Here is a 57671-nt window from a genome sequence, read left to right as displayed (position 1 = left end):
CGAAATTCAATTTGCATTTCCGGAGCTGAACTCACTTCACCTTCATGCCATAATAGGCGAAAATCCGGATAAGCCTGTTCCAATTCCTCAATAAATTGTTTATACCATTGGTCTGCTACATATTGCCCGTAATAGGTGCGAAAAATAGCGAGAAACCCTTTCACAAAATGCTCCCAATTAACAGCTAGACTTCGAAATTCCTTTCTTGAAAACAATAATTGAATGAGATTCCTTTCCTCAATTGGAATCTGGTCAAAATCTAGAAAAACATTGGCAGCGGCCATATTCCATCCGACAATAAACAAGCGTCGATCAGTAATAATCGTTGGGCAGTACTGAAGTTCCTGGAGAATTCTTTTTAGGGATGGACTAATTTCCGTTTCCTCTTTATTGGAGGAGACAGAATCTACTCCCTCTTCCAAGGCCAAAGCATATAAATACTTTTTTTCATCTTTATTTAATTGCAATGCATCTGAAATAGCATCTAAAACTGAAGTTGATACTTTAATTTCCCTTCCCTGCTCTAACCATGTATACCAAGTTGTACTTACACCAGCTAATTGAGCAACTTCCTCTCTTCTGAGCCCTGGTGTCCTCCTTCGTGTACCAGCTGGAAGGCCGACCATTTGAGGATTCAATTTGAAACGCTTGGCTTTTAAAAACTCAGATAATGCTTGCAGTCTAGTTTCGGGATTCATATAGCTTCCTCCTATCATGGTATTCATTATACTATGATAAACAACAACTTGTAATAGGATAAAAATAAGTTAAAATGAAATAAAAATGAAGGCAGGAGGAATCACGATGAAAAGAGTAGTTATAACGGGCATGGGAATTATCTCACCTCTTGGCAATGATCTGAATACATTTTGGGGTAATTTAGTGGAAGGAAAATCAGGAATTTCTACTATTGATACCTTTGATGTAACTAATTCCAAAACGAAGATAGCTGGTGTTGTTCGTAACTTAGATCCAGAAGGACGGTGGGGGCAAAAGGAAGCCAGACGATTGGATCGCTTTGTCCAGTTCGCTTTAGCCGCAGCCGAGCAAGCACTGGAAACTTCTCAATTACAACTCGAAAAGATGGATCGTGAACGTCTTGGCGTCTATGTTGGTTCCGGAATTGGAGGAATCCAAACCTTTGTTGATAATGTTAATCTGCTAAATGATCGAGGTCCTGGAAGAGTAAGTCCTAATTTAGTTCCGATGATGATTTCCAACGCCGCAGCAGCTCAAATCAGTATTAAATTTGGTGCACATGGTCCATCATTATCACCAGTAACCGCATGTTCAATTGGTAATACAGCGATTGGTGAAGCCTTTAATACCATTCGCTATGGTGATGCAGATGTTATTTTTGCGGGTGGAACGGAAGCAGCCATCACCAATTTATCCCTAGCAAGTTTCGGTAATGCAAAAGCATTATCCACTAGAAATGAGGAACCAGAACTGGCAAGCAGACCATTTGATGCGAATAGAGATGGTTTTGTCATGAGTGAAGGTGCCGGAATTTTAGTGTTAGAATCATTCGAACATGCCGTTCAACGAAACGCACCAATCTTTTGTGAAGTAATCGGGTATGGTGCCAGTTCTGATGCCCATCATATGGTGGCCACACACCCTGAAGGAAAAGGTGCCTATCTAGCGATGCGTAATGCCTTACTAAAAGCAAATCTATCGATTGATGAAATCGATGTAATCAGTGCCCATGCAACGAGTACACAGGTGGGTGACCTTTCAGAGACTATGGCTATAAAGAGGCTGTTTGGAGATTATGCCTATAAAATACCGGTTACCGCCAATAAATCGATGCTTGGTCATATGCTTGGTGCTGCCGGTGGTGCGGAGGCAATTGCTCTCGTGAAAAGCCTCCAGCAAGGAATCGTGCCTCCAACGATCAATCTAGAAAATCGAGATCCAGCTTGTGATTTAGATTATGTTGCAGAGGGGGCTAGGAGATTACCAGTGTCTATTGGTATATCGAATTCATTTGGCTTTGGAGGTCATAATTCTGCCATTGTATTGAAAAAATATCAATAAGCACGTGTTATAAAGCTGCCATTCACATATGTAAAAAAGAGCCTGTTTTTGAGTGCAGGCTCTTTTTGGTTATTTTTTAAAAGCAAATGATACTGGCACTGGTATTAAGAGCTAAACCGTCATTTTCCAATTTGAAACTGACAGCCAGTTTTCCTTTTCCTTATAATCAGGCATGATTTTCCCAACCAGGCGCCAAAAGGAGCGGTCGTGATTCAGATGGACCATATGGCACATTTCATGAACAACTACATAATCGATCACCTCAAGCGGTGCCATGGCCAGCCTCCAATTGAAGGTTAACTGTTGCCTTGAATCACAGGTTCCCCATGTCGTTTTACTATCCGTAATCCGTATAGAGCGCGGTTTTGTTTTAAAGTGACTTTGATAGGAATTGATACTCTTCTCGACTAAAGCTTTACACTGCTTATAATAGAAGCGTTTTAGAGCTTGCTTTAAGTGCTCATTTTCCATCTTCTTCACATAGATTCGTAACTTCTCTCCTTCAAACACCACATAATCCTGCGCGATCTGATTGTTTTCATGGATTTCAACAGGATAATTGTTCCCTAAATAAAGAAAACTCTCCCCGTGCTCATAGAGCTTTTTCTGTGGACCCTCGAGCCTATCCTGCATTTCTTTCAGTTTTTGCTGAATTAGCTCCCATTTTTCCTCTAATAATCGAAGAACTCTTTCATCAGGTATCCCTTTCGGAGCCTGGACTTCCAAGTTTCCATAGCTATCTATCGTAATCCCGATCGAAGTTCTGTTTTTGTACTTGATTTCAAAACGAATCGTCTTCCCTAAGTAGGTATGTATCATCTCATCACCTATCGTTCGTTATCCCCTGTACTTAAGCGCTAATCCTTTTAAGAAATTCCGAGCAAATTTATCGCCGCATTCTTTATAATTCTTATGCCCTTCTTTTCTTAATAAAGCACCGAGTTCCCCTTTTGATACCCTGATACCTGCCATTTCAAATATTTCGAGCATATCGTCTGTTGTTAATGCTAAAGCAATTTTAACTTTTTTTAACAGAAGATTATTTACGTTTGCACTTTTGGTTGAAACCGGTTCGGGTGTAGTAGAAGCTCCTGGTTTGGATTCTTGTCTTCCTCTTTTAAAAATAATCAGGCCATTTAAAAAGGAATCGAACATATTGTTATTACATTTGATTTGATTGTCCTCTTCATATTCATCATCTGACTTCGTTAGGATCTGGATCACTTCAGGGACAGTTACTTCCTCACCGCCAAGTTTAAAAATCTCGGCCATTTCTTTATTTTTTATTTCTAGTGCATATCTCAAACGAATTAATAGATCGTTATTGTCCATCAATGGACCTCCTAATTATCTTAATATAAGCTTCGCCACTGCCTCCACATGTGTCGTCATCGGGAACATATCAACAGGCTGAACCTCAATGGTTTTATATCCGCCATCCTCAAGGATTCGTAAATCCCTGGCAAGCGTGGCCGGATTGCAGGATACATAGACAACTTTCTTTGGCTTCATTTCAATAATTGTCTGAAGCAATGCTTCATCACAGCCTTTGCGAGGCGGATCGACCACGAGCACATCAGCCGCATTGCCCTCCTTGTACCACTTCGGAATCACCACTTCTGACTCTCCAACCGCAAATTCAGCATTGGTAAGTCCGTTCAGCTCTGCATTTCGTCTGGCATCTTCAATTGCTTCTGGAACAACTTCTACACCAAAAACTTTTTTCGCTTTTTGCGCTAAAAATAACGAAATGGTCCCGATTCCACAATAAGCATCAATAACGGTTTCTTCACCGCTTAAGTCCGCATATACAAGTGCTTTATCGTAAAGCACCTTTGTCTGAACCGGATTAACTTGGTAAAATGACAAAGCGGAAATGGCGAATTTCACATCACCAATAAAGTCATAAATGACCTCGCTTCCCCAGAGTACCGTTGTTTTTTCACCCAGAATAACATTCGTCCGCTTGGAATTCACGTTATGAACAATCGATTTCACCTTCGGCAGCCGATCTACAATTTCTTCTATCAGCTGATTCTTTTGTGGTAAATCTGCTGTTCTAGTAATGAGCACAACCATCAGCTCACCGGTTTGCTTGCCGTAGCGGGCCATGATATGGCGGAGCACTCCTTTATGTGTTTCTTCCTGATAGGCCGTGATGCCCAGGTTGCTGCAAATCTCTTTAATTTTTTGAACTGCCTCATTTATTTCCGGCAATTGAATTAAGCTTTCATCGGTATCAACAATTTCGTGGCTTCTGGGTTTAAAAAAACCGGCAATCAGTTTGCCATCCTTTTCATCAACAGGCACCTGCGCCTTATTCCGGTAATGCCACGGACTTTCCATTCCCAGAATCGGATGCACAACCACCTCTTCAAGTTTACCGATCCGGGTCAACACCTCACGGACCTGGTTTTCTTTGTACATTAACTGTCCTTCATAACTGATATGCTCAAGCTGGCAGCCACCGTATTTATGACGGTCACTACTTGGAATTTCCACTCGATAAGGGCTTTTTTCATAGAGCTCCATTAATCTTCCGAACCCATAACTTTTGCCAGTTTTAATTACTTTCACTTTCGCTTTTTCACCCGGCAGCCCGCCTGGAACGAAGAGTGGATACCCATCCACCTTTGCTACTCCTGCCCCGTCATGGGTTAAATCTTCGAACATGACATCTATAAATTCATTTTTAGTTACTGGAATGGTTTTGTTCATTTAGTTCTTCCTTTTCTCCGAATTGACTAGAAAGATTGTAACATATAATGGAGCGGAACACGAAATGGGGCACGCAGAGGACACAATTCTGTGGATTTTAGTGATAATTCCGCATCAAGCCTTATTTATTCAGCGCAAATCCCGGTTAATTCCGCGAAAAACGCCCTTTTCCGTGAAAGTTCTCAATTTTCCCGTGCGAGAGTCCTTTAAAGCAGCATAAAACAAGGACGCCCCTGTAAGGACGTCCTCCTAATTTATTCCTCTGCTTGCATTGCAGCCACTTTTTCTTTTACTTCTTCAATATTTCTCATCTTGTTATCCCAGCATTTTTGACTTAAGTCGACTGGATATTCTTCCGGATTCATTGTCCGTTTATACTCATCCCAAAGGGCAGCAAGGTTTTGCTTTAAGTAGTCACGAGACTCTTCCAAACAAGGAACTTCATAGACAAGCTCTCCGTTCGTAAATATGTCAACATGGAGTTCCTTTGCCGTAAAGTTGGTTACCACTTTATTGATAAACGTATGGGTAGGATGGAACATGCGCAGTCGTTTTTCTGGAAGGACTTCTTCTTCCATCGCAATATAATCCCCTTCGGCATGGTTATTGGTATTATTGATAATCCGGTAAATTTTTTTCATCCCCGGAGTCGTTACCTTAACCGGATTGGAGGAAATTTTAATGGTATCAACTAATTCCCCCTGTTCATCCTCAATGGCGACAATTTTATAAACAGCACCCAGTGCCGCTTGATCATAGGCGGTAATCAATTTCGTACCGATTCCCCAGCTGTCAATCCTTGCCCCCTGGCCTTTCAAACTGATGATCGTATATTCATCCAGGTCACTTGACGCCACAATCTTAGCATCAGGAAAACCGGCTTCATCCAGCATTTTCCGAGCCTCTTTGGATAAATAAGCAAGGTCACCACTATCAAGACGGATCCCGATGAAATTAATCTTATCACCCAATTCCTTTGCAACCTTGATGGCATTTGGCACACCGAGGCGGAGGGTATCATATGTATCAACTAAAAAGACACAATCCTTATGTGTTTCCGCATATTTATGGAAAGCAGTATATTCATCCTTATAAGCCTGCACCATCGCATGGGCATGTGTTCCCGATACTGGCACGCCAAAGAGCTTTCCTGCCCGAACATTACTGGTTGAGTCAAATCCTGCTAAATAGGCCGCTCTTGTTCCCCAAATGGCCGCATCCATTTCCTGTGCCCGTCTCGTCCCAAATTCCATCGCCACCGCATCACCGACAACTTGCTTAATTCGAGAAGCTTTAGTAGCAATTAATGTTTGGTAGTTCACAATATTAAGTAAAGCTGTTTCAATAATTTGTGCTTCACCTAAGGGTGCGTCAACTCGTAAAATGGGTTCATTGCCAAAGACAAGCTCGCCTTCTTGCATGGAACAGATGGATCCGGTAAACCGCATATTTTTTAAATAAGCGAGGAAATCATCCTTGTACCCTACTTCATCCTTCAAATATTCAAGGTCTTCCTCACTAAAACGAAACCCTTGGATAAATTGAATGACCTTTTCCAAGCCCGCGAAAACAGCATAGCCATTTCCAAACGGCAGCTTGCGGAAAAACAGCTCAAATACGGCCCGTTTATTATGTATGCCGTCTCTCCAATACGTCTCTGCCATATTTATCTGGTATAGGTCAGTATGCAGAGCTAAACTATCATCATGATAAATGTGTTTCATCATAAAACCTCCGGAATACTATTACAGCTTTTTACGATTATAACTCATCATAACATTTAAAAGCCTATTTCACCATAGCACCAAGGGTTTGTTCAAAGTGACTCAGCGCCCAATCATGCCCGGCTTGATTAAAGGAAGCAACAGCATCCTTGTAGACAACGATTTTAAACCCTCTGTTATAGGCTTCCACTGCCGTATGGAGCACGCATATATCTGTACAAACGCCAACTAGGTGCAATTCGGTGATGCCCCGTTCACGCAATTTCATTTCAAGGTCTGTTCCTGCAAATGCAGAGTAACGGGTTTTATCCATATAATACACATTTTCACGCACTTTATTATCTTCATAAACACCCTGAAGGGCCCCAAACAAATCACGGCCAGCCGTACCTCTTATGTTATGCGGCGGAAATAATTTCGTTTCCGGGTGGTACTGATTTCCCTTGTCATGGACATCAATCGCAAAAACTACATAATCGCCATTTTGGATAAATTCCTTGGTCAGCTCGACTATTTTGTCCTCAATCAGCTGCCCTGGGATTCCGCAGGTTAACGCGCCGGCGTCTGCAACAAAATCGTAAGTATAATCAATGTTAATTAAGGCCTTCATTTTCTGACTCCCCCTAACTATTTTGATGATCATCTTTCCCTCATTATACACAGAAATACGAAAAAAAGTCCGCTCCATAAGTGGAACGGACTTATCTTATAAGATAAGAAGTATAAAAGTTTTGACTTTGAAAATTGTCTAGCTCCAGCGCCTAGCCCCTCGATGGTCTACAGCCAATCCGTCCAAAAGGTTAAAAAGCAACCTTTCGGCCGGATTGGCTTATGCTTGGCTACAGAAAGCTATCACTTTCTGTACGCATTAAGGGCGACTAGTCTTAGACCCTGCTTTCGCTGACCAATCGACAAGTCGCCCTATATCGGGGCTAATCAAGGCGCTTACGCTTTTCTTAACTGTATCTTTGACCTGTAACCCAATCAGTTGGACGGTCATTGGGCCGTATATCATCGAGTGGTACAAACACCTCTAAATGACGGTAAAGATTTTCAAACTCTGCAGGAAGCAGACCGCCAAATTCACCATCTAAATTTAATTGTACCTTTTCATTGGAGTAAACCTTAATGCGATTGGCCTGTGTATAGATGACATTCGGATCATTGACGTGTTCACCGCGAACCGCTAGGGTCGAAATCCGAATAAACTCAGCCAGATTTACTTTTTTCAAAATTAATAAAGAGAATAGCCCATCATTAATAGAGGAATCCGGTGCCAATTTTTCAAATCCACCGATTGAGTTGGTCAGCCCGACAAGGAACATCATGGCTTCCCCTTCAAACAGCTTCCCATCATATTCAATCCTTATGTCTGATGCTTTAATAGACGGAAGCATTTCCATTCCTTTTAAATAGTAAGCAAGCTGGCCGAGCATCGTTTTTAACTTGCTAGGCACCTCATAGGTAAGTTCGGTAATCCGGCCGCCGCCAGCAATATTGATAAAATAACGATCGTTTATCCGGCCGATATCTACAGGAATGAGTTCCCCTCTAGTGATGATATCCACTGCCGATCCGATATCCCTGGGGATTTGGAGGGCTCGGGCAAAATCATTGGTGGTACCTGCTGGAATAATCCCTAATTTTGGACGATATTCCTGTTCAGCGAGGCCATTGACTATTTCATGTATGGTTCCATCACCGCCTGCGGCAATGACAACATCGTACTGGCGTTCTACCGCAAGCCGGGCAGCTTTGGTCGCATCTCCAGCACCTGTTGTAGCATGGCAGGATGCCTCATATCCCGCAATTTCTAGCTTTTCAAGGATTTCTGGTAAATTTCGCTTCAGAATTTCCCGTCCTGAGGTAGGATTGTATATAAGTCTTGCTCTTTTCATTCATCATCATCCTATTTTTTAAATAACAATTGGCTTTGTCAGTTCTATATTCTACCAATTATTATTCAAGCTTACAAATATATTGGTAAATGGATTATTGATTTGTATTTAATTTAACCTCATACGCATTGCTAATATGGATATGGTATTTACCATCACCAGATTGATATTCTGCATTTTTTGGTCCTTCAGAACCAAGCTCTTCGCCCTTCGGTTCCTCGGTGATTTTCCAATCTTTCCCGTTTAGTTGATCTACACCAACCGTCCTAACTATCATATTGCTATTTTTCATTACATCAACGGCTACAGCTGATGAACTTTCAATATCCCAGTCATTGGCTAGGGTACGTGGTTTTAAGCTAAGTGAATCATTACTTCCCACCACTTCTAGTTTTACATAGCTCGGAACCAGGACGGTTGCCGCTACCATTCCCTGTGAATGAAACAGGCCCATCTCGTCCGGCAGCATCTTAAAATTCACATAAAGCGTGTCCCCCTTTTGATTAGCGGTCACAATATCCTTCGCATTTTTTAGCAGTGATGCTTTTTTCGCTGATTCAATCCTGTATGTGCCAAACATCGAGACCTCTTTGCTTTCTGTTGACTCAACCGTCATATCATACCCAACGGATCGGATGACTACACGTTTAATGCTTTCATCAGTTTGATAGGAAAAATCCGGCAGGTCATAGGAACGAACTTCCCTCGCCATGACTTCTTCCACCTTGCCCATCACTCCGGCTGAGCTGAGGACAGCAAAGACAATGCCTGCTGTACCGATTAGCCCAACAAAGAAAATACTTAGAAAATCATATTTTAAAATGGGTTGTTCTTGTCTTGATAAAAATAGATAGACTAATATTTCAACACCCAGCACGACCAGCAATACTGGCCACCAAGCCATCAGCACCTCAGCTAAATCAAGGCTGAGAAACTTTGAAAAGAAAAGAAAGAGGCCTAGGAAAATAAGCGAGGCCCCCATTGAAAACGTCCCAACTCGCCAAGTCCTCATTCCTTATTTTCCCCCTTTCTTTTTCTAAAAAGAAACCCGATACCGGCTCCAATCAGCACGACCCCTGCCATCCTATTGCCCCACTTACTCATGACTCTTTGCCCCCCTTTTTTGTTTACTTCCAGATAAAAGCTTGATACCGCCGCCAATTAACAACACACAGACAAGCGCTGTTTGGAAATAGCCTTGAATCCAATACATGATATCAACATTGATTAATCGGTTAATCAGCGGTGAGAAGGCCGGCAGCAGGATGTTCATCAATAAATAATAAGCTCCTAATAAGACTAGACCAATCCCGACCCATTTTTGATGATTAATAAAGTAAGCGATAATCGGCTCATCCTCTACTTTTTCAACCCCATATCTCGAAACCTTTTGCATGGCATCAAAAAAGCTATAGAACCAAATGATAGGAATTAAAAATAAGAAGATTCCGAGCCTTAACACATCTAGGATATAGATAGAGAACAAGAATGCCGCCATTAACTGAATTCCACGGCGCTGCAGACCTAAATAAAGGTGCCCTGCTCCCGGAAAGATGGAAAGAAAGGTCGCAATCGATTTACTCTTTTTTCCGTCTTCCCGGCGCATTTCAAAATCTTCGAAGATGGTTCGGTCAACAAGTTCTTCCCCACGCTGCTTTTTATTTACCTGCTGAACAGCATCAAAGAATCCATATACCCAGATAATCGGCAAACCTGCCAAGAATACCATAAACTCGCCGCGGTTGGACATGGCTGTTACAAAGATGACCATAATAGCCAGCCCCAAAAACGCTCCTAGCAGCGTTAAGCCTCTGTTCATCAGGCCAATTTGGAAATGCCCAAGCCCAGGAATAAAGGAAAGGACAATCGTATAAAAGCGCTCTGAGTCTTGGGCAGCCTTATTAGGGTTCTGTTGGTCAGCGTCCCCCTCCGCAAGTGCAAGCTGAATCTTCTTTTGTTTTGAGATTTGTACACCCATATCGATAAAGCTGATCAAATAAATAAAGATTCCCGCCATAAAGGCTAAGATGGCAACCTCTGGGGTGTTATTCATTAAGGCTATGACGGTAACGAATGCCATGCCAACAACCGAAAGTAAATAGAGAACTCCGCGCACCATATTACCGAAATAAATATGACCGAGGCCGGGAAACAGCGATAATGTTAATGCCTTGGTTGAACTTTTCATTTCTTTTTTGCCTCCTTTTTCTCAAGTGAATCCATCCATGCAAATGTTTTATTAATAACGCCCTCCGTCACAGAAGGCTTCTTCTCTTCCATAATCGGTTTCTCTAAAGAACCTGCATACGAAGCAACCGACTGAAACACCCCCGAAAACATCAAAAACAGCGTCGCAGCAGCTGCCAGCAAATAATGAAAACCTGCCCGCTGAAACCATGGCCTATTATTGTTGTCGGTGTCAGGCACCATTTCCATTATGCGGTTGGTGAATTCGTTGTCGTTTGGAAGGGCTGGCAGGGATGTTTCATTGGCTGTTACAGCTTCTAGGTAGACTTCTAGACACTGATCACATGTGTAGAGATGATACTCCAATTCTTCGCGTTGGTGTTCACTCAATTCGTCCTTCACATATTGCTGCCATCTTTCGTAACTGTAATGCTTCATGAAAATTCGTCCTCCTTCCAATTCCTTTTCATCCAGCTTCTTGCTCGATACAACTTGGTCTCAATCGTTTTAACCTCTACATTTTGTTCTTTGGCCATTTGCTGATAGCTTTTTTCAGCTATGTAAAAACCATAAATCACTTCGCGGTAATTCTCCGGCACTTCATTAAGCTTTTTTTGAACCAGTCTGCGCTGGTCCTCGGCGATAACAAGCATCTCTACACTATCCTTCGGCGACCCTAGCGCCTGTTGGTCCAGCGCATCCACAACTTCCTCTCTTCGCCTTGCCTGCTTTCGTTTCACATCTATTGCATGGTTAACGGCAATGCGCGTTATCCACGTTTTAAACCCCTGATTTTCATAGCGGGAGAGAGAGGTGTAAACTTTCATAAACACTTCTTGAGCAGCGTCTTCCGCTTCCTTTTGATCGCGAAGAACAGCAAAGACAGTCCGGAACACATCATTGCGGTACTTCTCGACCAATAAGCGAAAGGCATGATCATTGCCCTCAAGCACTTTTTCAATTAAGACTGTGTCACTAATCGTTCTCTCCCCCTTTCTTTTTTTCTTTCACAACATTAGACGTAACATCTCATATCAAACCCTACACCTATTTTTAAATATTTTTTTAAATTTTTCATCTTAGCATTAGAGCTTATCTAAAATTTTAGACATTCCATATTGTGTGTTAGGTCCAAATAAAAAACGTGCAAGGGTGATCCCTCACACGTTACAACCGTTACTTTTCTGATAATCGTAAAAGACAAACATTACATTCATGTAATATCTTGAAAGGTTCCTGTTCGGAAATGGTACTGGACAATTCCTGGAGTGCCTTTTTTCGTACGGACTCATCTAAGCCCGCCATCCACGAAACTGATTCTATCCTGTCCAGCCATTCCTGCTTAGAAAACTCAACCGTATAATTTAATTTATAAAAATCTCTCAGATCAAAGCCGCTTTCCTGCCATTCCTTGAACCATTCCATTGGGAATCCATTAATACGCAGTTTAGAGTCTGCCTTTGAGCCTGCAGGGGTTAAGCCCCCCTCTACATGTTTAGAGAGCACTTCATAGGTTTTCGCTACAACGGCTGAACCGGTTAGAAAACCCGAATCAATCACAATCAAAGTCCCTTTTTCCTTTAAGATACGCTTCATTTCTACAATTGCCTTCGGCCTGTCGAACCAATGCCAGGCGCGCATTACCGTGACTATATCAAACTTGGAATCGTCTAAACCAGTTGCTTCCGCTGTTCCATGGAGATAGGAAATTTGAAAATTTTTTGCTACATTCAAGGCCAAGGCCTGTGCTCTCAATTCCTGAGAGGGCTCTATTCCAACCACATCTGCATTTCGCATCGCCATCTTCCTAGTTAATGCTCCCGTTCCAGCCCCAATATCAGCAACCTTTTTTCCTGCAAAGAAAATATTTCGCAGCTGAAGACTTTCCATTAAAGTGACAGGTATATCTTCTCTTGAACGCGCATAGCTATTAGCAACTTGGCCAAAATCTGTTTGTTTCATGTCGAGCGCTCCCTTACTTCCTGATTGTGATAATTTAACAAAATAATACCATTTAAGTATGCTAGAATGCTATTAGAAACTATTTATGAGGGAATGATGCAAATGTTTTGGTCGTTACTCTTAGCTTCCTACCTGATCGGAAGCATCCCCACTGCTCTAATTGTGGGCAAGCTATTCTTTGGAGTTGATATCCGCGAGCTTGGAAGTAAAAACCCCGGTGCCACAAATACAATGAGAGTTCTCGGTAAGAAATGGGCCTTATTCGTGCTCTTCATCGATTTGTCCAAAGGGGCTGTCGCAGCCTATCTGCCCATCTACTTTAAGCTTGATGCCGAGCCTCTATACTTCGGTCTATTGGCAGTAGTTGGTCATTGTTTTCCCATCTTTGCAGGCTTCCGGGGCGGCAAAGCGATTGCCACTACCGCTGGTGCTCTTTTGATCGCTAACCTCCCATTACTAGCCATCGCCTATGTATGCTTCTTCTGCATGATCTTTCTAACGAAATATGTATTTATTGGATCTATCTCAGTAGGCCTTAGCATGTTAGCCTATGCTATTATTTCCCCTAAACTGGAATTAGAGGTTATCTTTCTAGTATTCTCACTGTTTTTAGTGTATCTGCACCGCTCCAACATACGCAACTTCATCCTTGGCATCGAGCCCAAGATTAATGACAAGAATCTAATTAACGACCGCATTCCTCCCAAAAATGGAGGATTCAAGATGTAAACAAATTAGGGGCCCTTCTTATTGAAGAGCCCCGCTTTTTTATATGAGTTTAGAGATAATACTGTCCGCAACGGTTTGCCAGATTTCAGCATCCATTAGGTATGATTCTCTGAGCTGTTTATACATCGCCATTTGTTTCTCCTGAAAATCAGGCGCATCCTTGTCAGGCAGGTCCGCCCGTCTCTCCATCACAAGCGCTTGCATTTCAGCCGCCCTCGGTCCCCAAACAGCGACTTCGCTTCCTTCCCCATTTATAAAAATATAAATAGGAATCGCTCGCGATGTGCCATTGGTTAAGTATTGATCCATGAGGTCGAGATTTTGGTCGCGAAGGACAAAACGGAGTTCCATTCCGGCTGCTTCGGCTATCCTCATCAAAATCGGGTTATTGAGGAGCGCATCACCGCACCAATCCTCTGTCAAGGCCATCACCCTTAAGTGCTGCTCTCTTAATGCCCCCAGTTTGGCTTGATCCTCGCTAGTTAAGGCAAACTTCTCATAAATAGTCAGCATTTCTTCCTTATTTTGCTTCATTGAGTTAAGGTACTCCTCAATGCTCATCCCCTTTTGAAACCATTCATTTAATTTCATGATCGTATCCACTCCTTCTTATTATAATTTTAACATTTCATCCAGCTTCACGACCGTCTTCCAATTACGAACAGTTGCCGGCACACGAAGTTTGGAAAGCTGTGTGGCAAGCTTTGAATCCCTGATACTTTTTCGGAAGTAAAAGTAAACTTCTTTCCCTTTAATTTTACATTCCTCTAGATCACTATTATAGTTGTACATGTGGTCAATGCCTTCTCTGGTTGGTTCCCCACCTAAAAAGGCAATTTGGACACTTTCCCCTTCACGTAACGAATCTGATGAATAGGGACAATCATTGATTATTTGTTGGAATTCCTCAGCGGTTCTTAAAACCACCGGAACCGGAAAACCAAACGTATGGTTTAATTCGTCCTCGATTTTCTTACCCAGCTGTTCTGCGCCTTCTTCTGACTCAAATAAAACATTTCCACTTTGAATATATGTCTTCACTTTTTGTAAGCCCATCGATGCTAATACATTTTTTAAGTCTGCCATCTTAATTTTATGATGCCCGCCTACATTAATTCCTCGTAACAGTGCAATATAAATAGTCATCTCTTTAGCCTCGCATCCATTTCATTATCCCCATACCTAAATCTTACCATTTTCGATCGTTCGTAAACTATAGAAAAGACTTAACCGCTCTTTCCTTTATCTGAGACAGTTCTAAGTAATACAGTACAGTGATACTTTGGTCAAATAAGAAGGAGTCTCGCGGCTTATGAAGAACAGTAATACTATCAAATAATTCTATGGAGGAATGAACGATGGTCCCACAGCGAGTTAGTTTACTAACAATCGGTGCCTACGACTTACCAGCTCTTCGTGCTTTTTACAAAACCTTGGGATGGGAGGAATCCACCACCAGCTCTGATACCTATTCTATTTTTAAAACTGCAGGCGTCTTGCTTACCCTTTTTCCAATAGCTGAGTTGGCAAAAGATGCTGGCGTTGAGCTGCCAAAATCACCGGAAACCTTTCACCCCGTGACATTTGCTATAAATGTAGAAAAGCCAGAAAAAGTAGATTCAACTATCGAACTAATCCGGGCAGCTGGCGGTGTCATTCTAAGAGAACCTAGTAACGCTTTCTGGGGTGGCCGTACAGCTTACTTTGCGGATCCTGAGAAAAATCTTTGGGAAGTGGCCTGGAATCCCAGTTCTGTCTTTGATGAACGAGGAGCAATGATTTCCTTTTAAAAACGAGGATGGACAAACATCCTCGTTTCTTTATTCCAACCATTAAAACTAATCAAACGTTTGACTAAATCTAGAGTTCCTTACTACAAAAGGTTTTCTCGTGTAAATTGATCATCTTTGTTTACCTTTAAAAAACTAATCAAACGTTTGATTAAATTCTCTTAAAGCTAAACAAACGTTTGATTAAATTCCCTACAAACCTTGATAACCTTAGATTTTTTCGGGTTACATCCAGAAAAACTTGTAGAAATATAGAACTAATCAAGCGTTTAATTAAATAAGGATGAGTCCTTACGGGCCTTAGGTTCAAGTACTTTTTTAGTTTAAGTACCGGCCCTTCAAACTGAAAATAATGCCGAAAACAAGAATCTATGACACCCAACGACACAATCCCCCAATATTCCTTATCAACCAAACGATTGATTAAAAAGGCATTAACCCCTTAAAAACAAATGACTTTTCCCGGGAAATCGGAAAAAGAATGTCGAGACATGTTTCGACATTCCACTTATGTAAAAAAGCTGACAGAATTAAATCTGCCAGCTTTCCTTTAACGTTTCTGCAATTCCTGCTGCAACAATTTATTAACCAATTGCGGGTTAGCCTGTCCCTTTGTAGCTTTCATCAACTGACCAACTAGGAAACCAACGGCTTTATTTTTACCATCCTTGAAATCTTCCACCGATTTCGGATTGGCATCAAGTACCTCAGCAATAATCTTAAGAAGTGTGCCTTCATCTGAAATTTGCACTAGTCCTTTATCTTTCACGATTTGCTCCGCATCGCCGCCCTGTTCAATTAACTCTTTAAAAACAGTCTTGGCAATTTTAGAAGAAATCGTTCCATTTTCAATTAACTTAATCATGCTGGCTAGACCTTCAGGTGTTAAGGCAACTTGATCGAGTTCCTTACCCTCTGCATTTAAGTAAGCAGAAACATCGCCCATGATCCAGTTTGAAGCAAGCTTCGCATCGGCACCATCGTTAACCGTTGCTTCAAAGAAATCTGCCATTTCTTTTGTTACGGTCAATACTTTGGCATCATATACAGGTAAGCCAAGCTCTTCAACATAACGTTTTTGGCGTTGGTCTGGGAGCTCTGGAATTTCCGCACGAATTCGTGCCTTCCAATCCTCATCAATATACAAGTCAAGTAAATCTGGCTCTGGGAAGTAACGATAATCATCAGAACCTTCTTTTACCCTCATTAAAATTGTTGTCCCTGTAGCTTCATCAAAACGGCGTGTTTCCTGATCAATCGTCCCGCCTGAAGATACTACTTCCCGCTGACGCTTTTCTTCATACTCAAGACCTTTACGGACAAAGTTAAATGAATTTAAGTTCTTTAATTCGGTTTTGGTTCCGAACTCTTCCTGCCCGACTGGACGGATGGAAATATTGGCATCACAGCGAAGGGAGCCTTCTTCCATTTTACAATCAGAAACACCTGTATATTGAATAATTGATTTTAATTTTTCAAGATAAGCATAGGCTTCATCCGGAGTGCGGATATCCGGCTCGGACACAATTTCAACTAGCGGTGTTCCTTGACGATTGTAGTCGCATAAAGAATATCCTTTTTCATGGTTAAGTTTACCGGCATCTTCCTCTAAATGAATCCTTGTAATCCCGATCTTTTTGGTATAGCCGTTTACTTCAATTTCAATCCAGCCATGCTCGCCAATCGGCTGGTCAAATTGTGAGATTTGATAAGCCTTCGGATTGTCCGGATAAAAGTAATTCTTCCGGTCAAATTTTGTATGTGTAGCAACTTGGCAATTCAGGGCCATTGCTGCCTTCATTCCAAAATCAACTGCCTTTTTATTCAAGACAGGCAGTACACCTGGATAACCTAGGTCGATTACACTTGTATTGGTATTTGGTTCAGCACCAAAATGGTTTGGGCTCGCTGAAAAGATTTTTGATTCTGTTTTTAACTCAACATGGACCTCAAGTCCTATGACTGTTTCAAATTCCATCGTTTCCACCTCCTACAATTCCGGCTTTTGTTTATGAAAGTCTGTCGCCTGCTCAAACGCATGGGCAACACGATAAATGGTTGCTTCATCAAAATGCTTGCCAATGATTTGCAATCCAAGCGGAAGACCTGCATCAAAGCCGCAAGGAATTGAGATCCCTGGTACACCAGCAAGGTTAACTGGAATCGTTAAAATATCATTGATATACATGGTTAGCGGATCATCGATTTTTTCTCCAATTTTAAACGCAGGTGTTGGCGTTGTTGGTCCGACGATCACATCATATTTTTCAAAAACATCTTCAAAATCCTTCTTAATCAACGTTCGAACCTGCTGTGCTTTTTTATAATACGCATCATAATAACCAGAGCTAAGTGCAAACGTACCAAGCATAATCCGGCGTTTTACTTCATCACCGAAACCTTCTGCACGTGACTTTTTATATAATTCAATTAAACTTTCGGCATCTTGAGTACGATAGCCATAACGCACTCCATCAAAACGAGCAAGGTTGGCTGACGCTTCTGATGAGGAAAGCAAATAGTAAGCGGCCAGTGCATACTTGGAGTGCGGCAGAGAAACCTCTTCCCAGACAGCGCCAAGCCCTTCCAGGGTTTTTAAAGAATCCATCACAGACTTTCGAACGGCTTCTGTAACACCTTCTCCTAAATATTCTTTTGGTACAGCAATTTTAAGGCCCTTAATATCGCCTGTTAAGGACGCTGCAAAGTTAGGAACGTCGACATTTGCAGACGTTGAATCCATCGGATCAAGACCAGAGATGGCTTGTAATAGATACGCGTTGTCTTCAACGGTTCTTGTAATCGGTCCGATTTGGTCAAGCGATGAAGCAAAGGCAACAAGACCAAAACGAGATACGCGGCCGTATGTTGGCTTCATTCCAACGACGCCACAAAAAGACGCCGGCTGCCGGATTGAACCGCCGGTATCAGATCCTAAAGAGAATAGTACTTCGCCCGAAGCTACTGAAGCTGCGGAACCGCCTGAAGAACCGCCTGGTACTCTTTCAAGGTTCCATGGATTGCGTGTTTTCTGGTAATGGGAATTCTCATTGGAAGATCCCATTGCAAACTCATCCATGTTTAACTTCCCAATGGTGATTGTTTCCGCCTGCTGCAATTTTTTTACAACAGTAGCGTCATAAATTGGGTCAAAATTTTCGAGGATTTTACTCGCACAAGTTGTCCGTAATCCTTGGGTAACAATATTATCTTTGACACCAATCGGCATACCGAACAACAATCCTCTTGAATCCCCAGCGTTCAACTTTTCATCTTGTGATTTTGCAGCTGCCCGGGCTCTTTCTTCATCCAAGGTTAAAAAGGCCTTGACCTTGTCCTCGACTTTGCCAATTTGTTTATATGATTCTTCTACAAGGTCTGATACTGTTACTTCCTTCTTATGTATTAATTCATGAAGGTCTGAAACTTTATAATCAAATAAACTCAATTTTTTCACTCCCTACTCTCCCAAAATCGATGGTACTCTAATTTGCCCGTCTTGATGCTCAGGTGCATTTTTAAGTACCTCTTCACGCGGCAACCCTTTTTGTGGAATGTCTTCGCGCAATACATTTTTCATATCAAGGACATGGTATGTAGGTTTCACATTTTCCGTATCCAATTCGTTTAACTGTTCGGCAAATGTAATAATCGCGTCGAGTTGTTTTGTAAATTTTTCGACTTCTTCTTCCGTAATCGCTAATCGCGCCAAGTTAGCAACGTGTTTTACTTGGTCTGTTGAAATTCGTGACATCATTTTGACCCCCAATCTCCATGTTATTTTATAATTGATAATACCAGACTTTTCTGCGTTACCGCAATGATTCCTTCTTCAGTATTAACAAACAGAAAGAGTTTTAGATTAAAAAAATAGCATTTTAATTTGAAACCTGACAGTTCGTAGATCCGTCATTTATAATATTTACAGAAGAAAAGAATTTAGGAGAGTAAGTGATGAAGAAAAGACGAAAAAGGAAGAAACGGAAAACCTTCCTCGTGCTGTTTTTGCTTTTTTGCGGATTGGCATGGTTTCAGAGTTATTTTCAAAAACAAAGTTCCCCTCCGCTCGTTAAACACGATTCCTTTACCGCGGTGAAAAAATATATTCCTTATATTCATGATGAATTAGCAAAATACCATCTTGAAGAACATACTCCTGTACTCATTGCTCTGATGCAGCAGGAAAGCCACGGACTTGGCGGAGATCCCATGCAAGCCTCTGAGTCAGCCGGGCTGACAAAAAATACGATTACTGACCCTAAACAAAGTATTCAGGCAGGGGTCAAACATTTTCAGCACGTTTTGGCTTATGGAACTCAACAAAAGGTAGATTTTCCAACGATTATCCAGGCCTACAATATGGGGGCAGGCTATATTGACTACGTGGCACAGCACGGCGGTAAACATAGTGAGGAACTGGCGAAGCAATTTTCCCTCCTACAGGTAAAACAAAAACCAACCGTCTATAATTGCGGCGGAGACAAGAATAATTTCCGCTATCCCTATTGCTACGGTGATTTCAGCTACAGTACAAAGGTATCCAAAAACATCCAGTTACTAGTTGATACTGTTCCAGTGACAAACAGCGAAAAAACACCCAGTGGATCTTTTTAAAGATTCATTAGGTGTTTTTATTTTGTTTCCGATGTACGGTCGTCATTTGAAAAATTTTAATAGGAATATAACCTAGCATACCACCCAACGTATTTAGGATTAAATCATCGACATCAAAGCTGCCAAATTCAAATACTAGTTGGATAAGTTCAAACGTTAAGCTCAATAACAAAGTGGCAATGGTAACCTTGCTGAGTTTTTGAAACCTTTTTGAGAGTAATGGTAAAATAAACCCAAATGGAGCAAAGCCAATGACGTTTCCTACTAAATTCTCAATTCGGATACTTAAATTAATATCGGCCAAATACAGATAGAAGTAAATGGTTTTGAAAGGAACGAAGTTATTGTCACGCCAGTGGTAACCATCATATGTAAAGTTAAAGTGTTCAATAATTTGTGATAACGGGATATATTTAAACAGGATTAATTTCGAAAGAATGGCAATATATACACAAAGGATAAGCATCAAGATTAGTTTAAAAACCAGCTTCATTATCACTGCTCCATTTTTAAAGTATCAAATAATACCTTATCATAGTTGTCCATTATTGTGTGGAAAAATTAAAAATTGGAGGAAATTATCATGGCAGAGCATCATTTTCACTTAAAAGCAAACTGGCCCGGCTTGCGTAATGACGTAGGCGATATCGAGGCCGGTAACTTAAAAACAAAAATATCGATCCCTCCGGAAATGGACGGGCCGGGTGTTGGCACCAATCCAGACGAAATGCTGCTCGGAGCGGCAGCAACCTGTTATATTATTACGCTTGCAGCAATGCTGGAGCGCTCTGGCCTGGAAAAGGTTTCATTAACAATGGAATCTGAGGCAATTGTTGATGTGACGAGCGGCGTTTTCACTTATAAAAAAATTATCCATCGCCCTCGTTTAGTTTTGAAGCGTGGTGCAACTGAAAAAGACGTGGCATTAGGGGAGAAGCTTGTCCGTAAAGCAGAGAATTCGTGCATGATCAGCCGTGCGATTCAAGGAAATGTGGAGTTGGAATTGCAAGCTGCTGTAGAGGTGGCTGCTGAATAAAACGGGGACGCTTTCCGCTCCCCGTTTTTTGGTAATATTCTTTTGCTCTTACCGTTTAAATAATTTAGCGAATAGACCTTTTTTCTGTGGAAGCTGTTCTGGTATCTGAACTTTTGTGCTAACAAAGATTTCTTTTTTGTCGATTGCTGTGTTCATGGCTAATACTAACCCAATGTCCGTGTCATGCTCTTTGTTGGTCACGATCTTATGTTCGAGTTTATTTTTTGCTGCCAGCTTTACATATTTAGATAACTCTTCATAGACCATGTTTCCGTTTAGTAATAGCTGTGCCTGTGGGTACTCCTTCATAGATTGCTCTATTTGTGGGTAGATGTTTGTTTCTGCAACCTGGTTTTTGGTTAGTGCCACAATGATTCGTTCACGTAGGGTTCCTAGGTATTTACGCCGTTCTTCTGGTTTTGTTTCTAAAGGCCCATAGATGCCTTGCTGCAGGACATCTTCAACGGTTTTCCTTTCCAAAGTGTATCATCTCCATCTAAAAGGCTATTATTATGTATGATGATACCCTAAAAAGTGTGCAGTTCCAAAATTGATTATGTAAGCTGGTTTTATCCGCCAGTAATTTTGGCTTTCGCCATTTACTTCCTCTTATCCGCAAGTTGGCTCCCTCTATCCGCAAGTTAACACACCCCATCCACAAGTTGCCTCCTCTCATCCGCAAATAAACCCGCGGCCGCACAAAAAAAACCTCCCCTCCATCCGGAGAGAAGGACCACATATATCTTTTATTTATTAGTAAACTGCTCTACCTCCGTTGACCCCTTCAACGCCATAGTCGAAGACGTTCCACCCGTAATCACCATAGATACCTGATCAAAATAACCCGTACCTACCTCACGCTGATGGCGTGTTGCCGTATAGCCATATTGCTCACTGTCAAACTCAGCCTGCTGCAACTCGGAGTAAGCGGCCATACCGCGCTCCTTATAGCCGCGGGCAAGCTCGAACATGCTGTGATTCAAGGCATGGAAGCCAGCCAGCGTTACGAACTGGAACTTATAGCCCATTCTGCCAAGCTCCTCTTGGAACTTCGCAATCGTCTCCTGATCCAATTTCTTTTTCCAGTTAAAGGATGGTGAACAATTATAGGCTAATAGTTTACCAGGAAACTTCTCATGAATCGCTTCCGCAAACTTTCTAGCTTCCTCAATATTAGGCTCAGAAGTTTCACACCAAATTAGGTCTGCATACGGAGCATAAGCCAACCCGCGGGCAATCGCTTGATCAATTCCAGCCTTCGTACGGAAAAAGCCCTCCGGTGTCCGTTCACCCGTAATAAACGGTGCATCGTTCATATCAATATCACTTGTTATCAAATCCGCTGCATTGGCATCCGTCCGGGCAACGAGTACAGTTGGAACCCCCATTACATCTGCCGCCAAGCGCGCCGCAATCAAGTTGCGTACGGCTGTTTGCGTCGGCAGCAACACTTTACCGCCTAAATGTCCACATTTTTTCTCGGAAGACAACTGATCTTCAAAATGAACACCTGATGCACCAGCTTCAATCATGCCTTTCATTAGTTCAAAACAGTTTAACTGTCCGCCAAAACCAGCTTCAGCGTCCGCTATAATCGGTGCAAACCAATCGATCGAATTATCACCCTCTGAATGATAGATTTGGTCTGCACGCTGCAGGGCTTGGTTTATCTTTTTTACTACACTCGGTACACTGTTCGCTGGGTACAAGCTTTGGTCCGGATACATATGGCCTGAAAGGTTCGCATCCGCAGCAACCTGCCAACCGCTTAAATAGATCGCTTTTAGCCCAGCCTTTACCTGCTGAACAGCCTGATTACCAGTCAAGGCTCCCAGTGCATGAATGTAAGCTTCTTCATTCAATAACTTCCATAGCTTTTCAGCACCCTTACGAGCCAAAGTATGTTCAATATCAAGCGAACCGCGGAGTTTGATGACATCCTCTGCAGAATACGGTCTCGAAATCCCTTTCCAACGGCTATCCATTTCCCAGCTTTCTTGTAATTGCGCAGCTCTTGAATCTGTCATTTTAAAAATTCCTCCTATTAATCTATTAAAATTTTTTATAAAAAAATGAATTCCTTACAACTGCTGATACCCTGGCAATGTTAAAAAGTCGATAAATTGATCATTTAAGATTAAACGGTCAAATAATTGAACTGCTTCGGTGAATCGGCCGCCATCAAAGTTTTCAGCGCCGACCTCCAGCTTAATTTTCTCCAACTCTTCTAACTTGAATTGCTCATACATTTCGGCCGTCACTTTTCTGCCATCATCTAAAATACCTTTTGGATGGCGGATCCACTGCCAGAGCTGCGCCCGTGAAATCTCCGCCGTTGCTGCATCCTCCATCAAATTATGGATGGGCGCTGCACCTTTTCCATTTAGCCAGGATGCCACATATTGAATCCCAACATTAATGTTTGTACGAACACCGTCTTCCGTAATTGTCCCGTTTGGTACCTCTAGCAAATCAGCAGCTGTAATCGTTATTTTCTGCTGTTTTGGTGTATGGATTTGGTTTGGTGTTGGCATTTCACGGTTAAATACCTCCAATGCGACCGGCACTAATCCTGGATGGGCAACCCATGTTCCATCATGACCATCACGGGCCTCACGTTCCTTATCGGCCCGTACCTTAGCGAATGCTTCCTCGTTGGCCTGAGGGTTATTTTTTATCGGAATTTGCGCGGCCATGCCGCCCATGGCAGGTGCCTTGCGGCGATGACAAGTTTGAATCGTTAATAGTGAATAGGAACGCATAAACGGTGATGTCATGGTTACCTGTGACCGGTCTGGTAAAATAACGTCCTGTTGATTACGCAGCTTTTTAATATAACTGAAAATATAATCCCATCGGCCGCAGTTTAAACCTGCGGAGTGTTCCTTTAACTCATACAGGATTTCATCCATTTCAAACGCAGCTAAAATGGTTTCAATTAATACAGTTGCTTTGATGGTTCCTTGAGCAATTCCGAGTTTCTCCTGTGTATACACAAACACATCATTCCAAAGCCGTGCTTCTAAGTGACTCTCAAGCTTTGGCAGATAAAAATAAGGTCCTGAACCGTTTGCAAGCAGTGTGTTTACATTATGGAAGAAGTACATGCCAAAGTCGAAAAAGCTTCCGGAAATGGGCTTGCCATCTAAAAGTACATGTTTTTCTTCAAGATGCAGGCCGCGCGGTCGAACAATAAGAACTGCTGTTTCTTCATTAAGCTGATAGGTTTTTCCATTTGGATTTTCAAAGGATATCGTCCGGTTTATTGCATCTCTTAAGTTAATTTGTCCTTCAATGATACTTTCCCATGTCGGTGATGTGGCGTCCTCAAAGTCAGCCATAAACAATTTTGCCCCAGAGTTCAACGCATTGATGACCATTTTCCGATCGGTTGGCCCTGTAATTTCTACCCGGCGATCATGGAGATCCTTTGGCAGCGGCGCTACTGTCCAATCACCGTTCCTGATATGCTTTGTTTCAGGAAGAAAATCGGGAAGTTTGCCGTTATTCAGTTCCTCTTGGCGTTTAACCCTGTACTGTAACAGTTCCATTCTGCGCTGACCAAATTTGCGTTCTAACTCTTCAATTAAGTTTAATGCCCCTGGTGTCAAAATCTCATCATACTGGGCTTTTAATGGCCCAACTACTTCAATACCTGTAGTTTGCGTCGACATGTACTCGTTCACCTCTTTGTTATAATACAGTAATTACCTTCGTTTTGTATTATATAACAGTAATTTGGAAAAGTGAACCACTTTTTCTGAAATTTTTAAAAAATAGGTAAAATTCCCCTGTCCATAGAATCTCTTTAGAAAAGTAAAAGTAGGTATAAAAAAACGAGCACCCAAAAAAGGTACTCGTTTTTACTTTAACTCCTGATATAAACGCCGGAAATCTGCGGCGCGATTTTGACTATTTAAAAATTCCTCGCTTACCATTGCGATAAGTAATTTCTTTTTTAAAGCAGGATCGTCCACTTCTTTCAGAATCCATTGCCTTGTGGTATAAAGAAATTCAAGGTATTCTTCATATCGTTCATCAAATTGCTGTTCTAACACCTCTCGCAGTTTCCTGGCAAGAGTGGGGCTTGCCCCGCCAGTCGATACAGCAATACTTAACTTGCCCCGCTGCACATGTGCCGGCAGATGAAAATCGGAAAGATCCGGATCATCGGCAATCGTCACCAGCTGGTGCTTCCCTGCTAAGGATTTTACGGACCGATTGATGTCTCTGTCATCGGTTGCTGCAAAAATTAGTGCTGCATCCTGAAGGTCTTCCGCTGAAAAGAGTTTTTTCTTCCAATCTATCCTTCCATCACCAAAAAGGGTTTGGAGCTCCATCGTTGCCTCTGGACTAATCACGATTATTCGGGCACCTGTATCAAGCAAGCCGTGCACCTTTCGCTCGGCCACCTTGCCGCCGCCTATTACCACTACTTTTTTTCCACCCAGTTGTAACATAATCGGATAGTTTGTCCTCATTCCTGTACTCCCTGTAATGGATGCTCCACCATATAGTTCACTAACGCTTCCTTCGAAGGACTGACTGGCACCCCGGGAGAACCAAATCCAGCATTTACCGCAGCGGTTTTTGTTAACTCCCCCATTGCGATAACCTGTTTATCCTTCAACAACTCTATTGCATGTATATCACATTCAGCTAGTGCTGTCATAAACGGTTTAACTGAGGCACTGCTTGGAAGAATTACCGTATTGACCTGTGCTTCTTTAAGCATTCGTTGAAAAATCGGAAGGAATTGACGATCTAGTTCCTTATGGCTTGTTACCATTACCTCTGATTTTTCAAAGCCTCTTTGTAGCAGGTGATGACCGCCGACGATCAGAGTATTTTCTGAGTCCACCATTTCCGGAGCCAGCTTCGCAATCAATCCCCGCTCACGTAATGCCTTTAGCGTTTTACTGGATAGTCCCATTAGTTCCGCACGTATGCTGCGAACATCGATTTCCTGTTCAATGACTGCTGTAAAAAACTCTGCCGCACTTTCAGGAGAGGTAAATAATATTTTTTCAACATGAGTGACCTTTGTGAGATCAAGCGGTTGTTTCGTCACTTTCCATTTTGGAAACTCAATCACATCTGCCCCTTGAGCCAATAATTCTTTTGCTAAATCACTTGGGCTGGTGCTTGTGCGGGCAAGCAGGATTTGCCGGCCGTATAAAGGCTTTTTCTCAAACCAGCTGATTTTTTCACGCAGGGAAATGACTTCTCCTACTAAAATGATAGATGGGTTACTAAACTTGGCCTCCAATACCTTTTCGGAAATATCAGCTAATGTTCCTTGCAGTGTTTTTTGCCGGCCAAAGGTGCCCCAATGAATCAAAATCACGGGTGTAGACGACGGCTTCCCATGTTGAATGAGATTTTCACAAATAAACGGTAAATTCCCCACCCCCATGTAAAAAGCAATCGTATCCACACCGCGGGCAAGACCTTCCCAATCAAGGAGCGGCTTGCCATCCTGTGATTTGTCATGAGCTGTTACGACAGCAAATGATTCGGCGTACTCCCGATGAGTAACGGGAATTCCTGCATAAAGGGGGGCTGCAATCCCCGATGAAATGCCAGGAACAATCTCAAAAGGAATCTGATATTCAGCAAGAGCAGCTGCTTCCTCACCTACCCTGCCAAATATGCCAGGGTCGCCGCCTTTTAAACGGACCACAATGTTTCCTGCTAAAGCCTTTTCGACTAGAAGGTCATTGATGTTCTCCTGCCTTAACGTATGACGGTCAGGCAATTTGCCGCAATAGATAAGCTCACAATCACTGCCGGCATATTCTAATAGCTTGGGATTGGCAAGCCGGTCATATAGAATGACTTCGGCTTTCTTAAGTGCTTCCAATCCTTTTACAGTTATTAGGCCTACATCCCCTGGACCCGCTCCTACTAAAAATACTTTTCCTGTTTTCATCCTGCAGCCTTCCTTCCCTCTATAAAACAATAAAGATGATATCTTCTTTGACTTCCACCTTAAAAGTTCTGACATGACCTTCGTCAGGCGCCTGAACCTTTCCGTCTAGTAATGAGATTTTCCAATCATAGACTGGACAATACAAATAATCGCCGCTGATCAGACCCTCAGAGAGGACGCCGCCTTTTGGATGCGGGCTGCGGTTTTCTAATGCATATACCTCTCCAGCAGTTGTTTTAAATAAAGCTACTTCTGTCGTGTCAACTTTGATGGAATATCCAGCTCTTGCTTTTACATTTTTATAATGTGCCACTGGTATACGGGTGATAGTTTCGATCATTTGAATTCACTCCCGACTGAGATGTTATGTCTTGTATAATATTTATCTTTAATTTCTTCATTTTGAATTGCTTCGTTCCAAGGCTCAATATATTTGTTCAAGGTTTGATCCATTCTTTCATTTAGAGCTTTACGTGTTTCATCGTCAGCCAGTACTCCCTTGACATGATCCAGTCCCAGCCGCTCTACCCATTTTGAGGTACGCTCCAAATAATTAGCTGTTTCCCGGTAATATTGAAGGTAAGCCCCTGTCATTTCCATTACTTCCGCTTCAGTTTTCACCGTACATAGCAGGTCGCCGGGACGAAGATCAACTCCACCGTTACCAGCCACATAGATTTCCCAGCCGCCGTCAATTCCGACAAAGCCAATATCCTTGATGCCAGCCTCAGAACAGTTTCTTGGACATGCAGACACGCCCATTTTCACTTTATGTGGTGTATCCAGCCGTTCAAATTTCTTTTCCAACTCGATGCCCAGAGCCATTGAATCTTGTGTACCATAGCGGCAGAACTGCGCACCAACGCAAGTCTTAACGGTTCTTAGCGTTTTCCCATAAGCATAACCGGATGGCATATCAAGCTCTTGCCACATGGCCGGAAGGTCTTCTTTTTTCACTCCGAACAAACCAATTCGTTGTCCACCTGTTAATTTTACTAAAGGAACGTTATACTTTTCAGCAACTTCAGCAATTTTTTTCAAATCCGCTGCTGTAGTCACGCCGCCATACATTCTTGGAACAACAGAATAAGTTCCATCTTTTTGAATATTAGCATGCATTTTCTCATTCACGAGACGAGAATCACGGTCATCCTTATATTCATCCATATGAATCATGCCAAGATAGTAATTGATTGCCGGGCGGCATTTAGTACAGCCTTCTGTGTTATTCCAATCAAGTACATTCATGACCTCTTTTACACTTGTTAAACCTTTTTCCTTAATTTCAGCTACCAATTCGTCACGGCTTAATGTTGTACATCCACAAATGCTTGTTTTCTGAGCTGCGGCTGCATCAAACTGATCACCTAGTGTGTGAGCTAGAATTTGGCTGACCATTGGTTTACACCGTCCGCAAGACCGCCCTGCATTTGTGCAATGGCTCACTTGATCTAATGTCGTTAGGCCTTGTGTTTGAATGGCTTCGACAATCGCGCCTTTTGTTACACCATTACAGCCGCAGACTAGTTCATCATTAGGCATGGAAGCAATATCATCACTGCCAGCTTCACCTGTACATTCTGTATGGAAAATTGAAACACCGCTGATATCTTCTTTTTTGGTCAGCATCCGGTATAATCTAGTACTATCTTTTGTATCACCATAAAGGACAATTCCTACTATTGTGTTATTTCTAGTTAGAACTCGTTTATAGAGTCCCTCGTACTCATTGTAAACCATAATAGATTTAGTAGTGCCATCTTCAAAAATTTCACCTGCAGAGAATAGGTCTACACCAGCAACTTTTAGCTGTGTACCAGTGACAGAACCTTCATATGGGTTCGTTTCGTTTCCGCAAATATGACTGGCAAGGATTTTTCCTTGTTCATATAATGGGGCAACTAGGCCATAAACAATTTCTCTGTGTTCCGCACATTCGCCGACTGCGTACACATGAGGGACACTTGTTTCCATATAGTCATTCACAACGATACCGCGATTTACATAAATACCACTTTCTTTAGCTACTTGCGTGTTAGACTTAATACCAATAGCCATCACCACAAGATCTGCTTCAACTTCCGAACCGTCTTTAAATCGAAGTCCTGTAACCCGGTCATCACCCAAGATTTCAACGGTTTGTTTCTCCATTAAGAAGTTCATGCCTTGTGATTCTAGTTCTGTTTTTAATAATGAAGAGGCAATTGGGTCTAGCTGGCGTTCCATTAGATGCGGCATCAGGTGAACTACATCTACTTTCATACCTAGGTTTAACAGACCTCTTGCTGCTTCTAATCCAAGCAGACCACCGCCAATGACAACAGCTTTTTGATGTTGCCCTGCTGATTTGATCATCATTTCACAATCTTTTATATCACGAAAACCCGTTACACCGATCTTGTCTGCACCGGGAATAGGCAAAATAAATGAGTTAGAGCCTGTTGCGATGATAAGTTCATCATACTCAACTTCTCGGCCTTGATCACTGATGACACGCTTGCCTTCTGCATCAATTTTTACAATGGCTTCTCCCGTATACAACTGAATATTATTTTCTTTATACCAGTCAAGCGGGTTGATAATAATATCCTCAAAGTTGGCGTCGCCTTGGAGAATATTTGATAGTTTAATACGGTTGTAGTTTGGATGCGGCTCTTCTCCAAAGATGGTAATGTCAAATTGCTCAGTGTTAAGTTTCAGAATCTCCTCAATGGTTCTTACTCCAGCCATTCCGTTACCGATCATTACTAGTTTCTTCATATCTGGTTGGCTCCTTTATGATTAATAGTAGGTTAATTCGTAATTAGTAGTTTTCTCTATAGTTAGATTGTAAAGCGTCCAACCCTAAAAAATTGTGACGTTCATCACATCTTACACGCCAATTGTGAACATTTCTTAAATATCAATCCCCGATTAATAGACACTACCATAACCACTATTAATAAATGGACAAAATAAAAAAGGGTGACAGGCACCCTTTTTATGTTATGCAGGTTGTTTACTTTTTTTTAGTAAGAGCTGAGGTTTGATGATGGTATTGATAACGGGGACTAGGATACCCATTAGCGCTACAGGGGCAAGCTCCCATAAGACCAGCGGCGGGGTGATGAGTATTTCGAATTTATGAATAGCATATAGGCTGAGAAAATAGGCAAGGCTGCCAATGAGGCCAGCGAGCCAATTGGTTCTTCTGAGCAATAAAAAGGCCAGTGGTATCAGAATAATGGTCATTGGCACATAGGAGGTTGGATAATTTACGGCTGCAAAGATCGCTTTCCCGATAAATCTTAAACCAATATATAGAACGGCCCCCATAAACGGTATCGTAAAATCACGGCAAATCCGCACCGTTACAACGGTCAATAACCCTACCATTAAGACGGAATAAATAGGATACACATATTCCGGTATACCACCGAAAATCTGTGAGGCAGGGTCCGAAATTAACTGAAGAATTTCCTTTGAGGCAATAGATTTTCCGTGAATGTATTGGTCATATGAAATTGCCCCATTTTCCTGCTGCATATTCGGAAACAATAAGCATTCCAACAGGAACATCGCAAACCATGTATGCAACGACTTCCATGTTGGTACTGTATGCCACGTAAACAAATAATAACCGCGCCAAACGCCAAAAATCATAATGTCCGTTGCTATATAGTAAATAAAATGGGTTGGACTCCAGGTTGTTAAATCAATCCCATAGGCAATATGATACGTAAAATCAAGCGGAATGCCAATCAGAAACAGCCCGTATCCAATCGTAATGAGATTCCTTGAAAATCCGTCCAGATAGGTCGAGTGTCTCCATTCTTTATATAACAGAATCCCACCTAAGGCAAATCCCATTGTATTCACAATATGGGGAATGGAGTATTCTTCAAATAAGTATTTAAAGTGATACGATGCATCCCAAGCGGACCCAATAAATTTTAATAGAAAGGCAATCACCCATAAACGGTAATATTTCAATCCATTCATCTCCTCTTTAGTTTTCCTGCACTTTGTTCCCAGCGTCCAGCACCTTATGATTTACCTTTTAAAACAGGGCAGATATTATCCCAACAAGTCAAACGGGTCCCCAAAAATAGCGATAAGGATATAATTAATAGCCAAGGCTACACCAAACACAATCCCGGCAGTCCGGACCTTTTTTTGTGTAAACAACTTATAGATAAAGACAATACCAGCACTTACGACAAAAACATTACAGGTTAAAAAGGTCCAAAGCATACTTTCACTATGTTCTACTGCTGTGACATGGAACAAATATAATGGGATCAAAGGTACAAAACCTCCAGGATGACGATTTACTAACTAGTTCTTTTAGTCAATAATACTTTAATAATCGTTCTTTATTATGACGAATTTTACTTTAAAAATGTTTCTTTTTTATCTTGATAAAAAAATTTTCTTTACTCTTGCTTTCTTTATATTATCATAGCGGATATATATTCACATAAATTTCTTATAAAGGATATATTATGCATTAAACTTTGAATTACGGAAACAATCCTGTCACTTATATTTTTATCGCTTTCCTTTTTATTATTACCTTCTCCATTAAAAAACCCCTCCTCGGGTATGAGAAGGGGGATCCTTTATCAATTAATACATTTCAGAAGTTGTTTTCGCCTGCATATGAAGAAGTAAGTAGTCTGGGCCGCCCGCTTTCGAGTCAGTACCTGACATATTGAAGCCTCCAAATGGCTGATAGCCTACAATGGCACCTGTACATGAACGGTTGAAGTATAGGTTTCCAACATGGAAATCTTCACGAGCTTGTTCTAGGTGGGCACGGTTATTAGTAATAACTGCTCCAGTTAGGCCGTATTCCGTATTATTGGCAATATCAATTGCTTCCGTAAAATCCTTTGCTTTTGTAAAGCCGACAACAGGTCCGAAGATTTCTTCCTGCATAATGCGTGAAGTTGGTGAAAGATCCGCAAAAACAGTAGGTTGAATGAAATACCCTTGTGAATCATCCCCTTCGCCGCCAGTCAGCAGCTTACCTTCTTGTTTCCCTATTTCAATGTACTCAAGGATTTTTTTATAGGCATTATTGTCGATTACCGGTCCCATGAAGTTTCCTTGCTCAACAGGATCTCCTGCCGTTAATTGGTTGGTTAGCTCCACCACACGATTTACTACTTGTTCATATACATCCTCTACGACTACGGCACGTGAACAGGCTGAACATTTTTGACCAGAGAAACCGAATGCCCCAGCCACAATCGATTGGGCTGCAAGCTCTAGATCAGCCTCTTTATCAACGACGATCGTATCTTTTCCTCCCATTTCGGCAATCAATCGTTTCATCCAAATTTGACCCGGGCTTAATTTAGATGAACGTTCGAAAATTCGAAGACCTACATCACGAGAGCCGGTAAAGCTAATAAAACGTGTATCTTTATGATCAACCAAATAGTCTCCCACTTCAGCACCGCTGCCAGGGACAAAGTTTAAAACTCCTTTAGGCAGACCCGCCTCTTCCATTACCTCAACAAATTTAGCGGCGATAATTGGTGTGGTGGACGCTGGTTTTAATAAAACCGTATTCCCTGAGACAATAGCCGCAACAGTAGTTCCGGCCATAATGGCAAATGGGAAGTTCCATGGTGAAATAATAATGCCGACACCAAGTGGAATATAGTCATAGCGATTGAATTCGTTCGCGCGGCTTTGGACCGGAACACCATCTTTTAAAGAAAGCATTTGGCGTCCGTAATATTCAAGGAAGTCAATCCCTTCAGCTGTATCTGCATCAGCTTCTCTCCATGGCTTTCCTGCTTCTTTCGTCATTAAAGCTGAAAACTCATGTTTACGGCGGCGAATTATCGATGCTGCCTTAAAGAGGACATCAGCGCGAACCTCAGGTTTTGTTTTTTTCCAAGTCTTAAATGCTTCTACCGCTGCCTGCATGGCTTTTTCCGCAAGTTCTTGGTTAGCTTTTGAGACCTGGCCGATTACTTCTTTTTTATTTGCTGGATTATAGGAAATGATTTTCTCTTCCGTTGTAATTTTCTCTCCGTCAATGACCAGAGGATAGTCCTGCCCCAAATAACCCTCTACTGTTTTTAATGCTTGTAGATAGGCCTGGCGGTTATCTTCCACTGAAAAATCAGTAAACGGTTCATGCTTATATGGTTGTATCATTTCTAACCCCTCCTATGTATTAAAACGGTTACATACAAGTTCATTCTATCATGATTAAGAATGATTAGGAAAGATAATGACTGTAGACTTTGATGGGCCTTGCTGTTTAGAAATTAGAAAAGACCCAGCAAAAAGCCAGGTCTTATTGATAAATATAAACAAATGGTTCTGTTGCATTAGCTTTTTTGACAATAAGTGCTTCGGGACCATCCACAGAGGTTACACTAACGGAAACAGAAAGATATTTAGGGAAATGTTCCATCACAAGACCCGTTACATATTGGGAAAACCCAATCCCCTCTGTTTTTCCGTAAAATTGGATTGGAATGGTAATATTTAAATCCTGAAGCTGGTCACCAATATAAAAAGCTCTACCGATTACGCCATTGTAATTAGGGAAGTATTGTTCCACATCTTGTTTGAAGTTCAAGAAGGCAATCGTATCATCCCGATGGTCGTTTTCAGCATCGGTTGATGGGAATAAGTAGTATTTTTCATCGACCTTTTCCCAGCTATTTAGATCGGCGCTTCCTTGATCAACAGTTGAATAAGTAAAAAAGTTACCAGGTACAACCGATGTCTTACTTTGCTGTTCAAACAAAGCAATGGTGATTGGTATATTAGTTAAATTTTTCATAGATCTGATACGTTTGACCACTTCTGCAGCCATTTTCTGGCCTTCCTTTTCCATTTCAGCAAACGGAATCTTTTTCTCAAACGTATCACCATCAGGTTTTATTTTATAATAATAAATCGAATTTAAAGCCAGACCAATCGTGATACCGCCAAGAGACACGTTCCCCTTATCGTCCTTTGTTAAGTAATCATGCTCTAAAATATGTGCCAGGTAGATAGGACTTGAAGGGGCACTGCCAGTTGGACTGGTATTAACTGGATTTAAACCAATATTTTCGTTTGCCTTCAGTTTATTTTCCTTAAGCTGAGCATCCGTATATTGGCGGTTTAACCATTGTTTAATCGTTGTTCCTTTGATTTGCTGCCCTTCTTGAAAATAATACTTATCCGTATCGAACTTGTTCTGGGCAATTCTCATTAGACCCATCTCAAACTCATTTAAGTCATACCTTGTATTGATATTGTTAACGACTAATCCGCGCGCTTCCCCTGGTTCAAACGGCAGGATTGTCCGATAATAATTATTCGAGATATTATATTTAGGAATGATCGCTTTCCCTGTTGTCTTCTCCTTTGTTTGAACAGTTTCATTTTGCTTTTGAAAGTTAGGTGCACAAGCACTTAGCAAAAAGACAAGGGAGAGTGCGAGCAATGAGATTTTTCTCACGTCGGTCCACCTCTTATTTATTTAATTCTACTAAAAGCCTCTCCTCGTCCCACACTTCGATACCCAGCTCTTGGGCTTTCGTTAGCTTAGAACCCGCATCTTCACCTGCGATGACGAGATGTGTTTTTTTACTAACACTTCCGGCAACATTGCCGCCAAGGGCTTCAATTTTTTCTTTTGCTTCATTTCGGGATAATTGCTCCATTTTCCCGGTAAGAACCACCGTTTTACCGGCAAATACACTGTCTGATTCTTCGGCAGAAATGGGCCTTGGCCCTTTATATTCCATGTTAACGCCTGCCAATATTAACTCATTTATAAGCTCAATCGCTTCTTCCTGTTCAAAAAACGATACAATCGAATCAGCCATTTTATCGCCGATTTCATTAATACTAATTAGCTCCTCTTTGGAAGCCTGAGCTAATTTTTCCATGGCTATAAATTGTTGTGCTAATGTTTTGGCGGCCTTTGCTCCAACATGGCGGATCCCTAAGCCAAATAACAGCTTTTCAAGGGAATTACCTTTTGATGCCTCAATCGCTTTTAACAGGTTATTAACAGATTTTTCACCCATTCTTTCCAAGGCTAGCAACTGCTCACGAGTAAGTTTATAAATGTCCGCAACATCACCGATTAATTTCTCAGCAAAAAGCTGACTGATTACCTTTTCCCCAAGGCCATCAATGTTCATGGCATCACGGGAAACAAAATGAATCAATCCTTCCCGGATTTGTGCCGGACATTTTGGATTAATACATCTTAGGGCTACTTCCCCTTCTAGACGAACAAGTTCACTTTCACACTCCGGGCAATGCGTTGGCATTTGAAAATCCACTTCTTCACCAGAGCGTTGGTCAGCCAATACATTCACCACTTCCGGAATGATATCACCTGCCTTTTTTACAACCACTTTATCACCGATTTTAATATCTTTTTCACGAATTAAGTCTTCATTGTGTAAGGATGCCCGTTGTACAGTTGTCCCCGCTACTTTAACTGGCTCGAGAATGGCAGTCGGTGTGATCACACCCGTTCTCCCCACACTTAACTCAATTGCTAAAAGGGTCGTCACCACTTCTTCGGCTGGAAACTTATACGCAATTGCCCAGCGCGGGCTCTTTGCCGTTGTCCCGAGCACCGCCTGCTGCTCAAGTGAATCAACTTTGATGACAATTCCATCAATTTCATATGGAAGATGCGGCCGTTTATCAACCCAGCTGTTAACATACTCAATGACGTCCTCAATCGTTGCACATTTTCTTCGCTCTTTATTGGTTTTAAAGCCCAGATGGTCTAGATAATCGAGCCCCTCACTATGGGTCACAACCCCTGTTTCACCTGTGTTGCCAATCCCATATAAAAACACATCCAGCTTCCTTGATGCTGCGATTTTCGGATCAAGCTGCCGTAATGAACCAGCTGCCGCATTTCTTGGGTTGGCAAACAGCTCCTCACCGCGTTCTCCCCGCTGCTGGTTCAATGCTTCAAACGAGCGCTTTGGCATGTAAGCCTCACCGCGCACCTCAATTGATACATTTTCCCTAAGGCGAAGCGGAATCGCTTTTATTGTTTTCAGGTTAGCCGTAATATCTTCCCCAATGGTTCCGTCGCCTCTGGTTGCACCTTGAACAAATAATCCATTTTCATAGCGTAAGGAAACGGCCAATCCATCAATTTTCAATTCACCAATATAGGAAACATTGTCACCCACAGCTTGTCGGACCCGTCGGTCAAAGTCCCGTAAATCCTCTTCATTGAAAGCATTACCCAAGCTTAGCATCGGTGTACGATGCTCCACCTTTTCAAATAGGTCAAGAACCGCACCACCGACACGAACCGATGGAGAATCCGGTGTTTTTAACTCTGGAAATGTTCCCTCCAGATCTAATAGCTCCTGCATGAGCAGGTCATATTCGGCATCTGGTACCGATGGTTTGTCTAACACATAATATTCATAACCATATAGTGTTAAGAGGCTTCTAATTTCCTCAATTTTTTTCGCAGCGGTTTGAAGATCCATATATCCAGCCCTTTCATAAAGGTAATTGATACTGTTTATAACAGCTATTATGCCTTTTTAATCGGCGCGAATTTTGCTAATAGGCGTTTAATTCCCACTGGGCTAGGAAAAGCAATATCCAACTCTGTTCCCTCACCCTGTCCTTTTACGCTGACAACTGTTCCAATCCCCCATTTACCATGCTCCGCTTTATCGCCAACCTTCCAGCCGGTTTCGTCTCCACCAGAAGCAGCCGATACAGGCCGCATAACAGGCTTTCTTGTTGTCGTCGGGGTCGTAAATGTACCTTTGGAAGAACTAAATGATGTTCCAGCCGCTCCAAATGATGTTCCGGATGTTCCGAATGATGTTCTCGACGAACCAAATGATCTTCCGCTAGAACTAGACGAACTGCCCGTCCGTTGTTCTGGCACTCCCCCTTCGATTAAATCCTCTGGGATTTCAGAGATAAATCTAGAGGCAGGGTTCATACTAGTTCTACCAAACAAGGTTCTCATTTGCGCATTGGTTAAAAATAAGGTCTGCTCTGCTCTTGTAATACCGACATATGCTAGACGGCGTTCTTCTTCCATCTCTGCTTCTTCCATTAAGGAACGGCTATGAGGGAATACACCTTCTTCCATCCCAATCAAAAAGACAACTGGAAACTCTAGTCCTTTTGCAGAGTGCAATGTCATTAAGGTAATAGCGTCAGCCTTTTCCCCATCATCATCAAGCGAATCAATATCAGCCACTAGAGCCAAATCCGTTAAGAAAGCCACGAGGCTCCTATCTTCGCTTGAATCCTCGAAGCTTTTCGTTACCGATAATAATTCCTCAAGGTTTTCAAGACGACTTTGGGCCTCAATTGATTTTTCTGCTTTCAGCATTTCCCTATACCCTGATTTATCGAGGACTTCTTCAACTAATTCTGTTACAGAAAGGAATTCCTGCATATTGGTATAGTTATGAATTAAATCACGAAACTGAGCCGCTGCTTTCGTAATCTTTGGGCTCAGTCCAAGTAATTCGACTGATTCTAAAGCCTGATTTAAGGAAATATCATGCATCGCGGCAAAGTCAGCAATTTTATCAACTGAGCTCGAACCAATTCCGCGTTTCGGAACATTAATCACACGCCGCAAGCTGATATCATCATCCGGGTTAGAAATTAACCGTAAGTAGGCAAGCATATCTTTGATTTCTTTTCTGTCATAGAACTTGGTACCACCAACAATCGAATAATCAATATTTGATTTTAACAGCACTTCCTCCATTACACGGGACTGTGCGTTAGTCCGGTAAAGAATCGCAATGTCATTTAGTTGATAATTCTTATCGCGTGTTATTTCTTTAATTTTTCCAGCGACGAACTGTGCTTCGCCTTGCTCACTATCTGCACGGTAATAGACAAGCTTGTTGCCTTCCGGATTTTCTGTCCAAAGATTTTTCTTTTTACGGTTTAGGTTATTTTCAATTACCTTATTGGCCGCTAGAAGAATCCGTTTGGTTGAACGGTAGTTCTGTTCGAGAAGAATAACCGTTGCATTCGGGTAATCTTTTTCAAAGGATAAGATATTGGCTATATCGGCACCGCGCCATCTATAGATGGACTGATCGGAATCACCGACAACACAAAGATTACGGAAGCGGCTGGCCAGCATCTTTACCAGCATATACTGTGCCCGGTTTGTATCCTGATACTCATCGACATGAATATATTGAAACTTGCGCTGATAATATTCAAGGACTTCCGGCACCCGCTGGAATAATTGAATTGTCATCATAATTAAGTCATCGAAATCAAGTGCATTATTTTTTCTAAGCTGCTTCTGATAGTCTTTATAAATTTCACTTACCGTTTGTTCAAAATAACCCCCGGCAGTTTTTTCATATTCTTCCGGACTAATGAGTTCGTTTTTGGCTGAACTGATGGATCCTAAAATTGCACGCGGATCATTTTTTTTCGGATCAAGATTTTTATTTTTGAGGATCCCTTTAATCACTGATTGTTGGTCAGTTGTATCTAGAATGGTAAAGTTCCGGTTAAAGCCCATCCGATCGATATCGCGCCGCAAAATCCTTACACACATCGAGTGAAACGTGGAGATCCATATTTCCTCAGCTGCTCCGCCCATCATTTTAGCAATACGTTCCTTCATTTCTCTTGCCGCTTTATTGGTGAACGTGATCGCCAGGATATTATAAGGATTCACGCGTTTTTCCACTATTAAATACGCAATTCGATGTGTTAGTACTCTTGTTTTACCACTTCCGGCACCTGCCATTAAAAGAAGTGGGCCGTCAGTTGCCTTAACAGCATTTTGCTGTTCCGGATTAAGCCCGTTTAGAAGCTTATCTGTTAAAAATTGCATCTATTCCACCACCGTCACAAACATTTGTTCTTATTTTTATTTTAACGTTTTTAGCATTGTGAAGCAAATTCTATCGAACTGCCTTTACTGTTTCTAAGGCCTTTTGAAAATCTTCATAAATCACGTTTCCAACTACAATAACATCGGCATACTTAGCCATTTCAGCTGCTTGCTCAAAACTATCAATGCCTCCGCCATAGAAAAGCGTTGTTTTTTCTAGTGTGTTTTTCGCTTCTCTAACTACATTCGAATCACCATACTTACCACTATATTCCAGATAAAAAATGGGGAGTTGAAACATTTTTTCAGCCATCATTGCGTAGGCCTTAACATCCTCGATTGCTAGATGGGCATCTGCTTTCGTCAGCTTTGCCGCTTTACAATCCTCGTTAAGGATACAATAGCCTTCCATAAAAAATTCATTCCAGTCCATAACTTCGCCAAATTCCTTAACTGCCTGATGATGCAGTCCTGTAATCCATTTTGGATCCTGGCTATTTAAAATCGTTGGGATAAAATAAAGATCAAATCCCGGTGTTACGCTCTCTATATTAGAAACTTCAAGGATACAGGGAACGGTATAGCGGCGGATTCGTGCCATTAAATCGAGGACATTCTCGAGTGTCACTCCGTCAGTTCCGCCCACAATCACGGCATCCGTCCCTGATTCGCAAATTATTTCTAATTGGTTGTCTGTTATTTTTTTATTAGGATCGAGTTTAAACACATGCCGCCACTCGCGAATATCATACATTGAAGGAATCCTCCCATTCATCTTTCCATTACACCATTATAGCATTAGCCGTTTGTAATAAAAAAAGAAAACCATAAATCTATATATAGAAATCATATCCAATCAAAAGCGGAAGCGCTTTGAAAGGCCGCACTGCTACAGACAGATAGGCTTAACCCACGGGGCTCTTGGAACTGGCACCGGACGCATTTAAAATTCCAAAAAAGAAAAACCGAAGATGATGGTCTCCGGTTTGGGTTATTCTTCTTCTACTGTTTTATTTTCCTCTTTAATTCGTTCCAGTACCATTTCATACGTATCATTGCCAAAGTTCAAACAGCGTTTTACCCTTGAAATCGTTGCAGTGCTTGCTCCTGTTTCGGTTTCGATTTTATGATAAGTGTTTCCTTCACGAAGCATTCTTGCTACATCTAGACGCTGTGCTAACGATTGAATTTCATTAATGGTACATAAATCATCAAAAAAACGATAGCATTCTTCAAGATCCTGTAAGGAAAGAACCGCATTAAATAATTGATCCAGTTCTTTTCCCCGCAATTTGTTAATCTGCATTCTTATTACTCCTTTTAATTTGAGGTTATTTTATTGAGCACTTAATGAAACACTTGTATGCAGCCCCGGGGCAGCGGGAACCACATTGACCCACGTTTTCCCTTGTACAAATGGGATCTCTTCTCCGTTTTTCATGGGAACAATTCTGCCATTCTTATTCGCCCATTCCACTTCATTCACTTTACCCATTTGAAGCAAATAAGCTTTTCCGCCTGTCTCGAAATCAATATCTCTTCGTCCATATGAATCAATGGCTTTGTGCACGGCTTCTATAATAAAAACATTGTCTAGCAGGATTGGGTCTCCGGTATCCAAGTCTACGGTTTGCTCTCCGGCCGAGAAACGCTTATATTTACCGAGCGTTTCATCAAACTGGTACTTTGAATTATATGTGCCGCTCTTTGAATAAGTAATGTTTACCGTCTTAGCCTCTTGACCTGTTATATTTTTGCTTTCTTCCACTGTGTAAAAGCGGAAGGCAGGCGGGCTGTTTTTCATTGAATATCCTTTTTGCTCCGCACCTTTTAAGATGTTGTCATAAGTAATATAGGAATTATGAGGTGGTTTTCGTGAGCTAGACCGTTTAAATAATGTACCATCATAAACCATCCCATTCAAATTATCTACATAATTGCTTTCGAGCAGTTGTTTGGCCTCTGGACTGTAGCCATGTGCTATGTAGAGTGCATTTAAACCTTTGGCCAGGTTAATATAATAATCCCTAGCACTCCTTACAGGACCAATATTTGCTGGTCTCTCACTCTGAAAAACAGCCAGGAAACGGGTAACATCCCCCTCAGCTAAAACCTCATAGACAATGTCAGCCTTGTTCAGACCTGATTGTGGTCTTGCTTTTGGATGATTATTCACCATAACAGCTACGGCACGTTGGTCTGGTTTTGTATCAGTCCCAATTCCTGTTAATGGATAAAAATAAGGGCTGGCCTTTACCGCGTCTTCTGGTTTATTCTCTGGTTTCGTATTTGGCTTTTCTTCCTTAACCGGTTTTTTTACAGTTTCCCTACTGGTGCACCCTGAAAGCAGTAAAAGGAACGCTGCCACGGCAACAGCCCATTTTTTCATTAAATGAACACCCCTATTTTATCCTTTTTACAAAATACTTTCACACTTTAACTCTTTAGTCATTTACAGTTTAACGCATTATTGATGGAAAGAGTACAGATTTATTCATAACATCATACATTCCTTGCTGCGTGATACGGATGTATGGTAAATGTGTAGCTGAAAAAAAGGCAAGGCTGTATATAGGATCAGAAAATTTATAGCCTCGTTCTCTCAATTCTGTTAATAATGTTTTCTCTTGTTCTATTAATTTTTCAATCGGAAGGCTAGACATGACTCCACTTAAGTCTAGTGGTATTTCACAAACAACTTGAGCGTCCTCCATCATGACAATTCCCCCGCCTAATCCTTTCATTCTATTAAAAGCATTAATCATATCATTTCTATTTTTCCCAATTAAGATAATATCTCCTGTGCTCGAATAGGAGCTTGCAAGCGCGGACAGGCTGGTTGCGAATCCCTTTAGCAAGGTGTTTATTCTCCATTGCCCATAACGATCTACCAACATGAAATAACATTCATCTGAATCGTTTGGCAGTTGGTCTGCTGATGCATCAATCGAGATCGAATAAGGCTTTGTTATAACTGAGTTTTCCATCTTAATTCCAAACGGCATAGAAAATTGCAAATCATCGAGTGATAACTGCCAATCCATTTCCATTTGTTTAAACCCATATTCATCCCAGTTTAATTCTCCGTACATATCTTCTGCTTTTATACCGTTCTTCTTCACCCATTTTCCCTTAGCTAAAACAGAAACCGGTGTTGGGTCTTCTATACTTGATAAAAAGTTAATATTAGCAATACGTCCGGTTGCAATTACACCATGTAGGTGTCCAATGTTGTAGTATTTTGCAATATTTACCGTTGCCATATTATAGGCATCTATAACAGGAACTCCTTTTTCGATAGCAATTCGAATCATTTGGTCGGTGATTCCTTGTTCGTAAAAAGTAGACGAGGAGCCATCTGTATTGAACATCAGCTGGTCATAAGCCTCAATTCCTAACCGTTTCATATCATCTAAGAGCTGCGGCAGATCAGGCCGAATCGATGAATAGCGCAAGGAAACCATATAGCCCTGCATGAGCCGGTTGTACACTTCTTCACCTGTCATGGCTTCATGGTCGGAATCGGCACCTAACAGCATCATTTTTGCTAATGTATTTTCCGAAGCGCCAGGAAAGTGCCCTTCGATTTGTTTGCGCATCCGCTTGGCTTCTTGAATCCAATGAAGCATCATATCGTCGCCGTCGAGCAATTTTGGCCAGCCTGTTAATTCGCCGCCTTGAAGAACAGCATCATGCTCAAGCCATGCTTTTACATTACTATGTGAAAATACTTCTTCTTCATTCAATAATTCGGTCTGCGAATCAAATCGGCTCCACCAGTACATGGTGGATGGGATGGAGCGAAGGTCCCTCAGAAGTGAAAACGCTTCCCTTTTTTTCAAATGCGAAATAAGCGCCATATTATCATTAATTAGTGTCGTTGTGCCAAATTGAGATGCATAGGCGGCTAATGACAGGGGATTATATAATTGAAACGGATGTGCATGCGGCTCGATATACCCAGGCACAAGTATCTCATTCGTACAGTCGATGATTTCACATTCTTTCATATAGGAAGGCATGTTTTCGCCAACATAGACAATTCGATCTTCATATATCCAAATGTTGGCCCTCATCCATTTGCGAAAGGTTTGATTTAAGTACAAAGCATTTTTCAATAATAATGTTGGGGATGTTTTCCCCTCCAAAACGGATACATGCATGCGTAAGTGTTTGTTTTTCCAGCGGTAGCGTTGTTCCAGCATACCATGTCCCTCCCTTAATTTACTATCTATATAATAATAAGTTGATTTAACAATAAAGAAAGCCCTTACATTTTTTCTTTAGAACCTTATCTTATCATATTTTACTTTTTAAAGCAGTAAAGTATTGATAAAAAATGTAAAAATATTGTGAAGGAGTGAACAGATTGAAAATTACACCAAATATCGGGATTTTGAATGCATTGATTCGGATTACGTTTGGGTTAACGATTGTGGCTTGGAGTACATCTAAGATGGTCAAGCGTCCATGGAGGGATTCTTATTTGCTGGCTGCTTTCTGTGGTGCGATGAAGGTTGCTGAGGGGATTGTCCGCTATTGTCCGGTAACGGATTTGTGTGAGCGGTGGTCGGATATGGTTAAGGAGCATCAGCATGCGACTGATTCGGTGGATGAGATGGAAGAACTCGATGGGGATGCAGATTCGATGGTTCCTTATAATCCAACTTGATTTTCTTTCTGGAATGAGCTTTTTTGGTCGGGTTCAATGACCTTGAGGGCTCTTCTTTTCCTTTTGGGGGCAATGAAACAAGTCTTCATCTTTTCAAACAAAGATATGATTTTAATAAAAATGACCGCATGAACCTCTCATGCGGTCATTTCCTAATCTATCAAGTTAACCGAACCACCGGTACAATCGCCTTAGCACCAATATCACTGCGGTAAAAGGCACCATCACAATCTAACTTCGCTAACTCCTGATACACCTTTGCCTGCGCACCAGCAAGAGTCTCAGCTTTGCCTCCCACAAGAAGCACCCGGCCCCCAGCTGTCAAAAACTCACCTGCGTCATTTTGAACCGTCCCTGCATGAAAGGTATAAACATTCTCCGAAAAATCCGATAATCCCTGCAGGACCGCACCCTTTTCATAAACCCCGGGATACCCTTTTGCTGCAACTACCACACCAACCATTGGCTGTGGATCCCATTCAAGCTCTGGACACTCTCCATTCAAAAGAGCTAAGATAACCTGAATCAAATCAGATTGCAGCCTTGGTAAAATAACCTGTGTTTCCGGGTCGCCGAAACGGGCATTAAACTCAATTACCTTTGGACCTGCTGCCGTTTTGATCAACCCAGCATATAAAATTCCACAGAAACTGCGTCCCTCTTGAACCATTGCTTTTGCTGCAGGAAGCAAAACGGTCTCAACGGCAGTGGCTACCGTGTCCTCACCAATTTGCGGAACCGGTGAGTAAGCACCCATTCCACCAGTATTCGGACCTTGGTCCCCGTCAAAGGCGCGTTTATGATCCTGGGCGATTTCAAGCGGAATAACTACTTCCCCGTTCACAAACGCCATCAATGAAAATTCTTCGCCGTCTAAAAACTCTTCAATTACCACACTCGAAGAAGCCGCTCCAAATTTCGCACCAACGAGCATCTCCTCCACACTCGCAAGAGCTTCTTCTAAAGTCATGGCAACTGTGACACCTTTTCCTGCTGCCAACCCGTCTGCTTTAATCACAATCGGAGCGCCTTTTTCATGGATATAATGACGTGCCTTTTCAATCGAAGTAAAAACAGCATAATCGGCAGTCGGAATCTCATACTTTTTCATTAAATCTTTCGCAAATGACTTACTGCCCTCAATTTCAGCAGCTGCCTGCCGTGGTCCAAACACAGCCAAACCTGCTGCTTCAAATTTATCGGATAGCCCTCCAAGTAAAGGAACTTCCGGCCCGATAATCGTTAAGCCTACCTCTTGCTCTTTTGCAAAGGCAATAAGCTCTTCATGCTGTGATTCCTCAAGCGCAATCAAATCCGCCACGTCTGCCATTCCAGCGTTTCCTGGAGCGACGAATACCTGTTCAACCAATGTGCTTTCGCTGACCTTTCGGCAGATCGCATGCTCGCGTCCGCCGCGGCCGATGATTAGTACCTTCATCCATTACACCTCATTTTATGTGTGACTGTGATAAATATGGATGTTGATTTCCGCTTCAGGCACTTCGCTTTCCGCGGGCGGTCCGGGGAGCCTCCTCGGCGCTATGCGCCTGTGGGGTCTCTCCAGCCCCGTACTCCCGCAGGAGTCTGCGTGCCTTCCGCTCCAATCAACATCGTTACAAAATCAACAATTCCCCTTAATAAAGCCTAATGTTTAAAGTGTCTAACGCCCGTAAACACCATAGCGATTCCGTATTCGTCTGCTTTTTTTATCGAATCAGCATCCTTAATCGATCCGCCAGGCTGAATAATCGCAGTAATTCCTGCTTTTGCTGCCGCTTCAACAGTATCATCCATTGGGAAGAAAGCATCAGATGCAAGAGCAGCGCCTTCTGATTTATCACCGGCCTGCTTAAGTGCAATCTCTGCGGAACCAACACGGTTCATTTGGCCTGCGCCAACCCCAAGCGTCATGTCTTTGCTAGTTACAACGATGGCATTGGATTTCACATGCTTAACCACTTTCCAGCCTAGTTTTAGAGCTTCCCACTCTTCATCCGTTGGTTGTCTCTTTGTTGGAACAGTGATGGTTGCATCCTCTAGTGTATAACGGTCTTGTTCCTGAACAAGCAAGCCGCCTTCAATTGTCGTCATTTTCAACTCAGGTTTTTTCACATCATTAAACGGAATCGTTAACAAACGAAGATTCTTTTTGCCTGTTAAAATCGCTAATGCTTCCTCAGAGAAAGATGGCGCAATGATAATCTCTAAGAAAATTTCATGAAGCTTGCCTGCTGTTTCAGCATCCACTTCACGGTTAAAGGCAATAATGCCGCCAAAAATGGAAACAGGGTCCGCTGCAAAGGCTTTTGTAAAGGCTTCAAAGCCGGTTTGGCCTGTTCCAACACCACATGGATTCATATGCTTAACTGCTACAGCAGCAGGTTCTGAGAATTCCTTTACGATTTGCAAAGCTGCATCTGCGTCATTGATATTATTGTAAGATAATTCTTTCCCATGAAGCTGTTCAGCATTGGCAATCGAGAAAGTTGAACCTAACGGTTTTCTGTAAAAAGCAGCTTTTTGATGCGGATTTTCTCCGTAACGAAGGGTCTGCTTAAGGTCATATGTAACCGTTAAGGTTTCAGGTGTTTCTTCTTGTGCAAGGTTGGTCATGTATTCAGCTATTAAAGCATCATATGAAGCTGTATGACGGAATACCTTAGCTGCAAGCTTTCTTCTTGTTTCAAGCGTTGTTGTCCCTTCTGCTTTAAACTCCTCAATAACCGTTTCATAATCTGACGGATCAACGACAACCGTTAAATATTGATGATTTTTAGCTGAAGCGCGCAGCATAGACGGACCGCCAATATCAATGTTTTCAATCGCATCCGCTACCGTAACATCTGGTTTTGCAATGGTTTGCTGAAATGGATAAAGATTGACGCAAACTAGTTGAATAGGCTGAATTCCGTGCTCGTCCAGCTGTTTTAAATGATCAGGATTATCATGCTTTGAAAGAAGACCGCCATGGATAAATGGATTTAACGTTTTGACTCTGCCTTCTAAAATTTCCGGAAAACCGGTTACATCACTAACACTCATGACAGGGATCCCCTGCTCTTGAAGAGCTTTTTTTGTACCGCCGGTTGAGATCAATTCGAACCCTAGGCTGACTAGTTCTTTCGCAAACTCGGTAATTCCATTTTTATCAGATACACTAATTAGCGCGCGCTTTTGTGACATTGATTACATCTCCTTGTGTTAATAGCATTTGAAGTATTTCTGGATATAGTTTGTGCTCGATTTGCTGAATTTTCTTTTGCAGGCTGTCTCTTGTTTCATTCTCTTCCAATCTTACACGTTCCTGAATAATAATGGGACCTGTATCCATTCCTTCATCGACATAATGGATGGTAACTCCGCTCCAATTCGCCTTGGCGGCAAGAGCCTGACCGATGGCATCTTTACCTGGGAATGCTGGAAGCAGTGATGGATGAATATTAACAATCCTTCCTTGATAGGCACCCAGCAAGGTTGGACCAAGCAAACGCATGTATCCGGCTAGGACAATGAACTCCACACCATACTTCTTTAATTCTGTTAAAATCGCTTGCTCATACTCTTCTTTGCCAGCGTATTCTTTTGCTTGAAACACAAAACTTGGAATTCTCGCTGCATTAGCACGGTCAACTGCATAAGCATCTGGCTTGTCACAGACTAATAGAGAAATTTCTGCCTCTAGCCCGCCTGACTTGACTACATCAATAATGGCTTGAAAATTACTGCCGTTACCAGAGGCAAACACTGCTATTTTTTTCATAGCCGTCCACCTTGGCCCTTTACTTCAATCCCCGCCTGCTCCGTCACAACACCAATCTGATAGGCTTTCTCACCGCTTTGTTCAAAATGCTGCATAACATCAGCAGCAATTTCAGGATCTACTGCGATGACCATTCCAATTCCCATGTTAAAAATATTATACATTTCCTCATAGTCAATTTGTCCGTGAGAAGAAATCAATTGAAACACCGGTGGAATCGGCCAGCTCTTTTCATCTATTCTTGCCCCAAGACCCTCAGGCAACATCCGTGGAATGTTTTCGATAAATCCGCCTCCGGTAATATGGGCCATTCCTTTTAACGGGAACTTTTTCAATGCTGATAGAATCGGCTTAACGTAAATTTTCGTTGGTTTTAATAACTCTTCTCCTAATGTACAGCCGAGCTCATCAACGAAATCTAGCAAGGACCAATTATTAAAAACCTTACGGACAAGGGAATAACCATTACTATGAATACCGCTTGATGCTAACCCAATCAGAACATCACCAGCTTGAATCGTCTCACCCGTAATTAATTGTGATTTTTCACAAGCTCCAACCGTAAATCCGGCAAGGTCATACTCGTTTTGACTGTATAAGCCCGGCATTTCAGCTGTTTCGCCGCCAATCAAAGCACAGCCAGCCTGCTCGCAGCCGTCGGAAATTCCTTTTACAATGGCCTCAATTTTTTCAGGCTCCGCTTTCCCACACGCAATATAATCTAAAAAGAACAATGGCTCTGCACCTTGAACTACGATATCGTTCACACACATAGCCACTGCATCAATACCAATCGTATCGTGTTTATCCATCCAAAACGCAATCATCAGCTTCGTGCCGACTCCGTCGGTGCCTGACACCAAAACAGGCTCCTTTAATTGAAGTGATGATAAATCAAACATGCCGCCAAAACCGCCAAGTCCTCCAATTACTCCAGCCCGTGCAGTTCTTTGAACATGCTTTTTCATTCGTGAAACAGCCTCATAGCCCGCTTCAATGTTTACGCCAGCCTCTTTGTATGCTTTAGCCAAGAGTCTCCCCACCTTATTTTTGATAATAGTATTGTAGTGTATCAGGATAAATCTCTGTTGGATAATTCCCTGTGAAGCAGCCTAGGCAATAGCCATTCGTTCCTTCCTGGCCAAGTGCCTTCATCATCCCTTCTACACTAATAAAGGTTAATGAATCTGCACCAATCAATTCTCTAATTTGCTCCACGCTTTTATCAGAGGCAATCAATTCCTCTTTTGTCGACGTATCTATCCCATAAAAACAAGGATTTTTTATCGGTGGTGAGCTAATGACAACATGAACTTCTGTTGCTCCGGCTTCCTTTAACAGGTTTACAATTCGTCTGCTCGTCGTTCCGCGCACAATCGAGTCATCCACCATAACAACGCGCTTTCCTTCCACTACACCGCGTACGGCCGAAAGCTTCATCTTAACCCCTTGCTCCCGAAGTGTTTGCGACGGCTGGATAAAGGTTCTGCCAACATATTTATTTTTAATTAAGCCCATTTCATACGGAATCCCAGTAGCTTCTGCATAACCGATGGATGCTGAAATACTAGAATCAGGAACCCCTGTTACAACATCGGCTTCAAATGGTGCTTCCACTGCTAATTGTTTCCCCATATTTTTACGGGCAGTATGAACATTGATTCCTTGAATATTACTATCAGGTCTTGAAAAATAAATATATTCCATCGTACAAATCGCTTTTGTGGTACTGATGGCAAACCGCTCAGATGTTAAGCCATTTTCATTAATAATTAATAGTTCGCCCGGCAGAATATCTCGGATATATTCGGCACCGACCACATCAAAGGCACAAGTTTCGGAGGCCACAACATAAGCATCTCCAAGACAGCCAAGGGACAATGGACGTAAGCCATGTGGATCGAGAGCGACCATAAGCTCGGTTTCGGTCATGATTAAATACGCATACGCTCCCTTTAACATCGCTAAAGCGTTTTTTACTTGATCCTTCAAATGAGGATAACCACTTCTTCTAATAAGATGAGCCAAAACCTCTGTATCAGAACTTGTTTGAAAGATACTTCCCTGGGATTCAAGCTGGTATTTCAGGGAATTAGCATTTACTAGATTGCCATTATGGGCAAGCGCAAGACTTCCTGTTTGCGAATGAAACAGAAGCGGCTGCACGTTCTCATAGCCCCCGCCGCCTGCTGTCGCATAACGAACGTGACCAATTGCAGCACTGCCTTTTAAGTCCTTCATGGCTTCCGTTGTAAAAACCTCCGCTACTAGCCCTTCGCCTTTAACACCTGTAAGCTTTTGGCCATCGGAAACAACAATTCCGGTTCCTTCCTGGCCGCGGTGCTGCAGGCTATGAAGTCCGTAATAGGTTAATTGGGCAGCATCTTGGTGTCCAAAGACACCAAAGATACCGCACTCTTCATTTAATCCCTTTATTTCAGGCAGCATGGGATTGCCCCTTTCCAAGCAGTTTTCATTTCTGCTACTGAAGCAACAAGCACTGATGCATCATTGTTTTTGATTTCTAATGTTGAGGTTTCCGTTACAGTACCAATCTGTACTGCATCTACTACTCTTTCAAACTCTTCTTTATGTTCCGGTTTTACCGTTAATAAGAATCGTGATTGAGTCTCACTGAATAAAGCAGAGACTGAATTTCCAACAATCGTTACTTCTGCTCCAAGCTTTTCATCTGTGAAAAGACTTTCCGCTAACGCAACCCCTAAACCACCTTCTGATAGGTCATGAGCGGATTGCACTAAACCTGCACGAATGGCTGCAAGTACTTGGTTCTGTCTTTCCTTTTCTATCGTTACATCTAGTTCAGGAGCTTTCCCAAATACACGTCCGTTCAGAAGTTTTTGCAGCTCACTGCCGCCAAATTCATCCTTGGTTTCCCCTACTAGATAAATAAGATCACCATTCTCTTTAAAGTGCTGTGTAGTGATATGATCAAGGTCTGTTACTAAACCAACCATTCCAACTACTGGGGTTGGATAGATTGCCGTACCGCTAGTTTCATTATATAAAGACACATTTCCGCCAATAACCGGTGTCTCTAACACACGGCAGGCTTCACTCATGCCATCAGCTGCTTTTTCAATCTGCCAGAACACTTCCGGCTTTTCCGGGTTACCGAAATTTAGGTTATCCGTAATCGCTAAAGGCTCTGCACCAGAACAGACAATATTACGGGCTGCCTCTGCTACGGCAATTTTTCCGCCTACTTCAGGATCTAAATAGACATAACGCGCATTACAATCCGTAGTCATTGCTAAAGCTTTGCGTGTACCACGAATCCTTACCACCGCTGCATCTGATCCTGGAGCAACAACGGTATTCGTACGTACCATATAGTCATACTGCTCATAAACCCATTCCTTGCTAGCTACTGTTGGCTGGCTTAACAGATTTACTAATGTTTCTTTTAAATCGTCTACTTGAGGAACTTCATTATCCATCGCCTGGAATTCTGCAAAATAAGCTGGCTCTTTGGATGGCTTGTGGTAAACCGGTGCTTCTTCCGCTAGGGCATCAGCCGGCACATCGGCAACGATTTCTCCTTTATGGAAAAGACGCATTTGTTTATCATTTGTAACTGTTCCAATCCCAACTGCTTCTAAGCCGTATTTTTCAAAAAGCTCAACGATTTCTTGTTCTCTGCCCTTTTTAACAACGATGAGCATCCGCTCTTGGGACTCAGATAACATCATTTCGTAAGCAGTCATCCCGGTTTCCCGCTGCGGAACCAAGTCTAAATTCATCTCAATTCCCATTCCCGCTTTACTGGCCATTTCTGCAGATGAACTAATGAGTCCGGCAGCACCCATATCCTGAATACCAACTAATGCATCACAATGAATCAGTTCTAAGCATGCCTCTAATAAAAGTTTTTCCATGAATGGGTCGCCCACCTGTACGGCTGGACGATCTTCACTGGATTGGTCCGTTAATTCCTCAGAAGCAAAGGTTGCACCATGGATTCCGTCACGGCCGGTTTTTGCTCCTACATACATAACCGTATTTCCTTCTCCGTGTGCTTGCCCCTTTTTGATATCTTTATGGTCAATTAGCCCAACACACATCGCATTCACTAACGGATTTCCGTCATAGCAAGGATCAAATCCGATTTCGCCGCCAACCGTCGGGATTCCAATACAGTTCCCATAACCGGCAATCCCGGCTACTACTTCTTTGAACAAGTAACGGACGCGGGCAGAATCAAGTTCACCAAAACGCAATGAGTTCAACATGGCAATTGGACGCGCGCCCATCGAGAAGACATCACGGATAATACCCCCCACACCTGTTGCTGCGCCTTGATAAGGCTCGATGGCTGATGGATGGTTGTGGCTTTCGATTTTAAAAACAACCGCCTGCCCGTCACCGATATCAACGATACCTGCACCTTCCCCTGGTCCTTGGAGTACCCGTTCACCTGTAATAGGGAATTTTTTTAGAATTGGTTTTGAATTTTTGTAACTGCAATGTTCCGACCACATGACCGAGAAAAGGCCTGTTTCGGTATAGTTAGGTGTACGCCCAAGAATGTTTTCAATCATTGCAAATTCTTCGTCGGTCAAACCCATTTGCTGGTATATTTTTTCTGCTTTAATCTGAGTAGGATTTGGTTCAAGCGTTGACAACATGTGCTTCCCTCCAAGCTTTTACAATCGATTGAAACATTTTTAAACCATCGGCTCCGCCGAGGAGCTCATCAACCGCTCTTTCTGGATGCGGCATCATTCCTAAGACATTGCCTTTTTCATTCGTGATTCCTGCGATATCCGCAAGACTTCCGTTCGGATTCTGAGTATAGGTAAATGCAATTTGATTATTTGCTTTCAATTTCGCAAGTGTTTCTTCATCACAATAATAATTTCCTTCTCCATGTGCGACAGGGATCACAATACTTTCCCCTTCACCATACGCGTTTGTAAACATCGTCTGATTGTTCACTACCTTTAGTTCAACTGGTTTACAAATGAACGATAGGCTTTCGTTTCGTCTCATTCCCCCTGGAAGCAGACCCGCTTCAAGAAGAATTTGAAATCCATTACAAACACCAAGGACTGGCTTCCCAGCTTCCGCTGCTTTTACGACCTCTTTCATAACCGGGCTGAAACGGGCAATTGCGCCTGTGCGCAGGTAATCACCAAAAGAGAAACCTCCAGGCAGCAAGATCCCATCAAACTCGTCTAGGTTATCGGCATCATGCCAAACATATTCCACTTCTTCACCAAGTTCATCCTTAACAGCATGAAACATATCAACGTCACAATTTGATCCTGGGAATACGATCACCGCAAACTTCACTGTGTCACACACTCCTCTACCTCGTAACGGTAATCTTCGATAACCGGGTTTGCTAATAGGTTCGTACAAATTTCATTAACGACTTCATTTATATCACGATCTGATTTTTCAATTGTTAACTCCATATATTTTCCGATGCGGACATCTGTAACTTGTTTATAGTTTAATGAATGTAAGGAATGAGTGACGGCTTTCCCTTGTGGATCTAAAACACTTTCCCTTAATGTTACATACACCTTAACTTTATACATGCTGATGTCCTCCCAATTTCGCTAAAATAGTTTCATAGGCTTCTGTTAAACTTCCTAAATCCCGGCGGAATACATCCTTATCGAGCTTTTCATTGGTTTCTTTGTCCCACAGTCTGCAGGTATCTGGAGAAATTTCATCGGCAAGTAATATTTGCCCTTTATTGTCTTTGCCGAACTCGAGCTTAAAGTCGACTAAGCGAATCCCGAGCTCATTGAAAAAGCTTGATAAAATTGCATTGATTTGAAGTGCTTTATTCTTTAGGATTTCAACTTCCTTTACGGTTGCTGCCTTTAGTTCAAGAATGTGATCAATCGTCACAAGCGGATCACCTAGTGCATCGTCTTTAAGATAAAATTCAACGATTGGCGTGGACAGTTCTTTGCCTTCTTCGATTCCCAAACGATTTGAAAGTGTTCCTGCTGCAACATTGCGTACAACAACTTCAAGAGGAATAATCGTTACTCTCTTCACCAGCTGTTCCGTTTCTGAAACTCGCTTGATAAAGTGTGAGTCAATGCCCTGTTCTTTTAGTTTTAAAAATAATAAACTAGTAATCTCGTTATTCAATCGGCCTTTTCCAGTAATCGTCGCCTTCTTTTGACCGTTAAAAGCCGTTGCCGAATCTTTATATTGAACCAACACAACTTGTTCATCGTCAGTTGTAAAAATCTTTTTCGCTTTGCCCTCGTAAAGCATTTCTCCCATCCTAATGCACCTCTATTCATAATATTGTGAATTTATCTGACATGAGAAGGGCAGAATTCGCCCTTCATCACTATTTAATTTATCCGTTTAACCCTAAGCGATCAAAAATGGTATCCACATGTTGGAGATGATAGTTATAGTCAAAGCAATCCGCAATCTCTTCTGGAGAAAGCAATGCGGTAATCTTATTCTCTGCTTCAATTAAGCTGCGGAATGGAACTTGTTTTTCCCATGCTTCCATCGCTTTTGGCTGTACGGTATCATAAGCCTCTTCACGTGATAACCCCTTGTCAATCAATGCCAATAGGACACGCTGAGAGTAAATCAGCCCTAAAGTACGATCCATGTTGCGTTTCATATTCTCTGGGAACACCGTTAAATTTTTCACAATGTTACCAAAGCGGTTTAGCATATAGTTCAAGGCAATTGTCGCATCCGGAAGGATAATCCGCTCTGCAGACGAATGTGAAATATCGCGCTCATGCCATAGCGGCACATTTTCATATGCAGTCATCATATAGCCGCGAATCACACGTGCCAATCCTGTCATGTTCTCGGACCCAATTGGATTCCGTTTATGCGGCATGGCAGAAGAACCCTTTTGGCCCTTTGCAAAAAACTCCTCTACTTCACGAGTCTCACTCTTTTGGAGGCCGCGAACTTCCACCGCAAATTTTTCAACCGAAGTCGCAATCAACGCCAGCGTAGACATATAGTGCGCGTGACGGTCACGCTGTAAGGTTTGTGTTGAGATTGGCGCAGGGCTGGTTCCTAATTTCTCACAAACATATTGTTCTACAAATGGATTAATGTTTGCATAGGTCCCGACCGCCCCGGAAATTTTACCAAACTCCACGTCTGCAGCAGCTTGTTTAAAGCGTTCAAGGTTGCGCTTCATTTCTTCATACCATAAGGCCATCTTTAAACCAAAAGTAGTTGGTTCAGCGTGAACCCCATGTGTCCGGCCCATCATTACCGTAAACTTGTGTTCAATCGCTTTATTTTTTAAAATCTCAATAAAGTTTTCGATGTCTTTCAAAAGAATCGCGTTAGCCTGCTTTAAGAGATAGGATAGTGCTGTATCAACCACGTCTGTTGAAGTTAAACCATAATGGACCCACTTCCGTTCCTCACCCAAGGTTTCCGATACCGCGCGGGTAAAGGCTACAACATCGTGTCTTGTTTCCTCTTCAATTTCTTTAATTCTGTCAATGTTGAAAGAAGCATTCTCACGTAATTTTTTAACATCCTCTTTCGGTATTTCGCCTAACTCCGCCCATGCTTCACAAGCAAGAATTTCAACCTCTAGCCAGGCATTAAAACGGTTTTCTTCTGTCCAAATAGCTCCCATTTCTGGTCTTGTATAACGATCAATCATTCATTTATCCCCCGATCTTTTCTTTAGCAGTTTCCCAGATGCTGCTTTCATCGATTTCTTTCAAAGCCAACTCTACATTTTCTCGAAGAATGGTCACATGGCCCATTTTACGTTTGAACTTAGGTTCCTCTTTACCGTATAAATGAACTTTCCAACCATTCAACTCTGGTATCTCTTCATACAGGTTTTCCAGATGTTCTCCTAATAGGTTGACCATAACGGCTGGTTTTAACAACTCCGTACTTCCTAATGGCCATCCGCAGATCGCCCGGACATGCTGCTCGAACTGTGACGTCTCGCAAGCCTCAATCGTATAATGGCCGGAATTATGCGGCCGTGGTGCTAATTCATTAATCACGATCGTTCCATCATTGTTCACGAACATCTCGACAGCGAGCGTCCCAACTAACTCCAGCGAATCTGCTATCTTCTTTGCCTTTTGAATCGCATCCTGTTCAGTAGTCTGTGAAATTCGTGCAGGCACAATCGTTTTATGCAAGATATTTTCTTTGTGAATGTTCTCCGCCACTGGAAAAATGGCAGTTTCTCCGTCAAGCCTGCGTGTCACAATCACTGAGATTTCTTTTTCAAAGGGAATCCATTTCTCCAACACACATGCACCGTGTGTCAGGAGCGGCTCCGCCTTTTTTAAATCCTGTTCTTCTTTAATCACCAACTGGCCTTTTCCATCATAACCGCCTCTAGAAGTTTTTAATACAGCCGGGTAACCAATCACATCTATTTTTAAAAATAAATCCTGCAGTGTGTTAATAACCGCGTAAGGTGCCACTTCTACGCCCGCTTGCTGGATGGCTGCTTTCTCCTTTATCCGATCCTGTGTAATCGTGAGCAGCTTTGGCCCTTGAGGTACAAAGGCCTGGTCACAGAGCCAGCTTAACGTATCGGCATCTATATTTTCAAATTCATACGTTATGACATCACTTATTTCAGCCAAGCGGCTGATGGCTTCTCTATCATCGTAGGCACCGATCACTTCTATATCTGCGACTTGTCCACACGGTGAGTCTGACGCAGGTTCTAAAACAGCAATACGAAATCCTTGTGCCCTCGCTGCAAGAGCCATCATTCTCCCAAGCTGGCCGCCGCCAATAATTCCAATCGTTGCTCCCGGTAAAATTGTCTGCTTATCCAAGTTGATCACTACTTTCTAGTACCTCTTGTTTAGTGGCTTCTCTTCTTGCCTCTAATCTAGCGGCAAGCGCCTGGTCTTCCGTTCCGATAATTTGAGCAGCTAATAGTCCCGCATTGACTGCACCCGCTTTACCAATCGCCACGGTAGCTACCGGAACACCACCCGGCATTTGAACAATAGAGAGCAGGGAGTCAATCCCCTTTAAAGCCTGAGTTTGAACAGGAACACCAATGACAGGCAAGGTTGTTTTGGCTGCGACCATCCCCGGAAGATGGGCTGCACCGCCTGCTCCGGCGATGATTACCTTTAGCCCTCTGTTTCTAGCTTCTTCTGCATAGGCGAACATTAAATCTGGTGTTCGATGAGCAGATACTACCTTTTTTTCATAAGCGACCTCTAACTGGTCTAAAATTTCACATGTATATTTCATGGTTTCCCAATCCGATTTACTTCCCATGATGACACCAACAAGTGTGGTCATCCTAGATCCCCCTTTTTTAGGCAAATAAAATGCCCGTAACAAATAGCTTCTCATGTAAGAGAAAGCCATTTGCCCGGGCATATCGAAGCATAGTAAAATAAAGTAAGGGACCAGCCCTTTTGCCGAACATATTGACTTTCCCTCATAGTCCAATAATTTACGGTTATTGGGTAGAAACTTATGGGCCATATTCCCATGGATATACGAGGGTAAAAATAGTTGTATGATCCGTTAGCTTTATCTTACCAACCATCACCTTAGGTGTCAATAAATATGTCGAACATTATTTTTAAATAGCACTATATCGTTCGTGTTTTACTCAATTAACCTAGCTTCGAAGACAATTTGGCGGCCAATTGGTTCATAAATTGTTTCGCCTGCTTTTTTTACTTCTTGAAATATCGGTTTCTCTGTCCGCCGGACTGGAGCATATCCCTGCTGTTTCATCCTATTCAAACATTCCTCAATACTTTCATTTTCCTGCAGCTCGAACAACAGTTTCTTCTTGCTCATGAAAATAACTTCCCTCTTTTCACTGATTTCACCCAGAAGCCGCCATGAATTGATTTTGGTTCATATGAGATAATAAAGGCTTTGGGATCTAAACTTTTAATCATATCATATAGTTTTAATTCAAATTTTCGTGGTGTAAGGATTTGCATGGCCATTCGATTTCCTTCCAGACCATGTGCAGCCCAGTCGGTTACCCCATAGCCTTTCTCCCTTAAAAGCTTAGGTAAATCTTTATCATACTCCGCGGTAATTACATTGACTGTAATGTATCCCAGAGCAAGCTTCTCTTCAATCTTCATCCCAACAATGACTCCAATTCCATATCCTACTGCATAAGCAATCAGATTCTGGATTTCATTTAGGTTATTCAAGACAAGGCCAAGGCCAAGCACATATATAACAACCTCAATCATACTTAGCAAAGCTGCCAAATACCTCTGGCCCTTTAAGGTCAAAATCATCCTTATCGTAAAAAAAGAAACATAAATGATATTAATGATTAAGATGATCGCTACCATCATAAAACTATTGTCTAACATTTTTAGTCCTCCTTCTTCTTACACTTCCCTCACTTTACCACAGATATATTTATGAATTCATGATTATTCTTATTTATTTGTACAAAGTAACAAAAAATCTTTCTATTAGTAAGAGGAAGTATCTACCTGTTATTCCACAAACACCTCAGTAACCCATCCGCCAATTAGGCTTTAAGCAGCGTTTATTAGAAATAAAATAAGTTTTTAGTATGTAATCCTTTATATACCCTAAATCTTAACCCTGCTATCGCCCTTTCAACCACCAAGATTGGAGTATAAATTGAGTACTTTTCTTGGCTTCCTGATGGCTCCGTTTTCCTAACCTCTTCAAAGAAATACAGCTTCACTCAGATATTCTCTTAAACTTCCCTCCTGAAAAGAAGCAGATGCACAAAAAAAGACAATCATTAATGATTGTCTTTTTCCGTGCCTGGCAACG

General features: G+C 42.1%; 55 protein-coding genes and 1 riboswitch (1 of these 56 running past the window's edge). Of the genes, 6 read left to right on the top strand and 49 right to left on the bottom strand.

Translation table 11 applies throughout. The features are described 5' to 3' along the window. Positions 1-698, bottom strand: partial view of a helix-turn-helix transcriptional regulator gene (locus V7077_RS02895; RefSeq protein WP_335498340.1) — the 5' portion only. It extends 154 nt beyond the left edge of the window; 698 of the gene's 852 nt are visible here — the first part of the coding sequence; it begins with the start codon at positions 696-698; its stop codon lies beyond the left edge, outside the window. Positions 699-804: 106 nt separating this feature from the next. Here V7077_RS02895 and fabF point away from each other — a divergent pair, with 106 nt between their 5' ends. After that, positions 805-2040, top strand: coding sequence for a beta-ketoacyl-ACP synthase II (gene fabF, locus V7077_RS02890; RefSeq protein WP_335498339.1), 1236 nt, complete (start codon positions 805-807; stop codon positions 2038-2040). 111 nt (positions 2041-2151) lie between these two features. Here the strand turns inward: fabF and V7077_RS02885 are convergent, their stop codons facing one another. The 11 genes from V7077_RS02885 to V7077_RS02835 form a co-directional block, all read right to left on the bottom strand. After that, complete coding sequence (locus V7077_RS02885) at positions 2152-2859, bottom strand: M48 family metallopeptidase (protein WP_335498338.1); 708 nt, start codon at positions 2857-2859, stop codon at positions 2152-2154. Positions 2860-2877: 18 nt separating this feature from the next. Next, positions 2878-3372, bottom strand: a complete 495-nt coding sequence (locus V7077_RS02880; protein ID WP_335498337.1) for a DUF1456 family protein — start codon at positions 3370-3372, stop codon at positions 2878-2880. 15 nt (positions 3373-3387) lie between these two features. Then, positions 3388-4758, bottom strand: coding sequence for a 23S rRNA (uracil(1939)-C(5))-methyltransferase RlmD (gene rlmD, locus V7077_RS02875; RefSeq protein ID WP_335498336.1), 1371 nt, complete (start codon positions 4756-4758; stop codon positions 3388-3390). 254 nt (positions 4759-5012) lie between these two features. Next, complete coding sequence (locus V7077_RS02870; RefSeq protein ID WP_335498335.1) at positions 5013-6482, bottom strand: nicotinate phosphoribosyltransferase; 1470 nt, start codon at positions 6480-6482, stop codon at positions 5013-5015. 64 nt (positions 6483-6546) lie between these two features. Next, the gene (locus V7077_RS02865; protein WP_335498333.1) at positions 6547-7092 is read right to left on the bottom strand and encodes a cysteine hydrolase family protein; all 546 of its coding nucleotides are present in this window, start codon (positions 7090-7092) and stop codon (positions 6547-6549) included. A gap of 346 nt (positions 7093-7438) precedes the next feature. Further along, positions 7439-8380 carry a diacylglycerol kinase gene (locus V7077_RS02860; RefSeq protein WP_335498332.1) on the bottom strand — a complete coding sequence of 314 codons (942 nt, stop codon included), beginning with the start codon at positions 8378-8380 and terminating at the stop codon, positions 7439-7441. A 94-nt stretch (positions 8381-8474) separates the two neighbouring features. After that, the gene (locus V7077_RS02855; protein ID WP_335498331.1) at positions 8475-9392 is read right to left on the bottom strand and encodes a hypothetical protein; all 918 of its coding nucleotides are present in this window, start codon (positions 9390-9392) and stop codon (positions 8475-8477) included. Between the two features lie 84 nt (positions 9393-9476). Beyond that, positions 9477-10568, bottom strand: a complete 1092-nt coding sequence (locus V7077_RS02850; protein ID WP_335498330.1) for a hypothetical protein — start codon at positions 10566-10568, stop codon at positions 9477-9479. Continuing rightward, positions 10565-11005: an anti-sigma factor family protein gene (locus tag V7077_RS02845; protein ID WP_335498329.1), complete on the bottom strand. Its 441-nt coding sequence runs from the start codon at positions 11003-11005 to the stop codon at positions 10565-10567. The genes V7077_RS02850 and V7077_RS02845 overlap by 4 nt, the downstream gene beginning before the upstream one ends. Beyond that, positions 11002-11520, bottom strand: a complete 519-nt coding sequence (locus V7077_RS02840) for a sigma-70 family RNA polymerase sigma factor (RefSeq protein ID WP_335498328.1) — start codon at positions 11518-11520, stop codon at positions 11002-11004. Before V7077_RS02840 ends, V7077_RS02845 begins: the two co-directional genes overlap by 4 nt. A 223-nt stretch (positions 11521-11743) precedes the next feature. Beyond that, the gene (locus V7077_RS02835; protein ID WP_335498327.1) at positions 11744-12529 is read right to left on the bottom strand and encodes a class I SAM-dependent methyltransferase; all 786 of its coding nucleotides are present in this window, start codon (positions 12527-12529) and stop codon (positions 11744-11746) included. Positions 12530-12631: 102 nt separating this feature from the next. Between V7077_RS02835 and plsY the strand changes: the two genes are divergently transcribed. Continuing rightward, on the top strand, positions 12632-13258 hold the full coding sequence (gene plsY, locus V7077_RS02830; protein ID WP_335498326.1) for a glycerol-3-phosphate 1-O-acyltransferase PlsY: 627 nt from the start codon (positions 12632-12634) through the stop codon (positions 13256-13258). A gap of 39 nt (positions 13259-13297) precedes the next feature. Here the strand turns inward: plsY and V7077_RS02825 are convergent, their stop codons facing one another. Next, positions 13298-13849 (bottom strand): thioredoxin family protein, encoded by a 552-nt coding sequence (locus V7077_RS02825; RefSeq protein WP_335498325.1) that lies wholly within the window; start codon positions 13847-13849, stop codon positions 13298-13300. Positions 13850-13870: 21 nt separating this feature from the next. Further along, on the bottom strand, positions 13871-14404 hold the full coding sequence (locus tag V7077_RS02820) for a DUF1697 domain-containing protein (RefSeq protein ID WP_335498324.1): 534 nt from the start codon (positions 14402-14404) through the stop codon (positions 13871-13873). A gap of 212 nt (positions 14405-14616) precedes the next feature. Between V7077_RS02820 and V7077_RS02815 the strand changes: the two genes are divergently transcribed. After that, positions 14617-15048 carry a VOC family protein gene (locus V7077_RS02815; protein ID WP_335498322.1) on the top strand — a complete coding sequence of 144 codons (432 nt, stop codon included), beginning with the start codon at positions 14617-14619 and terminating at the stop codon, positions 15046-15048. Between the two features lie 550 nt (positions 15049-15598). On the opposite strand, the gene gatB is transcribed toward V7077_RS02815, so the two are convergent. From gatB to gatC, 3 genes are read right to left on the bottom strand one after another with little or no spacing between them, the layout of a single operon-like run. Further along, on the bottom strand, positions 15599-17026 hold the full coding sequence (gene gatB / locus V7077_RS02810; RefSeq protein WP_335498321.1) for an Asp-tRNA(Asn)/Glu-tRNA(Gln) amidotransferase subunit GatB: 1428 nt from the start codon (positions 17024-17026) through the stop codon (positions 15599-15601). Between the two features lie 12 nt (positions 17027-17038). Further along, positions 17039-18496, bottom strand: coding sequence for an Asp-tRNA(Asn)/Glu-tRNA(Gln) amidotransferase subunit GatA (gatA, locus tag V7077_RS02805; RefSeq protein WP_335498432.1), 1458 nt, complete (start codon positions 18494-18496; stop codon positions 17039-17041). Between the two features lie 12 nt (positions 18497-18508). Further along, positions 18509-18802: an Asp-tRNA(Asn)/Glu-tRNA(Gln) amidotransferase subunit GatC gene (gene gatC, locus V7077_RS02800; protein WP_335498431.1), complete on the bottom strand. Its 294-nt coding sequence runs from the start codon at positions 18800-18802 to the stop codon at positions 18509-18511. Positions 18803-19002: 200 nt separating this feature from the next. Here gatC and V7077_RS02795 point away from each other — a divergent pair, with 200 nt between their 5' ends. Beyond that, positions 19003-19662, top strand: a complete 660-nt coding sequence (locus V7077_RS02795) for a lysozyme family protein (protein ID WP_335498320.1) — start codon at positions 19003-19005, stop codon at positions 19660-19662. Positions 19663-19669: 7 nt separating this feature from the next. On the opposite strand, the gene V7077_RS02790 is transcribed toward V7077_RS02795, so the two are convergent. Next, positions 19670-20155 (bottom strand): VanZ family protein, encoded by a 486-nt coding sequence (locus V7077_RS02790; protein WP_335498319.1) that lies wholly within the window; start codon positions 20153-20155, stop codon positions 19670-19672. A gap of 90 nt (positions 20156-20245) precedes the next feature. Between V7077_RS02790 and V7077_RS02785 the strand changes: the two genes are divergently transcribed. Then, a complete protein-coding gene (locus V7077_RS02785) occupies positions 20246-20698 on the top strand; it encodes an OsmC family protein (RefSeq protein WP_335498318.1) in 453 nt (150 codons plus the stop codon). 48 nt (positions 20699-20746) lie between these two features. Here the strand turns inward: V7077_RS02785 and V7077_RS02780 are convergent, their stop codons facing one another. The 17 genes from V7077_RS02780 to V7077_RS02700 form a co-directional block, all read right to left on the bottom strand. Further along, positions 20747-21178: a YueI family protein gene (locus V7077_RS02780; RefSeq protein WP_335498317.1), complete on the bottom strand. Its 432-nt coding sequence runs from the start codon at positions 21176-21178 to the stop codon at positions 20747-20749. Between the two features lie 266 nt (positions 21179-21444). Next, on the bottom strand, positions 21445-22725 hold the full coding sequence (gene aceA / locus V7077_RS02775; protein ID WP_335498316.1) for an isocitrate lyase: 1281 nt from the start codon (positions 22723-22725) through the stop codon (positions 21445-21447). Between the two features lie 54 nt (positions 22726-22779). Beyond that, entirely contained in the window at positions 22780-24372 is a 1593-nt protein-coding gene (gene aceB / locus V7077_RS02770; RefSeq protein ID WP_335498315.1) for a malate synthase A, read from the bottom strand. Positions 24373-24561: 189 nt separating this feature from the next. Further along, the gene (locus V7077_RS02765) at positions 24562-25179 is read right to left on the bottom strand and encodes an NAD(P)-binding protein (protein WP_335498314.1); all 618 of its coding nucleotides are present in this window, start codon (positions 25177-25179) and stop codon (positions 24562-24564) included. Then, positions 25176-26630 (bottom strand): uroporphyrinogen-III C-methyltransferase, encoded by a 1455-nt coding sequence (gene cobA / locus V7077_RS02760; RefSeq protein WP_335498313.1) that lies wholly within the window; start codon positions 26628-26630, stop codon positions 25176-25178. Before cobA ends, V7077_RS02765 begins: the two co-directional genes overlap by 4 nt. A gap of 19 nt (positions 26631-26649) precedes the next feature. Then, on the bottom strand, positions 26650-26970 hold the full coding sequence (gene nirD, locus V7077_RS02755) for a nitrite reductase small subunit NirD (protein ID WP_335498312.1): 321 nt from the start codon (positions 26968-26970) through the stop codon (positions 26650-26652). Beyond that, entirely contained in the window at positions 26967-29390 is a 2424-nt protein-coding gene (gene nirB / locus V7077_RS02750; RefSeq protein WP_335498311.1) for a nitrite reductase large subunit NirB, read from the bottom strand. The genes nirD and nirB overlap by 4 nt, the downstream gene beginning before the upstream one ends. 225 nt (positions 29391-29615) lie before the next feature. After that, a complete protein-coding gene (locus V7077_RS02745; protein WP_335498310.1) occupies positions 29616-30602 on the bottom strand; it encodes a hypothetical protein in 987 nt (328 codons plus the stop codon). A gap of 84 nt (positions 30603-30686) precedes the next feature. Further along, the gene (locus V7077_RS02740; protein ID WP_335498309.1) at positions 30687-30914 is read right to left on the bottom strand and encodes a hypothetical protein; all 228 of its coding nucleotides are present in this window, start codon (positions 30912-30914) and stop codon (positions 30687-30689) included. A gap of 324 nt (positions 30915-31238) precedes the next feature. Next, positions 31239-32786, bottom strand: a complete 1548-nt coding sequence (pruA, locus tag V7077_RS02735) for an L-glutamate gamma-semialdehyde dehydrogenase (RefSeq protein ID WP_335498308.1) — start codon at positions 32784-32786, stop codon at positions 31239-31241. 142 nt (positions 32787-32928) lie between these two features. Beyond that, positions 32929-34089: a CamS family sex pheromone protein gene (locus tag V7077_RS02730; RefSeq protein ID WP_335498307.1), complete on the bottom strand. Its 1161-nt coding sequence runs from the start codon at positions 34087-34089 to the stop codon at positions 32929-32931. A 13-nt stretch (positions 34090-34102) separates the two neighbouring features. Further along, positions 34103-36109 (bottom strand): NAD-dependent DNA ligase LigA, encoded by a 2007-nt coding sequence (gene ligA, locus V7077_RS02725; protein ID WP_335498306.1) that lies wholly within the window; start codon positions 36107-36109, stop codon positions 34103-34105. Between the two features lie 47 nt (positions 36110-36156). Continuing rightward, positions 36157-38463, bottom strand: coding sequence for a DNA helicase PcrA (gene pcrA / locus V7077_RS02720; RefSeq protein WP_335498305.1), 2307 nt, complete (start codon positions 38461-38463; stop codon positions 36157-36159). A gap of 70 nt (positions 38464-38533) precedes the next feature. Continuing rightward, positions 38534-39217 carry a heptaprenylglyceryl phosphate synthase gene (locus tag V7077_RS02715; protein WP_335498304.1) on the bottom strand — a complete coding sequence of 228 codons (684 nt, stop codon included), beginning with the start codon at positions 39215-39217 and terminating at the stop codon, positions 38534-38536. A gap of 237 nt (positions 39218-39454) precedes the next feature. After that, positions 39455-39769, bottom strand: a complete 315-nt coding sequence (locus tag V7077_RS02710; protein ID WP_335498303.1) for a YerC/YecD family TrpR-related protein — start codon at positions 39767-39769, stop codon at positions 39455-39457. Positions 39770-39799: 30 nt separating this feature from the next. Beyond that, entirely contained in the window at positions 39800-40852 is a 1053-nt protein-coding gene (locus tag V7077_RS02705; protein WP_335498302.1) for a DUF3048 domain-containing protein, read from the bottom strand. 70 nt (positions 40853-40922) lie between these two features. Continuing rightward, complete coding sequence (locus V7077_RS02700; RefSeq protein WP_335498301.1) at positions 40923-42668, bottom strand: adenine deaminase C-terminal domain-containing protein; 1746 nt, start codon at positions 42666-42668, stop codon at positions 40923-40925. A gap of 164 nt (positions 42669-42832) precedes the next feature. Between V7077_RS02700 and V7077_RS02695 the strand changes: the two genes are divergently transcribed. Then, complete coding sequence (locus V7077_RS02695) at positions 42833-43135, top strand: YgaP family membrane protein (RefSeq protein ID WP_335498300.1); 303 nt, start codon at positions 42833-42835, stop codon at positions 43133-43135. A 160-nt stretch (positions 43136-43295) separates the two neighbouring features. Here the strand turns inward: V7077_RS02695 and purD are convergent, their stop codons facing one another. The 14 genes from purD to V7077_RS02625 form a co-directional block, all read right to left on the bottom strand. Beyond that, positions 43296-44573 carry a phosphoribosylamine--glycine ligase gene (purD, locus tag V7077_RS02690; RefSeq protein ID WP_335498299.1) on the bottom strand — a complete coding sequence of 426 codons (1278 nt, stop codon included), beginning with the start codon at positions 44571-44573 and terminating at the stop codon, positions 43296-43298. 206 nt (positions 44574-44779) lie between these two features. After that, positions 44780-46318 carry a bifunctional phosphoribosylaminoimidazolecarboxamide formyltransferase/IMP cyclohydrolase gene (gene purH / locus V7077_RS02685; RefSeq protein ID WP_335498298.1) on the bottom strand — a complete coding sequence of 513 codons (1539 nt, stop codon included), beginning with the start codon at positions 46316-46318 and terminating at the stop codon, positions 44780-44782. Continuing rightward, positions 46293-46895, bottom strand: a complete 603-nt coding sequence (gene purN, locus V7077_RS02680; RefSeq protein WP_335498297.1) for a phosphoribosylglycinamide formyltransferase — start codon at positions 46893-46895, stop codon at positions 46293-46295. Before purN ends, purH begins: the two co-directional genes overlap by 26 nt. Beyond that, a complete protein-coding gene (purM, locus tag V7077_RS02675) occupies positions 46892-47926 on the bottom strand; it encodes a phosphoribosylformylglycinamidine cyclo-ligase (RefSeq protein ID WP_335498296.1) in 1035 nt (344 codons plus the stop codon). The genes purN and purM overlap by 4 nt, the downstream gene beginning before the upstream one ends. A 13-nt stretch (positions 47927-47939) precedes the next feature. After that, a complete protein-coding gene (gene purF / locus V7077_RS02670) occupies positions 47940-49343 on the bottom strand; it encodes an amidophosphoribosyltransferase (RefSeq protein ID WP_335498295.1) in 1404 nt (467 codons plus the stop codon). Then, positions 49328-51544: a phosphoribosylformylglycinamidine synthase subunit PurL gene (gene purL, locus V7077_RS02665; RefSeq protein WP_335498294.1), complete on the bottom strand. Its 2217-nt coding sequence runs from the start codon at positions 51542-51544 to the stop codon at positions 49328-49330. Before purL ends, purF begins: the two co-directional genes overlap by 16 nt. Further along, positions 51528-52211 carry a phosphoribosylformylglycinamidine synthase subunit PurQ gene (gene purQ, locus V7077_RS02660; protein ID WP_335498293.1) on the bottom strand — a complete coding sequence of 228 codons (684 nt, stop codon included), beginning with the start codon at positions 52209-52211 and terminating at the stop codon, positions 51528-51530. The genes purL and purQ overlap by 17 nt, the downstream gene beginning before the upstream one ends. After that, positions 52208-52462: a phosphoribosylformylglycinamidine synthase subunit PurS gene (gene purS / locus V7077_RS02655; protein WP_235742029.1), complete on the bottom strand. Its 255-nt coding sequence runs from the start codon at positions 52460-52462 to the stop codon at positions 52208-52210. Before purS ends, purQ begins: the two co-directional genes overlap by 4 nt. Further along, positions 52455-53168 (bottom strand): phosphoribosylaminoimidazolesuccinocarboxamide synthase, encoded by a 714-nt coding sequence (gene purC / locus V7077_RS02650; RefSeq protein ID WP_335498292.1) that lies wholly within the window; start codon positions 53166-53168, stop codon positions 52455-52457. Before purC ends, purS begins: the two co-directional genes overlap by 8 nt. 79 nt (positions 53169-53247) lie before the next feature. After that, positions 53248-54546 (bottom strand): adenylosuccinate lyase, encoded by a 1299-nt coding sequence (purB, locus tag V7077_RS02645; protein WP_335498291.1) that lies wholly within the window; start codon positions 54544-54546, stop codon positions 53248-53250. A 4-nt stretch (positions 54547-54550) separates the two neighbouring features. Further along, positions 54551-55699 (bottom strand): 5-(carboxyamino)imidazole ribonucleotide synthase, encoded by a 1149-nt coding sequence (gene purK, locus V7077_RS02640; RefSeq protein ID WP_335498290.1) that lies wholly within the window; start codon positions 55697-55699, stop codon positions 54551-54553. Continuing rightward, complete coding sequence (purE, locus tag V7077_RS02635; protein ID WP_335498289.1) at positions 55692-56180, bottom strand: 5-(carboxyamino)imidazole ribonucleotide mutase; 489 nt, start codon at positions 56178-56180, stop codon at positions 55692-55694. The genes purK and purE overlap by 8 nt, the downstream gene beginning before the upstream one ends. Positions 56181-56305: 125 nt before the next feature. Next, positions 56306-56407: riboswitch (purine riboswitch) on the bottom strand. An 88-nt stretch (positions 56408-56495) separates the two neighbouring features. After that, a complete protein-coding gene (locus V7077_RS02630) occupies positions 56496-56693 on the bottom strand; it encodes an NETI motif-containing protein (protein WP_335498288.1) in 198 nt (65 codons plus the stop codon). After that, positions 56690-57232, bottom strand: coding sequence for a DUF2179 domain-containing protein (locus V7077_RS02625; protein WP_335498287.1), 543 nt, complete (start codon positions 57230-57232; stop codon positions 56690-56692). Before V7077_RS02625 ends, V7077_RS02630 begins: the two co-directional genes overlap by 4 nt. Positions 57233-57671: the final 439 nt, after the last annotated feature.

The sequence above is a fragment of the Neobacillus vireti genome (genome assembly GCF_036962465.1).
Lineage (GTDB): Bacteria > Bacillota > Bacilli > Bacillales > Cytobacillaceae > Neobacillus > Neobacillus vireti_B.
The sequence above is the reverse complement of the archived record's forward strand: the minus strand, read 5'-3'. Positions and strand labels throughout refer to the sequence as shown.

Bases quoted from the DNA above. Each gene is read 5' to 3' on its own strand.
- fabF (WP_335498339.1), top strand. From the start codon at position 805: ATGAAAAGAGTAGTTATAACGGGCATGGGAATTATCTCACCTCTTGGC.
- V7077_RS02885 (WP_335498338.1), bottom strand. From the start codon at position 2,859: ATGATACATACCTACTTAGGGAAGACGATTCGTTTTGAAATCAAGTAC.
- V7077_RS02880 (WP_335498337.1), bottom strand. From the start codon at position 3,372: ATGGACAATAACGATCTATTAATTCGTTTGAGATATGCACTAGAAATA.
- rlmD (WP_335498336.1), bottom strand. From the start codon at position 4,758: ATGAACAAAACCATTCCAGTAACTAAAAATGAATTTATAGATGTCATG.
- V7077_RS02870 (WP_335498335.1), bottom strand. From the start codon at position 6,482: ATGAAACACATTTATCATGATGATAGTTTAGCTCTGCATACTGACCTA.
- V7077_RS02865 (WP_335498333.1), bottom strand. From the start codon at position 7,092: ATGAAGGCCTTAATTAACATTGATTATACTTACGATTTTGTTGCAGAC.
- V7077_RS02860 (WP_335498332.1), bottom strand. From the start codon at position 8,380: ATGAAAAGAGCAAGACTTATATACAATCCTACCTCAGGACGGGAAATT.
- V7077_RS02855 (WP_335498331.1), bottom strand. From the start codon at position 9,392: ATGAGGACTTGGCGAGTTGGGACGTTTTCAATGGGGGCCTCGCTTATT.
- V7077_RS02850 (WP_335498330.1), bottom strand. From the start codon at position 10,568: ATGAAAAGTTCAACCAAGGCATTAACATTATCGCTGTTTCCCGGCCTC.
- V7077_RS02845 (WP_335498329.1), bottom strand. From the start codon at position 11,005: ATGAAGCATTACAGTTACGAAAGATGGCAGCAATATGTGAAGGACGAA.
- V7077_RS02835 (WP_335498327.1), bottom strand. From the start codon at position 12,529: ATGAAACAAACAGATTTTGGCCAAGTTGCTAATAGCTATGCGCGTTCA.
- plsY (WP_335498326.1), top strand. From the start codon at position 12,632: ATGTTTTGGTCGTTACTCTTAGCTTCCTACCTGATCGGAAGCATCCCC.
- V7077_RS02825 (WP_335498325.1), bottom strand. From the start codon at position 13,849: ATGAAATTAAATGAATGGTTTCAAAAGGGGATGAGCATTGAGGAGTAC.
- V7077_RS02820 (WP_335498324.1), bottom strand. From the start codon at position 14,404: ATGACTATTTATATTGCACTGTTACGAGGAATTAATGTAGGCGGGCAT.
- V7077_RS02815 (WP_335498322.1), top strand. From the start codon at position 14,617: ATGGTCCCACAGCGAGTTAGTTTACTAACAATCGGTGCCTACGACTTA.
- gatB (WP_335498321.1), bottom strand. From the start codon at position 17,026: ATGGAATTTGAAACAGTCATAGGACTTGAGGTCCATGTTGAGTTAAAA.
- gatC (WP_335498431.1), bottom strand. From the start codon at position 18,802: ATGTCACGAATTTCAACAGACCAAGTAAAACACGTTGCTAACTTGGCG.
- V7077_RS02795 (WP_335498320.1), top strand. From the start codon at position 19,003: ATGAAGAAAAGACGAAAAAGGAAGAAACGGAAAACCTTCCTCGTGCTG.
- V7077_RS02790 (WP_335498319.1), bottom strand. From the start codon at position 20,155: ATGAAGCTGGTTTTTAAACTAATCTTGATGCTTATCCTTTGTGTATAT.
- V7077_RS02785 (WP_335498318.1), top strand. From the start codon at position 20,246: ATGGCAGAGCATCATTTTCACTTAAAAGCAAACTGGCCCGGCTTGCGT.
- aceA (WP_335498316.1), bottom strand. From the start codon at position 22,725: ATGACAGATTCAAGAGCTGCGCAATTACAAGAAAGCTGGGAAATGGAT.
- aceB (WP_335498315.1), bottom strand. From the start codon at position 24,372: ATGTCGACGCAAACTACAGGTATTGAAGTAGTTGGGCCATTAAAAGCC.
- V7077_RS02765 (WP_335498314.1), bottom strand. From the start codon at position 25,179: ATGAGGACAAACTATCCGATTATGTTACAACTGGGTGGAAAAAAAGTA.
- cobA (WP_335498313.1), bottom strand. From the start codon at position 26,630: ATGAAAACAGGAAAAGTATTTTTAGTAGGAGCGGGTCCAGGGGATGTA.
- nirD (WP_335498312.1), bottom strand. From the start codon at position 26,970: ATGATCGAAACTATCACCCGTATACCAGTGGCACATTATAAAAATGTA.
- nirB (WP_335498311.1), bottom strand. From the start codon at position 29,390: ATGAAGAAACTAGTAATGATCGGTAACGGAATGGCTGGAGTAAGAACC.
- pruA (WP_335498308.1), bottom strand. From the start codon at position 32,786: ATGATACAACCATATAAGCATGAACCGTTTACTGATTTTTCAGTGGAA.
- ligA (WP_335498306.1), bottom strand. From the start codon at position 36,109: ATGGATCTTCAAACCGCTGCGAAAAAAATTGAGGAAATTAGAAGCCTC.
- pcrA (WP_335498305.1), bottom strand. From the start codon at position 38,463: ATGCAATTTTTAACAGATAAGCTTCTAAACGGGCTTAATCCGGAACAG.
- V7077_RS02715 (WP_335498304.1), bottom strand. From the start codon at position 39,217: ATGTATGATATTCGCGAGTGGCGGCATGTGTTTAAACTCGATCCTAAT.
- V7077_RS02710 (WP_335498303.1), bottom strand. From the start codon at position 39,769: ATGCAGATTAACAAATTGCGGGGAAAAGAACTGGATCAATTATTTAAT.
- V7077_RS02705 (WP_335498302.1), bottom strand. From the start codon at position 40,852: ATGAAAAAATGGGCTGTTGCCGTGGCAGCGTTCCTTTTACTGCTTTCA.
- V7077_RS02700 (WP_335498301.1), bottom strand. From the start codon at position 42,668: ATGCTGGAACAACGCTACCGCTGGAAAAACAAACACTTACGCATGCAT.
- purD (WP_335498299.1), bottom strand. From the start codon at position 44,573: ATGAAGGTACTAATCATCGGCCGCGGCGGACGCGAGCATGCGATCTGC.
- purH (WP_335498298.1), bottom strand. From the start codon at position 46,318: ATGTCACAAAAGCGCGCGCTAATTAGTGTATCTGATAAAAATGGAATT.
- purN (WP_335498297.1), bottom strand. From the start codon at position 46,895: ATGAAAAAAATAGCAGTGTTTGCCTCTGGTAACGGCAGTAATTTTCAA.
- purF (WP_335498295.1), bottom strand. From the start codon at position 49,343: ATGCTGCCTGAAATAAAGGGATTAAATGAAGAGTGCGGTATCTTTGGT.
- purL (WP_335498294.1), bottom strand. From the start codon at position 51,544: ATGTTGTCAACGCTTGAACCAAATCCTACTCAGATTAAAGCAGAAAAA.
- purS (WP_235742029.1), bottom strand. From the start codon at position 52,462: ATGTATAAAGTTAAGGTGTATGTAACATTAAGGGAAAGTGTTTTAGAT.
- purC (WP_335498292.1), bottom strand. From the start codon at position 53,168: ATGGGAGAAATGCTTTACGAGGGCAAAGCGAAAAAGATTTTTACAACT.
- purB (WP_335498291.1), bottom strand. From the start codon at position 54,546: ATGATTGATCGTTATACAAGACCAGAAATGGGAGCTATTTGGACAGAA.
- purE (WP_335498289.1), bottom strand. From the start codon at position 56,180: ATGACCACACTTGTTGGTGTCATCATGGGAAGTAAATCGGATTGGGAA.
- V7077_RS02630 (WP_335498288.1), bottom strand. From the start codon at position 56,693: ATGAGCAAGAAGAAACTGTTGTTCGAGCTGCAGGAAAATGAAAGTATT.
- V7077_RS02625 (WP_335498287.1), bottom strand. From the start codon at position 57,232: ATGTTAGACAATAGTTTTATGATGGTAGCGATCATCTTAATCATTAAT.